Consider the following 57,246-nt stretch of genomic DNA (forward strand, 5'->3'; position numbering starts at 1 on the left):
TCGGCGCGGCGCGGCTTCGGCGCGGCGCGGCTTCGGCGCGGCGCGGCTTCGGCGCGGCGCGGCTTCGGCGCGGCGCGGCTTCGGCGCGGCGCGGCGCGGCTTCGGCGCGGCGCGGCGCGGCTTCGGCGCGGCTTCGGCGCGGCGCGGCGCGGCTTCGGCGCGGCGAGCGCGGCCGCGCAAGCGGGCACGGCAAGCGGGCACGGCAAGCGGGCACGGCAAGCGGGCAGCAAACGATGATCGACGAAGGTTAGTTTTGCTGATTGATCAAGACGAATCGAAAGTGTCGTACGCCAGTTCTATTCTGCTTTCATGTTGGAGGTGTTGACGCAGGTGGACGGGGCAGTTGACGACTGCGTCGAGACCGCGCTCTGGGCGCTCTCCGATGACGACTTGCTTGCTTCTCTCGACGCGACTCAGGTCTTGGCGCAGCGGTTGGCCGCCGTTCAGCTCGGTCTGGTCCGCGAGTTGGACGGTCGCGGGGTGGCGGTCACCCAGGGCGCCTCGTCCACCGCCGTCTGGCTTCGGGAGCGGCTGCGGCTCTCGGGTCGCAGCGCCCGCCAGCTGGTCCAGCTCGCCGCCACCATCGACGCCGCCCCGCCAGCGGTGCGCGACGCGCTGCTCAGCGGTGCCATCACCGTCGAGCAGGGTCGGGTGGTGGCCGAGACGATCGCCGCCCTCCCGGTCGAAGCCGGTCCCGAGGTGGCGGACAAGGCCACCCAACTACTGGTCGCCTGGGCCGACCGTTTCGACCCGACAAGCCTGAGCCGGCTCGGGGAGCGCGTCCTCGCGCACGTCGCCCCGGAGTTGGCCGACCAGGCCGAGTTGAAGGCTCTGGAGCGGGCCACCGAGCGGGCCGAGACCCGCCGGCACGTCACGCTCTCCGAGCAACAGCACGGCCAGGTACGCCTCAGCGGCAACCTCGACACCGAAACCGCGAGCCTGCTGCGCGAGGCGATCGATCCGCTCTGCGCCCCGGCCGGTGAACACGATGACCGCAGTCCTGGTCAGCGCCGCGCCGACGCGTTGGGCGAGATCTGCCGACTGGCGCTACGCACCGGTCAGCTGCCCGACAACGGCGGCGACCGTCCTCAGCTGGTGGTGACCGTTTCGCTGGAGGAACTGGTCAACGGCGTACGCGCCGGAACACTGGAAACCGGCACGCCCCTCACCCCCGGTGCGGTCCGCCGCCTGGCCTGCGATGCGGGCGTGCTGCCGGTCGTGCTGGACGGCAACAGTCAGGTCCTGGACGTCGGCCGGCAGCGTCGACTCTTCACCGGCCCGTTGCGGCGCGCGCTGGTCCTGCGGGACGGCGGTTGTGCCTTCCCTGGTTGCGATCGACCGCCGAGATGGTGCGACGGTCACCACATCCGACACTGGGCCGACGGTGGGATGACGGCGCTGGGCAATGCGGTGCTGCTCTGCGGCTACCACCACCGTTTCATCCACCGCGGCGACTGGACGGTCCGTCTCGCGGCGGACGGTCGACCTGAATTCCTCCCGCCCAGCTGGCTCGACCCGCTGCGCACCCCGCGTCGCAACCTCTACCACCTGCGCTGCTGATGCCGCCCACCACGCCCACGCCGCCCGCCACCGCGCCTTGCGACCGCCACCGCCACCGCCGACGGCACCGCCACCACCACCGCCACAGCCGCGCCACCACCACCGCCACCACTGCGACCGCCACTGCGGCCGCGGCCGCGACTGCGACTGCGACAACCCTGCTGTCCCTGCCGCACCAAGCCGCGTCTCCCGGTGATTGATCGACTCGGCTTCCTGGGAACCGGGGCGTCGCATCGGCCCAAACACCCCGACTTCCTGAAAGCCGAGTCGATCACTGGCGTCGCGTCGGTCGCGGCGATCACGGCATCGCGGCGATCACGGCATCGCGGCGATCACGGCGTCGCGGCGATCACGGGCGTCGCGGCGATCACGGGCATCGCGGCGATCACGGGCATCGCGGCGATCACGGGCGTCGCGGCGATCACGGGCGTCGCGGCGATCACGGGCGTCGCGGCGATCACGGGCGTCGCGGCGATCACGGGCGTCGCGGCGGTCGCGGCATGAGAAAGCACGGCGCGAGGCGAGTCGTGATCGCTTAGCGACACCCGGGCGGGCAACCCGCCGTCTCGGATGGGTGGTCGCGTCGGTAATTCGCTGGATGCGTCGGGTCGGGGAGCGTAGGGTGGCAGGCCGCTTGACGGCCAAGGTGAGCTGCACCGGAACGGACGTCTTCGCGCCGGGCGGCCGGCCATCCGCCCCCGGACACGCGAGCGCGCAGCAGATGTGAACGATGGGACGTCAGCATGCCCGCACTTGACCTCGGCACCCAGCTCGACACCAACACCGACACCGACCTTGACCTCGACGCGGACTTGGCCGCCGAACGCGCACACCTCACCACCTCGCGGGCGGCGCTGGGTCGGATGCGGGAGCGGGCCGAGTCTCTCTTCGCCACCGGTGACCAGGTGGCCGGCGACGCGTACGCGGCCGAGACGCTCGGCCGTACCCTGGCCCGCCGGGTCGCCGAGCTGGCCGACGACCCGACCACTCCGCTCTTCTTCGGCCGCCTCGACTTCGCCGGCGCCCCGAACAACAGCACCACCGACAGCAGCGCCACGGACACCGGGACCACGGACAACAGGACCACGGACAACAGGACCACGAACACCGGGACCACGAACACCGGGACCACGGACAACAGCGCCACGGACAGCGGGACCAGGAACACCGGGACCACGAACAGCGGGACCGTCGAGGGCAGGACCACCGACAACGGGACCACGGACGGCGGCACCACAAGCAGCGGCACCGCGAGCGACAGGCTTACAGCCAGCAGGCTCACCAACGACCCGAACGCATCCGACACCACCGGCGATCATCACGGTCGGCGGTATCACGTGGGGCGGCGGCATGTCACCGATGAGCGTGGCGAGCCGTTGGTGCTGGACTGGCGGGCGCCGGTCTCCCGCTCGTTCTACCGGGCCAGCGTGCGGGATCCGCAGGGGGTGGCGGTTCGGCGGCGGTTCGGGTTCAGCAATGGTGTGCTGACCAGCTTCGAGGATGAGCGGCTGGATCGGGGCGAAGAGCTCGGTACGACCAGTCGGATCCTCACCGCCGAGATCGAGCGTCCGCGCGTCGGGCCAATGCGGGACATCGTCGCCACGATCCAGCCGGAGCAGGACGAGCTGGTCCGGGCTGACCTCGCAGACTCGATCTGTGTGCAGGGCGCGCCGGGTACGGGGAAGACGGCGGTGGGTCTGCACCGGGCCGCGTACCTGCTCTATCTGCACCGGGAGCGGTTGCGGCGGGCGGGTGTGCTGATCGTCGGGCCGAACCGGGCGTTCCTGTCGTACATCGCGGCGGTGCTGCCGGCGCTCGGTGAGGTCGAGGTCGAGCAGGCCACGGTGGAGGAGTTGATCTCTCGGGTGGCGGTTCGGGCGGTCGAGGCGCCGGAGGTGGCCGCGCTCAAACACGACGTACGGATGGCGAACGTGCTGCGGCGCGCGGTGCAGGGGCAGATCGGCACCCCGACCGAGTCGATCACCGTGTCGGACGGCTCGTTCCGCTGGCGGATCGGGGTGGAGCCGTTGCACCGGATCGTCGAGGAGACCCGCCGGGAGGGGCTGCCGTACGGCACGGGTCGGGAACGTGTCCAGGCACGGGTGGTGAGTCTGCTGCAACGGCAGGCCGAGGCGCGGCGTGCGGAGTCGCCCAGCGATGCCTGGCTGCGCCGGATGAGCCGCTGCCGGCCGGTGCTCGACTTCCTGGACGCGGTCTGGCCGGCGCTCACCCCGGAAGGGCTGGTGCACGGCCTGTTCTCCGACCCGACCCGGCTGGCCGCCGCGGCGGACGGGCTGCTCAGCGACGCCGAGCAGGCACAGTTGATCTGGGCGAAGCCGGCCCGCACGCCGAAGGCGACCCGTTGGACCGCTGCCGACGCGATGCTGATCGACGAGGCGACCGGGCTGCTGGAACGGCTCTCCGGGTTCGGGCACGTGGTGGTGGACGAGGCGCAGGACCTGTCCCCGATGCAGTGTCGGGCCATCGCCCGGCGCAGCGAGCACGGCTCGGTCACGCTCCTCGGTGACCTCGCCCAGGGCACCGCGCCGTGGGCGGCGACGGACTGGAGGGAATCCCTCGCCCATCTGGGCAAGCCGGACGCGGTGGTGGTGCCGTTGACCATCGGTTTCCGGGTGCCCGCCGCAGTCGTCGCATTCGCGAACCTGCTGCTCCCTGCGCTCGCGGTGGACGTACCGCCGGCCGAGTCGCTGCGCCACGACGGCGGCCTGGACGTGCGTACGGTGACCGACCTGACCTCGGCGACGGTGGCCGAGGTGCGCGCGGCGCTCGCGCACGACGGCTCGGTCGGTGTGATCGCCGCGGACGACGCGGTCGACGGCCTGCGCGCGGCGCTGGCCGAGGCCGGTGTCGAGACCGCGACCGCCGACGACGTGGCGGCCGCGGAGCGGGTCACAGTGGTGCCGGCGACGCTGGTCAAGGGCCTTGAGTACGACCATGTGGTGGTGGTCGAGCCGGCCGCGATCGTCGCGGCCGAGCCGCGCGGGCTGCACCGGCTGTACGTGGTGCTCACCCGGGCGGTGTCCCGGCTGGCGGTGCTGCACGTCGCGCCGCTGCCCGCACCGCTCGTCGACGAGTCAGCCGGCTGACAGGGCCGCCGCGACCTCCCGCAGCGGGCGGCCGGACTCGGCCAGCGGCACGTGGAACGACAGCCACGACCCGTCGCCGAAGTCGATCCGCAGCCGCTTCCAGTTCAACCGGTACCTGCCGAACCGGGCGGTCACGGCCGTGCGCGGGACGGAACCGAGCAGTTCGATGTCGGCCTGCGCCCGTTCGTCCGCCGCCGAACTGGAGAGCAGCCCGACGGGTGCTGTCGCGCCGAGCAGCAGCCGCTGGTCGGTGACCGCCAGCACGAGGGTTCGGAGGCCCGTGCCCTTCGTCGCCACGGTCAGGGCATGGTGCAGCACGGACGCTTGGGAACCTGGCTCGCCTCGACCTCCGACGCCGAAGAAGAGCCAGTCGACGGCGTTGTCCGCCCGACCGAAGGTGATGTTCGGTGAGAGCACGTTGAGCAGGACGCCCAGGAAGCCCGGCCCACCGGTGGCGGGTGGGGCCGACGGCTGCGGGGGCGGCGCCGGGGTCAGCCCGCCGCCCGCTCGCACCTGGGCCACCGCGCGAACCTGCTCCCCGGCCGGCAACAGCCGGGTGATCCCGTCGACGTACCGTGCCTGGCTCTCGTCGACGGTCATCAGCGCCCCTCGTGGTCGTCGGGCTGGCGCGGACCGGCGCCCGGCGCGCCGATGACCTCACCGACCAGCTCGCGGACCTGGGCTGCGGCGGCCTCCTGCGCCCGGTTCGCGGCTGCGGTGAACTCCTCGGCCAGGCTGTAGGAGTCCAGTCGCATCGCCCGGGGGTTCAGCTCCGTAGAAACGATTTTGCCGTCGGCCGCGGCGGTCACCCGCACCAGGCCGGAGTCGCTCACGCCCTCGGCGCTGGTCTGTTCCAGCTCCGCCATCCGGTCGGCGAGTTGCCGCTGCCATCCGTCCAGGTTGCGAGCCAGCGCCTCGATTCGGTCCAGGGCGGGGAAGGTCATGGCTGCCTCTCAGTTCACGATGGAGTCGAAGACATTCTGCACACCCACTGTGTACGGGCCCAGGTCTTCGCTGTACGTGCCGTCCACCAGGTAGTTGCGGTCCTTGTGCCCGTCGGAGATGTCGTGCAGGCCCACGCCGGTGTCCAGCAGGGCACCGCCGAAGCCGGGGATGTTGACCGGCGAGACCTGGTTGATGACGAACTTGCCCGGAAAGAGGGTCTTGAACTTCTCGACCTGGAAGGCACGTCCTTCGGGCGTCCAGCCGCCCTTGCTGAGCAGCTTGTACTGCTTCTTCCGCTGCTTGAGCTCCATGACGGTGTCCGCGTACTTGCGGAGCTGCCCGGCGACCTTGCCCAACCGGGCGGCGAGGCGGGTGAGCACCTCGGCGAACCGGGCGACGATCTTCACCATCCGACCCACTGTGGTGGCCAACCGGGCCAGCACCCGGACCACAGTGGCGGCCAACGAGACGCCGGCGCTCAGCGCCGCGGCCACCGCCGCGATGATCACCTCGGTGAGGAACCAGAGCAGGAACTCGAGGATCAGCTCGACCAGCAGGTTGAACGCGTCCACCGCCGCGTTCGCCGCCTCGACCAGCACGTCCTTGGTGCCGTCGAGCCCCTGGGCCAGCTCCTCGATCGCCGCCTCGACCGACTCCATCGAGGCATGGAAGCTCTCGGCGGCGTCGCCCGTCCAGGCGCCGCGCAACCGGGCCCGGTCGGCGATCTGGTCACCGGCGATGTCCCGTACCGCCGCGCCGGTATCCAGGCAGAGCTGCGCGGCCCGCATCAGGTCGTCCGGTTCGCCGGCGACCAGCTCCAGCAGCTGCTCGAACGGCCAGAGCACCGCGTTGGAGAGCGGCTTGAAGGGTTCGGGCGTGCCCGAGACGATCTGCTCGAAGTAGGTCTTGTTGCGCTGCAACGCCTCGGTGCTCACGCCGGCACCGAACCGTTCGGAGCGCCGGTGCCACCCGACCAGGGGCCGGGCGCGATGACGTCGGGAGCCGGCGGCCGGCCGGGCACGAACAGATCGGTGTTGGCCACGTCGGTGCCCGTGTAGGCGGCGGCGGTGTCGGTGAGCCCTTCGGCGATGTCCGCCATCATCTCGGCGCCGTCGGCCAGCCCTTGCAGGCACGCCTCGAACTGCTCGGCGTACGTCGCCGCGAGGTTGAAGGACGCCGGCATCACCCCGAAGGCGTGCCGTGGGACGTGCCCGTCGCCGAAGGCGCGGTGCAGCTCGCGGAAACGGGCTGCCCGATCCTTGGACCCGGCGGCGAACGCCGTCAGAGCCTCCGGCTGGACCTCCAACTCATTGCTCGGGCTTGACACGGACCCTCCCCTGTGGCCTGTGCGACGGATCAGTCGCCACGACTGACCACCATAGGCACTGCTCGCCGCGATCGGGGGTCCCGTCGGTGATGACGGGGTCACCCGATTCGACTTTGTTCCGTAAAGTAGTTTGCGTGGACCTCGACGATGATTCACCACCCACCGATGCCGCAGCGGCGCTCCGGCTGATCCAGGACCAGCGGTCGGCGACGGCACGCCGGCTCGATCCCGACGCCCGCCTGCTCTACTGGCCGTGGGGTGTCGCCTGGCTGGTCGGTTTCGGGCTGTTCTTCCTGCGGTTCCCCCCGGGTGATCAGGCGCTGGCTCACCTGCCGAGCTGGCTGCCACTGACCGTCCTCTTCGTACTGCTCGCGGCCGCCGGAGCGACCCAGGCGGTGGTCAGCGTGCGGGCCTACGGCCAGGTGACCGGCGACTCCGCCCGGCGTGGGCAGTGGTACGGGTACGCCTGGGCCCTCGGTTCGGTGAGCGTCTACGCGGGGCTCGGCCGGATCTCCGAACACCTGCCGCACGACCTGGCTGCGCTGCTCTGGTCGGCGACCGCCGTCGGGCTGACCGGTGCGCTGCACATGGCCGGCGGGGCGGTCTGGCTGGACCAGGACCTGTTCCGCCTCGGCGTCTGGATCAGCGTGATCAACCTGATCGGCGCAATCGCCGGGCCGGGCTGGCACCCGCTCGTCGTGGCGGTGGCCGGCGGTGGCGGAATGCTGGTGGCCGGCGCGCTCGCCCGGCGCCGACAGCGACAGCGACAGCAGCCGTGACCGAGCTGGATCCGGTCATCCACGCGCAGGCTCGGCTGCGGGTGGTCGCCAGCCTCTCCGCTCTCAACGTCGGCGACAAGATCGCGTTCCCCCGCCTACAGGAGCTGCTCGCGATGACCGCCGGCAACCTCTCGGTGCACCTGCGCAAACTTGAGGACGCCGGCTACGTGGAGATCAGCAAGACCCACCGTGGACGCACCCCGGCGACCCTGGTCGGGCTCAGCCGGCGAGGTCGGTTGGCGTTCGAGGAGTACACCGAAGCGATCCACGCCCTGCTCGACCCCGCCCCGTCGAAGGAGCAGCCATGACCCTCGCCCGCGCCGAACAGGCCAGCCGCCGGTACGGCGACGTCCTCGCCCTCGATCGTGTCGACCTGGAGGTCCGGGCCGGTGAGCTGGTCGGCCTGCTCGGGCCGAACGGTGCCGGCAAGAGCACCCTGATGAACCTGCTGGTGGGCCTGCGCCGCCCCAGCTCCGGGCGGGTGGAGCTGTTCGGTCGCGACCCCCGCGACCCGGCGAGCCGGCGGCAGATCGGGGTCACCCCGCAGGAGACCGGTCTACCCGGCACGCTGCGCGTCGGCGAGGTGGTCGACTTCGTCTCCGCGCACTACCCCGACCCGGTGCCCCGGGCCGAACTGCTCGACCGTTTCGGGCTCGCCGATCTCGCCCGACGGCAGACCGGTGGGCTCTCCGGCGGGCAGCGCCGCCGGTTGGCGGTGGCGTTGGCGTTCGTCGGCCGGCCCCGGCTGGTGCTGCTCGACGAGCCGACCACGGGCCTGGACGTGGCCGCCCGGCACACCCTGTGGGAGGCGATCCGGGCATTTCACGACGACGGCGGCACCGTGCTGTTGAGCAGCCACTACCTGGAGGAGGTGGAGGCGCTCGCCCACCGGGTGGTGGTCATCGGGCAGGGCCGGGTGCTCGCCGACGACACAGTGGACGCGGTGCGCGGCATCGTGGGCGTACGCCGGGTCAGCCTGGTCGCCGACAACCTGCCCGACCTGCCGGGGGTGGTGCGCACCGAACGGGTCGACGGTCGGCTGCACCTGCTCACCACCGACGCCGACGAGCTGGTCCGAGCGCTGGTCACGGCCCAGACCCCATTCACCGACCTGGAGGTACGGCCGACCTCGCTCGAGGAGGCGTTCCTCGCCATCACCAGCGGAGAGGCGACCAGCGCAGACGTGCCCGCCGGCACCGAACGACCCACCACCGCCGCTGCCGGCGGCCGACCCACAACAGTTTGAGGAGGCGACCGTGCAGCTCGCCCTGGTCCACGCCCGCTACCAACTCCTGGAGATCATCCGGATTCCGGTGGCCGTCTTCGGCAGCGCCTTCTTCCCGGCCGCCGCCATGATCTTCTTCGTGGTGCCGTTCGCCGGTGACGACGCGGTCGGTGCCACCTACGCCACCGCGTCGATGGTCACCTTCTCGGTGATGAGCGCCAACATCTTCCAGTACGGCGTCGGCGTCGCCGAGGACCGCGACCAGCCCTGGAACCCGTACACCCGGACCCTGCCGGCCGGGCCGGCCCCACGGTTCGCCGGCCGCGTGCTGGCCGGCCTGGCGCTGACCTACCTCTCGCTGATCCCGGTCGTGGTGATCGGCGCGACGCTGACCGCGGCCCAGGTCACCCCGGCGGCGTTCCTGCTGGCTCTCGGCACCGTGGCCGTCATCTCGGTGCCGTTCACGCTGATGGGGCTCGCCATCGGCTACTCGCTGCCGAGCAAGGCGGCGATCGTGGTGGCGCAGGTGCTCTTCCTGCCGCTCGCGTTCGGCGGCGGCCTGCTCTCCGCGCCGGGCGACGCGCCCGGGTTCATCGAGACGATCGCGCCGTACCTGCCCACCCGGGGCGCGGCCGAACTGATGTGGGCGGCGGTGGCCGACTACGACGTGGAGCCGCTGGCAGTGATCATGCTCGGTGTCTGGGTGGTGCTGCTCGCCGCGCTCGCCGGCTGGGCGTACCGGCGGGACGAGGGTCGCCGGTTCAGCTGACGATTCGTCCGTTTTCGCCCCGGGCTGCGGCGGGACGGTGCCAGGATTCCGGCAGGGGGCCGCCGTGGCCGCCCGGGCCGAGAGGGGTCTTGACGTGAGCACCGTCCCGCCGGGTACGCCCTGCTGGGCCGACCTGGCCACCCCGGACCTGACCGACGCACGGCGCTTCTATCCGGAGCTGTTCGGGTGGACCGGCCAGGTCACCCCGGAGCCCGAGGCGGGCGGCTATACGGTCTTCCTGCTCGACGGTAAGCCGGTGGCCGGCGCCGGCCCGCCCGCGATCCCGGACCAGATTCCGATCTGGTCGACGTACCTCGCCACCGACGACGCCGAACTGGTCGCAGGCCGGGTCGAACGGGCCGGCGGGCAGGTCGTCGTACCCCCGTTCGAGGTCTTCGACAGGGGCTGGATGGCGGTCTTCGCCGACCCGGCCGGCGCCACGTTCAGCGTCTGGCAGCCGCTGGCCATGGCCGGTGCCGAGGTGTTCAACGTGCCGGGCGCGATGAGCTGGAACGAGCTGGTCACCCCCGACCCCGAGGGCGCGAAGGTCTTCTACGAGCTGGTGTTCGGCTGGCAGCCCGACGACCAGGCGGTGGGCGCGATGACGTACACCGGGTGGCGGCTCGGGACGCAGATCGTCGCCGGGATGATGCCGCCGCTGGCCGACGACTTCCCGGCCGACCTGCCCGCGTACTGGACGGTGTACTTCGCGGTGGCCGACGCGGACGCCGCCGCGGCCCGCGCCGCCGAGCTGGGCGGAACGATTCTGGTCCCGCCCCGCGACATCCCGGCGGGCCGCTTCGCCGCCCTGCGCGACCCCCAGGGCGCCCTCTTCTCCGTCATCGACCTGGGCCCCTGACCCAGCGCCTGCGTGCTCAGGGGCGGGTGGGGCGGACGGGGACCACCAACGGGCCGTGGGCGCCGGGGACCACCCGGACGCTCGCCCGGTAGTGGGTGGCGAGCAGTTCCTCGGTCAGCACCTCGGGCGGAGTCCCGGCGGCCACCACCTGACCGGCGGCGAGCATCACCATCCGGTCGGCGTACTCACCGGCCAGGGAGAGGTCGTGCATCGTGGCCAGGACGGTCAGGCCGTGCTCGCGGCGTAGCTGGTCGACGACTTCGAGCACGTCCTGCTGGTGGCCGATGTCGAGCGCGCTGGTCGGCTCGTCGAGCAGCAGCAGCGTCGCGCCCTGGGCGAGCGCGCGGGCGAGGAACACCCGCTGGCGTTCGCCGCCGGAGAGGGTGGCCAGTTCGCGACGGTGGAAGCCGGCGAGGTCCAACTGCCCCAGCACCTCGTGCACAGCGTCGACGTCGGCGGTCGACTCCCGGCCCAGGGTCGGGATGTACGGAGTGCGGCCGAGCAGCACGTAGTCCAGCACCGACATGCCGGGCGGCACCACCGGGGACTGTGCCACAGTGGCCACTATCCGGGCGCGGTCCCGACGGCGCAGCGCGGCACTCGGCGTACCGAAGAGGGTGATCGCCTTCGGCGCGGGCAGCAGGCCACCGACGGCGCGCAACAGGGTGGATTTGCCGGCGCCGTTCGGGCCGATCACGGTGACCCACTCGCCGACGGCGACGGTGAGGTCGACGCCGGTCAGGATCGGCGTGCCACCGAGAGCGACGTGCAGCCCGCGCACCTCGACGGCCGGCGTGCCGGCGGCGGGTTCGCGGCTCATGTGAGCACTCGCCGGGCGGTCCGCAGCACGAGGACGAAGAACGGGCCACCCAGCAGGGCGGTCACCACTCCGATCGGCAGCTCGGACGGAGCGGCGACGGTGCGGGCCACCACGTCGGTCAGCGCCAGGAACGCGCCGCCGAACAGCAGTGACATCGGCAGGATCACCCGGTAGCTGGACCCGGCGAGCAGCCGGACGGTGTGCGGCACGATGATGCCGACGAAGCCGATCAGGCCGGTCGCGGAGACCGCCGCCGCGGTGCCCAGCGAGGCGGCGGCGATCAACAGGTACCGGGTGCGCTGCGGGTGCAGGCCCAGACTTCTCGCCTCGTCGTCGCCGACCGCGAGGACGTCCAGCTCGCGGCGGTGCAGCAGCACCACCACAGTGGTCAGCGCGGCGTACGGCAGCACCAGCAGCACGTCGTGCCAACCGGCGGTGGCCAGCCGGCCGAGCAACCAGGAGTAGACCGGCTGGATGCTGTCGGCGTGCCGTTGCAGGAGGTACGTCTGCCCGGCGGAGAGGAACGCGGAAACCGCCACCCCGGCCAGGATCAGCATGGCCGGTGACCCGCGTCGCCCACCGGCCGCACCGAGCACGTAGGTCATGGTGACGGCGAGCAGCGAACCGGCGAACGCGGCCAGCGGAATGGTCATCGGCAACCCGGAGAGCGTGCCCTGCCGGCCGGCGCCGCCGAGGGCGATCGCCGCGGTGACCGCGAGGCCGGCGCCGGCGGCCACACCGAGCAGGTACGGGTCGGCCAGGGGGTTGCGGAACACGCCCTGGTAGCAACCACCGGCGAGGGCGAGCAGACCGCCGACCAGCAGGCCCAGCACCACCCGGGGCAGGCGCAGCTCGGTGACGATAGCGATCTCACGCTCGGTCAGCCCGCTGTCGAGGTGCACCCCGGGAAACAGGTTGAGCAGCTCGGCGGCGACGCTGCCCGGGGGCAGGCTCACCGGCCCGAGCGACACCCCGACGACGAGCGCGACGAGCACCGCGACCAACCCCGCGACCAACCACCGCATGCGCAGCCCGGCGGGCCGGCCCCCGGACGCCAGCCCGGCGGGCCGGGCCTCGGACGACAACCCGGCAGACCGAGTCACGGCAGGTTGCCCGGCGGGCCGGACTGTGGAGGGCAGCCCGGCGGGCCGGGCCTCGGCAGGAGGCTCGGCCCGCTCAGACGACGGCGGCGGCTCGGCCGGCCGACCGGTTGGTGCCGGATCGGACACCTTTCGCGGCCCGGTCACCGACGGACGACGGTCACGCGGGCACCTTGGCGACCGCGTCGATGATGACCCGGAGCAGGTCCACGACCCGCGGGCCCCAGCGGGAGGCGACGTCGTCGTCCAGGGCGACGACCTGGTTGTTCTTCACAGCGGTGAGGCCGGCCCAGCCACTGCGCGCCTTGACCGTGTCGGCGTTCTGCTGGCAGCACTTGGCATCGGCCAGGAAGACGAAGTCCGGGTCGGCCTTGACGATGAACTCCTGGGACAGCTGCGGGTAGCCGAAGCTCTTACCGTCCGCGTCGGCCGGGTCGGCGATGTTGGTCAGGCCGGCCTGGCTGTAGAGCGAGCCGATGAAGGTCTTGCTGGTGGCGCTGTACAGCTCCGGGCCCAGCTCGTGGAAGTAGGTGAGCTTCTCGGTGCGCTGCGGCAGGTCCTTGACCAGCTTGGCGATGTCGTCCTTCATCCGGGTGGCGACGTCGGTGGCCTGGTCGGCGTGCCCGGTCAGCGTGCCCAGCTCGGTGATCTGCCGGTACGAGTCGTCGAGCGTGGTCGCCGCCGGGGTCTGGTACACCGGGATCTTCAGCTTGCCGAGCTGCTCGACGATCTTGTTGCGGTCGTCGGAGAGCACCACGAGGTCGGGGTTCTTACCGGCGATCGCCTCGGCGTTCGGCTGGAAGGCGGAGAGGTCGGTCTTGGGCACGTCGGCCGGGTAGTTCGACTGGTCGTCGACGGCGGTCACCTGCGGGCCGGCACCGATCGCGAAGAGCATCTCGGTGGCGGTGGGCGACAGCACGACGATCTTCTCGGGGCGCTTGTCGAGGGTGAGCGCGCCGACGGTGACCGGGTAGGCGGCGGCCGCGGTGCCGGTGCTCGGCTGGTCGTCGGCCTTCTCGGCGCAGGCGCCGAGGGCGAGCGCGGTGACCGCGAGGGTCGCCGCGAAGAACCGAGGGGTACGTCTGAACATGGGGGCCTCCTGTCGGTCGAGGAGTGTGGTGCTTCGCCGACAGGGACTTTCGTACGCCCGCCCACGAGGCGCCCTTCCTCGAGAGCGCGTTTCGCGACCGATCCGTAGGCGACCTGGCTCGTCCCCACCTACCGGTGGGGCATCACAGTTGCGGGACAGCGCCGGGTTTCGTACCGGCTTCGCTGCGGACTGGTCGCTAAGACGGTAGCGCACCGCCAGGACGTGCCGGATCGATCAAGGGCCGGTCGACAGCCGTCGATACCTCGGACACCCGCACCACGCGGGGCGGGGAGGCATATGTCCGAGATCCTGGGCTTTCGGAGCGGGTGGTGGGGCCCCGCCGGGGCGGGACGGGGCCCCACCCGATCAGGAGGACGTGATGGTGACGTTGTCCACAGCCGCCTCGACCAGGCTGGCCCCGGACGCGTCCGCAGCCTCAACGAGCACGCGGACCGACTGGCCGGCGTACGGGGTGAGGTTGAGGTTGGCGACCGCCCAGCTCCCGTTGCGGTTGCTGGCCGCTCCGGTCTGGGTGAGCAGCGCTGTGGTGCCGCCGTTGTGCACCACGCTCACCCGCAGGTAGTCCGCCGACGAGGCGTTCGAGCCGTGAGCCAGGTACCAGGCGAGTGAGAGGGTCAGCGTGCCGGACGACGGCAGGGTCACCGCCGGGGACCGGGCACTGGTCACGCCGCCGTCGACGTCGTAGTCACCGGCCGCCGAGCCGGCGAGCCGGCCGGTGACCAGGTCGTTGGACCCGGCGTACGGGGTGAGCTGCTTGGCTCCGGAGGACGTGGTCGCCTGGGCGGCGCCCCGCTCGAACGCGCCGAGGGTGGCGGTGTCGGTGCCGCCCGGGTTGATGGTCCAGCCGGTGGCGGTCTCGAAGGTGTCCGACCAGACAGTGGTGCCGCCACCGCCGCCGCAGTACTGCGACTGCTTGCCGATGGCCCGGTACGGGCAGTCGGCGTACTCGCTGAGGATCAGCACCGCCTCCCGGTTGCGCGAGGTCTGCGCCGGGATCACCTCGTCGGGCGGGTAGAAGCCGCCGCCACCGGACGAGCCCGGGTACATCTCGAACGTGTACGCCCAGATGTTGTGGGTGGCCCACATCCAGTCGAGGCTGTCTCCGTCGGTGATGTAGAGATCGCTGGACTGTTCCGGGGTGTAGCCGTTGGTGGCCGCCATCTGCTGACCGATGGTGGCGAAGGTGTTGTACTGGTCGGCGTTCATCCCGGTCGCGGTGTTCGCTGTGGTGTAGCCGTACGGCCAGAGCACCAGCTGCGAGTACGTGTGGAAGTCGATGTTGGCCTTGATCTGCTGCACCCCGCCGACCACCCGGCCGTTGACGAAGTTGCGCAGCGCCTGCGTCTCGGGCGCGGAGAACGCCGACGGCCCCCGGTAGGTCTCCGACGAGGTGCTGCCGGACGAGCCGCCACAGCATCCCCAGTTGTAGGACCAGTTGCGGTTCAGGTCGGTGCCGACGTTGGACGAGCCGCTGTTGGGCTGCCGGTTCTTGCGCCAGGAACGGTACGACCCGGTGGCGATGTCGTACTCGCTGCCGTCCGGGTTGACCGTCGGCACGATCCAGAGCTCCCGGCCGTTGACGATGTTGGTGATCCGGGAGTCGCTGCCGTAGCTGTCGGTGAAGAGGTTGAGCAGGTAGATCGCCATCTCGACGGTCAGGTGCTCACGGGCGTGCTGCTGCGAGTTGAAGAGGATCTCCGGCTCGTTCTCGTCGGTGCCGACGTTGTCGGAGATCTTCACCGCCATCAGGTCGCGGCCCTCGTACGACGAACCGATGCTGATCTTGCGGGCGATCGCCGGGTGGTCGGCGACGACCTGGTTCACGACGGCGGTCAGTTCCGCGTAGTCGTGGTAGTTCGAGTCGGCCGGCGGGAAGGCCTGCGTCCCGAAGTCGCCGGCACCGCGCTCGGCGTTGGGTGGCGGGGCGAGCGGTTCCAGCCGGAAGCCGAGCTTGCCGATCGCGGCGGCCTCGCTCGCGGTGGCCGAGATGTGCAGCACGCCGTGTTCGGAGTAGTCGATGGCGGCTCCGGTGCGGGCCACCGCGTTGCGGTCGGCGAGGGTCCGGGGCCCGAGCACCCGGTAGCCGGCGGCAGCCTGCTCAGCGGTGCGGTCCGGTGCCGGTCGGGCGGCGACCGGACCGGCGGCGACGGTGACGATGCCCAGCCCGGTGACGACAGCGAGCACCAGGACACGGCGGAGGGGGATGGGCGTGCGGAGGGCCATGGACTACCTCCTCGATGGGCGGGAGATCCCGCTTGGTGAAGGACACTTCACCATCTGTCACATGGTCATATCAATATTGATCGCTGCGTTGGCCATCCCAGGCGGATCATCATGGCGGCAATGATTTTCCACCTATCAACATCTGGCGAAACTTCCCTCCAAGCGGAAAACTGACCAGCGACGATGCCCCCTCGACACCGCGGAGCACCCATGGCCAGATCCCGCCTGCGCGCGGCCGCCCTCGCCGGCGTCACCACGCTCACCCTGCTCACCAGCGCCGCGCCCGCGCTGGCGGCCCACCCGCCCGGCCCCGCTCACGACGAGCAGATCACCTACCAGGACTGGTCCGGGCCCGCCGACTGGCACCGCGGCAGCCGGGCCGGAACCCGCGTCGTGCCCGGCGCCCGAGCGGGCGTCACCCTGGCCCGCCCGGCCGGCACCATCGAGTACGCGGACCCGCACACCGGCGCCACCCGCACCTGGGAGTACGGCACCTGGACCTCACCGGTGACCCCTGTCGGGTTCGACGCCACCGAGCTGATCGCCTCCTGGAACGCGGAGACCCCCGCCGGCACCTGGATCCAGGTCGAGATGCAGGGCAGCTACACCAGCGGCGACCAGACCCCGTGGTACGTCCTGGGCCGCTGGGCGTCCGGCGACACCGACATCTTGCGGACCAGCGTCAACCGGCAGGGCGACCCCTTCTCGACGATCTGGACCGACACCTTCAGCATCGACGACGCCGCCGCCGGGGTGCTGCTGCGGTCGTACCAGCTCAAGCTGACCCTCTACCGCGCACCCGGGCAGAGCGCCGCCCCGGTGGTCCGGATGTTGGGCGCGATGAGCTCCACGGTGCCGGACCGGTTCACAGTGCCGCCGAGCGCCGGGCACATCGCCTGGGGCCGGGAACTGCCGGTGCCGCGCTACTCGCAGAACGTGCACTCCGGGCACTACCCGGAGTACGACGGCGGCGGCGAGGCGTGGTGCTCACCCACCTCGACGGAGATGGTGGTCGAGTACTGGGGGCGCAAGCCGTCGGCGGCCGACACCTCCTGGGTGGACCCGACCTACCCCGACCCGACGGTCAACCACGCCGCGCGGATGACCTACGACTACGCGTACGACGGCGCTGGCAACTGGCCGTTCAACACCGCGTACGCGGCAAGTTTCCCGGGGCTGGAGGGCCGGGTGACCCGGCTGCACTCGCTGGACGAGCTGGAGCGCTTCATCGCCGCCGGCATCCCCGTCGTGACCAGCCAGTCCTTCCTCGCCAGTGAGCTGGACGGGGCGAACTACGGCACCTCCGGGCACCTGTTCGTGGTGGTCGGCTTCACCGCCGACGGCGACGTGATCGTGAACGACCCGGCCTCGTCCAGCAACGACGTGGTGCGCAACGTCTACAAGCGTGCGCAGTTCGAGCAGATCTGGCTGCGTACCAAGCGCACCAACGCCAGCGGCGGCGTCTCCGGTGGCTCCGGCGGCATCGCGTACCTGATCAAGCCCATCTCAAAGCCCTGGCCCAAAATCCCCGGCTCCACCAACTGGTAACCCCGAACCCCACCCAACCCGCCCACCGCCCCGCCCACCGCCGCGCGACCAAGCGGGTTGATCAAGAGGTTTGCGTCACCGGAAGCCGCCCTGGTGACGCAAACTTCTTGATCAACGCTGGGAGTCGGGGGTCTGGGGGTCGGGGTTCGGGTTTGGGGTGGGGGTTTGGTCTTCGCCGGCCAGGGCGGAGCGGAGGCGCTCCTTCTCGGTGCGGCGGCGCTCGGCTGCTTCGGCGATCTCCCCGGCCATCTCGTCCCGCCAACCGCGCAGCAGGAAGAAGGAGAGCGCGGCGGAGAACACCAACGCCAGCATCAGCTTCAGGAACACGTTCATGTCGACCAGCCAGAGGCCAGCCAGCACGGCGACGAACAGCCCGATCCGGCCCAGCGTGTACTTGAGCGCGGCGCTCACCTGCACCACTCCGTTCTCTCCGTCGCCCGCCACTGCCGGCGGAAGGGTCGAGCCGCCCGACGGGCGGTCGTGGTCAGCCGGTCCGGCGGGCCAGCCAGCGGACACCCGGGAACCAGAGGGCCGCGTACGCCACTGTGAACGCCCCCGCCGCCAACGCGCCGGAGAGCAGCGGCGGCAACCCCGCGCCCAGACCGGCGATCAGCAGCCCCGCGAACACCCCGACGGCGGCGGCGACCACCGCCGCCACCACCCGGGCCGCGCCGAACTCCCAGGCCCGGAAGTCGTCCCAGAACAGCCAGGCCGGCAGGATCACCGCCAGCCAACCGTTTGTGTGCCCGAAGTCGCCGGCGCCGATCGAGGCGAACGCCCAGTCGAACAGCACCAACGCGAGCACGCCGATGACCAGGCCGGCCAGGCACACCCCGAGCAGATCGCCCAGGGTACGGATGCGGCCCTCGGCGTCCCGGCGGGGAAACCCGCTCTGCTGCTCAGGTCCTTGTTGCTCGGTCATCGACTGCGAGGGTACGTGCCGGCTCAGGCCCAGACCTGCTGCGGCTCGGCGCGCCGCTCGGCAAGCGACGGGGCCTTGTCGTACTCCCGGACCACGTTGTAGCGGGTGTCCCGCTCGACGGGCTGGAAGCCGGCGTCCCAGATCAGGTGCAGCAGGTCGTCCCGGTGCATGGTGTTCGGGGTGCCGTACGAGTCGGCGTCGTGGGTGATCTTGTATTCGACGACGGAGCCGTCCAGGTCGTCCACGCCGAAGTTCAGCGAGAGCTGAGCCACCGACAGCCCGTGCATCACCCAGAAGTTCTTCAGGTGCGGCACGTTGTCGAAGAGCAGCCGCGAGACGGCGAACGTCTTCAGCGACTCGGCCGGCGAGGCCATCGTGGTGCGCGCCTGGATCCGGTTACGGATCTTGCCGTCCGCCGAGTCGACGAAGTCGTGCTGGTAGCGCAGCGGGATGAAGACCGCGAAGCCACCGGTCTCGTCCTGCAACTCGCGCAGCCGCAGCACGTGGTCGACGCGGTGCCGGGGCTCCTCGATGTGGCCGTACAGCATCGTCGCCGGGGTCTTCATGCCCTTGCTGTGGGCCAGGGCGTGGATGCGCGACCAGTCTTCCCAGTGGCAGGCGTGGTCGACGATGTGCTGCCGGACCTCCCAGTCGAAGATCTCCGCGCCACCACCGGTCAGCGACTCCAGGCCGGCGTCCATCAGCTCGTCGAGGATCTCGTCGGCGCTCAGGCCGCTGATCTTCTCGAACCACTGCACCTCGGTCGCGGTGAAGCACTTGAGCTTGACGTTCGGCAGCGCCGCCTTCAGCTCGCGCAGCACCTTCGGGTAGTAACGCCAGGGCAGCGTGGGGTGCAGGCCGTTGACGATGTGCAGCTCGGTGAGCTGCTCGTCCTCCATCTCCTTGGCCTTGCGGACCGCCTCGTCGATGCGCATCGTGTACGCGTCCTTCTCGCCCGGCTTGCGCTGGAACGAGCAGTACGCACAGGACGCCGAACAGACGTTGGTCAGGTTGAGGTGACGGTTGACGTTGAACATCACCCGCTCGCCGTTCAACTCGGTGCGCTTGTGGTGCGCCAGCCGCCCCAGCCAGGTCAGATCGTCGCTCTCGTAGAGGGCGACCCCGTCCTCCCGGGTCAGCCGCTCACCGGCGTACACCTTCGCTTCGAGCTCACGCTTGAGTCCGGCGTCCATGGCACGTCCCTTCCACCTGCGGTCCGGATCGAGCGTACGTCGCGGTGCCGACGGGCCCGGCGGCACGGTCGCCGGCAGCGACCCACTTCACCAGACTCTCAGCCTCCCGTAACCCGCCAACGCATCGACAAGGGTGGCGAGGTGCGGTAGTAACAAGGTGGGGCGGAACACACACACTGGTACCGTCCCGACGGTCGCGCCCACCGAGCGCGACGAGAGGCAGTCGGACGGGGAGCGGCATGGTCTACAGCGGGCGCGGGCGACGGCAGCGACGACGGAGTCCGGTGATCTCACCGGTCCTGCGTCCGAAGCTCTGGGCCGCCCTGCTCGGCGCGATCGCCGCAGCCGTACTGGCCACCCCCGCGTACGCGGAGCCCGGCGTGCCGACCACAGTGCCGGACACCGGTTCGCGCCCGGCGGTCACCGGCTCGCTTCAGCTGCCCGGCGGCGCGCCGGTCGCTGGCGTGCCCGCCCCGCCGGTGGTCAACATCGGCAACGGCCCACTGGCCACCGCGATCTCCGCCGGTGAGACCCAGGTCGGCGCGCTCGGCGAGGCGTTGCTGGTGAGCCGGCAGAAACGCGTCGACGCGCAGGCGCAGGTCGACGCTGCCGGCAAGGCGCTGGCGACCGCGCAGGACGCGCTGCTCCGGGCCCAGCAGACGGCCGACACCGCCGCCGCCGAGGCCGTCAAGGCCGCCGCGGCGCTGCCGCCGGGCGACTTCGCCCAGGACATCCGTGGGCTCAGCCGCCTCCAGGCCATCACCCGTGGCGAGAAGGTCGACGGCGGCACCACCGGCGTGGCCGGGGAACTGTCCCGGGCCCGCACCGGCGAGCAGGCCGCGTACCAAAAGCACACCCAGGCCAAGGAGCTGCTCGCCGCCGCCGAGGCGGAGTTCACCGCCGGTGAGACGGCGCTCCGCACCGCCGAGGCGAGCCTGCTCAAGCTGCGCCGGGACAACGCCGCCGCGCTGATCGAGATCGAACGTCAGCAGGAAGCCGCCGAGCAGCAGATCGGCGCCGGTTACGTCTCCAACCAGAGCATCAGCGGCATGGCCGCGCACCCCCGGGCGCTGGCCGCGGTCCGGTACGCGCTCGCCCAGCTCGGCGACCCGTACAAGTGGTCCGAGGAGGGGCCGAACGAGTTCGACTGCTCCGGCCTGATGTGGGCTGCGTACCGGTCCCCCGGCGCCGACTACTTCGACCTGCCCCGGGTCTCCCGCGACCAGTACGCCGCCACCCGGGGCCGCACCGTCCCGCAGAGCGCGCTGCTCCCCGGCGACCTGCTCTTCTTCGCCTCGGGCAGCAGCTGGACGACGATCCACCACGTCGGCATGTACATCGGCAGCGGCAAGATGGTGCAGGCGCCCACCACGGGCGACGTCGTCAAGATCTCGGTCGTCCGCTGGTCCCGGCTGTACGCCGCCACCCGGGTGATCGGCGCGGTGCCGGCACCGGTCGTGACCAATCCGACCCCGCCCGTCTCGACCCCGAAGCCGACGCCCACCCCGTCGCCCACGAAGACCACCAAGCCGACGCCGACCCCGTCGCCCACGAAGACCACCAAGCCGACGCCCACGCCGACGCCGACGCTGACGACCACCCCGACGCCCACCCCGACCGGCAGCACCACGCCGAAGCCGTCGAACACCCCGAGCAACACTCCGACGACAGTGCCCTCGGCACCGAGCAACGCGCCGACCAGCGCGTCTCCGACTACCACGCCGAAGGCCAGCACGAGCGCGACGGGCAGTGGCAGCGCGACGAGCAGCCCCACCGCCACGGGCTGATCCGCCACGACCGGCTCCGGCTGTCCGCTCGGGAAGATCTGTGGCACCGTGACAACCAGGCACATCCGACTCGACGTCACGGGTCCGGGTGCGAGCATGGCGCGGAGGGCGGAAATGGCCGAGCAGAGAGATCCGGCGGAGACTGTCGACCCTGTGGTCGACCAGGCCGGCCCGCCAGGGCCGGACACCGCCGACCCGGTGGCCGCCAACGACGCCAGCCCGGCCGCCACCAGCTCGACAGGCAGCGACACCAGCTCGGCGGATGTCGGATCCGATGACAGCGACGCCGCCCCGGCTGTCAGCGGCCCGGTCGGCAGTGCCACGGTCGGCAGTGCCACGGTCGGCAGTGGCACGGCGGCGGTCGTCGCGGACGCCTCGACCGAGGCCGATGACGACGCGTCCGCCGACGGCGACGAGCGCCAGAGCCCGGCGGCCGCACCGGTACGCGCACGTGCCAGCGTCGTGACCGCCGGTGCTCTCCGCAGTGACCTGCCGGCCAGCGCTCCGGTCACCGCGACCACCTACCGTGTGACCGGCTCGGCCAGCCCAGCCGACGTGTCGTTGCCGGGCCAGCGAAGCGACTCCTCCGCGCCAGCCCGGGCCAGCGCCACGGTTCCGAGCAGCAGCCGGGGCACCGCCAGCGCCCTGGGCACCCCGGACCGTCGCGAGAGCGCACCCGCGGTGTATCGAGCCGCGCCGGTGGGTGCCGAGCCGGCCCCGCCCTCGACGCCGTCGACTCCGGAGCCCGACCCCACGCCACCCGGCCCCGGGCCGACCGAGCCGTCGCCACCGGAACCGGAGCCCGCGCCGGCCCCGGGTCCGTACCCGCCCGGTCCGGTGCCGACGCCGGGTCCTCGACCCACGCCGCCGCCCGATCCGGTGCCGCCCGTTCCCGGCCCGCCCACCCCACCGCCCTCGCCGGTGCCGCCCATGCCCGGCCCGCCGACGCCACCCGTCCCGAGCCCGCCGCTGCCGCCACCCGGTCCGCCGGTGCCGGCACCACCGGCCCCGCCCGGCCCGATGCCGGCACCGCCGTTTCCGCCGCCGCCGGCGATGACCGACACGCCCGGCGTACGGGCCAGCGCTCCGGTCTCCGCACCACCGGCCGGGTGGCCGTCCCCCGGTGGGGCGACCCGCCCGACGTCCGGTGCCGGATGGGCCGGGGCAGCCGCCTCCGCGCCGCCGGTGGTGCCCGCACCAGCGCTGCCGAGCTGGCCACCGTCCACCGCCGGGGCCGCTTCGTCGACCGGCAACAGCGGAAACTCCCGGGTGACCGCGTCACCGAGCGGCCCACCGGCTGGTTCCGCCGGACGGGACGCTGCCGGCGCCCGTGGTGGGCGGCACGACAGTCGCACCGACCTGGCCGGCACCGTCTACGGCAACGGCGAGGGCGCCGGCTTCACCACTGTCGCGATACCCGCCAACGCGGTGGAGACCTCCGGCTCGCTGACCGGGCACATCCTGGCCCAGGGCTGGTCCGACACGCCGGCCGAGCAGTCCAGGAACACCCGGGTGATGATCGTGCTGGCCGCCGCTCTGGGGCTGCTGGTGGCGATCAGTGTCATGGTCGTTCTGCTGGCTGGTGACGCCCTGGACGGTTTGGTGGGCAGCGTGCTCAACGGGTGAGCCAGCGAGCGCCAGCGATGGTGAGTCCGCCCACTACGGTCGGTCAACCGGCTGGCGGCTTCGCCAGACCGCCGTACACTGGCTGAGATCACTGACCCGGCGCGCGTGGTGTGCGCCCCTGGGCGATCTTGCGGGCGATCCGGCGGTACAGCCGCGGCAGGCCATCGCGAAGATGCGCCCCGCTCGAAAGGTTTTTGTTGACCACCTCTGCTGACCCCAGCACCGTTACGTCCGTTTTCAACTCAGTCCCGGCGGCCGACGCCGCCCGGGAGCAGCTCGACGTTGCCCCGAGCGAGGCCGGCACCGCGCCGGTGGCGACCGCGCAGGCCGAGCCGACCGAGACCACCGAACCGATGAGCTTCGCCGCCCTGGGCCTGCCCGAGCCGCTGGTCCGCGCGCTGGCGCAGCAGGGCATCACCAGCCCGTTCGAGATCCAGCGGGCCACCGTTCCGGACGCGCTCGCCGGCCGCGACGTGCTGGGCCGCGGGCAGACCGGTTCGGGCAAGACACTCGCCTTCGGGCTGCCGATGATCGCCCGGCTGGCCAACCGCAACCGGGCCCGGCCGATGCGTCCGCGCGCCCTGGTCCTGGTGCCCACCCGCGAGCTGGCCATGCAGGTCAACGACGCCCTGGTGCCGCTGGGCAAGTCCGTCGGCATCTTCCTCAAGACCGCCGTCGGCGGCGTTCCGTACGACCGTCAGATCGACGCGCTGCGCCGCGGCGTGGAGATCATCGTGGCCACCCCGGGCCGGCTCGGCGACCTCATCGAGCGGGGCATCTGCCAGCTCGACGACGTCGAGGTCACGGTGCTCGACGAGGCCGACCAGATGGCCGACATGGGCTTCCTGCCCGAGGTGACCGACCTGCTGGCGAAGACGCCCGCGAACGGTCAGCGGCTGCTCTTCTCGGCCACCCTGGACGGTGACGTCGACGCGTTGGTCAAGCGGTTCATGACCGACCCGGTCACCCACTCCACGGCGCCGTCCACCGCCTCGGTGTCCACCATGGACCACCACATGCTGTTGATCCCGCCGCACGAGAAGTTCCCGGTGGCGGCCTCGATCGCCGCCCGGGATGGCCGGACCATGGTCTTCGCCCGTACCCAGCTCGGGGTGGACCGGCTGGTCGAGCAGCTCGCGGCCGTCGGCGTACGCGCCGGTGGGCTGCACGGCGGCAAGACCCAGCGGATGCGCACCAAGACGCTCGCCGAGTTCCGTGAGGGCCGGATGAACGTGCTGGTCGCCACGGACGTGGCGGCGCGAGGCATCCACGTCGACGGGGTCACCCTGGTGCTGCACGTCGACCCGCCGAAGGACCCCAAGGACTACCTGCACCGCGCGGGGCGTACCGCCCGGGCCGGTGAGTCGGGCGCGGTCGCCACGCTGGTGCTGCCCAAGCAGCGCCGTACCACCCTGGCGATGATGGAGAAGGCCGGCGTCGCGCCGGCCGAGACCCGGGTCCGGGTCGGGGACGCGGCGTTGGCCGAGCTGGTCGGCGCCCGCGAGCCCAGTGGCGTCCCGGTCCGCGTCGAGGCCGAGCCCCGGGGCTACGGCGACCGCTCCGGCGGCCCGCGCCGGTTCGGTGACCGCACGGGAGGCGAGCGCCGCTACGGCGACCGTCCGCAGGGCGACCGGCGCTTCGGCGACCGGCCCACCGGCGACCGCCGCTTCGGCGACCGCCCGCAGGGCGACCGGCGCTACGGCGACCGGCCCACCGGCGAGCGCCGCTTCGGCGACCGGCCGCAGGGCGACCGGAGCTACAGCGACCGCCCGCAGGGCGAGCGCCGCTACGGCGACCGGCCCACCGGCGACCGCCGCTTCGGCGACCGGCCGCAGGGCGACCGGAGCTACAGCGACCGCCCGCAGGGTGAGCGGCGCTTCGGCGACCGGCAGCACAGCGACCGCCCGCAGGGCGACCGGAGCTACGGCGACCGCCCGCAGGGCGACCGGAGCTACGGCGACCGCCCGCAGGGCGACCGGAGCTACGGCGACCGCCCGCAGGGCGAGCGTCGTTACGCCGATCGGGACACCCGGGGGTACGGCGACCGGCCGCAGTTCGGTGACCGGGACGGTCGGGGCGACCGACCGACCGGCGAGCGGCGCTTCGGCGACCGGGAGGCTCGGGGTGGGTTCCGCCCGGAGAGCCGGGTCCGGGACGACCGGCCCCGCGACGACCGGCCCCGCGAGGACCGCCCGCGTGACGATCGGCGCGGTTTCGGCGGGCGACCGGCAGCGCGTACCCACTGATTGATCCACCGAACGCCGTCGTGAAGCCCAGGCTTCGCGGCGGCGTTCGCGCATGCGCTGCCGATACGGAGCAGGTCGCGTAACGTCCGGCTCATGCCGACCATGCCGAAGTCAATCTTCTGGTCCCGGACTGACACCGCCGGCAGCGAGCAGGTCCTGCTCGACGACGGCCACGGGTTGGCGGCCCGGGGCACTCTGCTCGCCGTGGACCCGATCCCGTGGACCGCCCGCTACCAACTGACCACCACGCCGGACTGGGCCACCACCCGGGTCGAGGTCGAGGCCGAGGGTCTCGGCTGGCTGCGCCGGGTGACCCTGGAGCGGGCCGCCGGCCGCTGGCGGGTGACCACCGCCGAGCAGGGCAACCTGGACGCGGCCCTGGTCGCGGCCGGTCATCGCCGGGCCGGTCTGCCGGGTACGGACGACCCGGACCGGCTGGCCGATGCGCTCGACGTCGACCTGAGCGGTTCGCCGCTGTTCAACACCCTGCCGGTGCACCGGCTTCGGATGGCGGCCGAGCCGGCCGATGTGGCACACCGGATCACCGTTGCCTGGGTGCTGCTGCCCGGCTTGGAGGTGGTGCCGGCCGAGCAGATCTACACCGGGCTCGGGCCGGGTCGGGTGCGCTTCGCCAGCGGCACCTTCACGGCCGACATCGATCTGGACGACAGCGGCTACGTGGTGCGTTACCCGGGGCTGGCCGAACGGATCGACCCGCGCTGATCAGCACACCGGCGGGTCAGGGCCGGTCGATCGGCCTCAGACGGACCCGGACCCGCTGACCGGTTCAGGAGGGCCAGGCTCCGCTGGCCAGGAAGCGGTCGATGGTGGCCAGGTGCGGGGTGAGGTCGAGGCCCTGTGCGGCCACCCAGTCGTCGGCGTAGTACGTGTCGGCGTACCGGTCGCCCGGGTCGCAGATCAGGGTGACCACCGAGCCGGTCCGACGCTCGGCGAGCATCTCGGCGATCAGGCCGAACGCGCCCCACAGGTTGGTGCCGGTGGACCCGCCCACCCGGCGGCCGAGCAGCGCCGATCCGGCGCGCATGGCGGCCAGGGACGCCGCGTCCGGCACCTGGACCATCCGGTCCACCACCGAGGGCAGGAACGACGCCTCCACGGTGGGCCGGCCGATCCCCTCGATGCGGGAGCCCTTCCCGGTGCGTACCGACCAGTCGGCGGCCAGCCAGGCAGGGTAGAACGCCGAGTTCTCCGGGTCGACGACGCAGAGTTTGGTGGCGAGCCGGCGGTACCGGGCGTAGCGGCCGATGGTCGCGCTGGTGCCCCCGGTGCCGGCGCCCACCACGACCCAGGCGGGGATCGGGTGCCGCTCCAACTCCAACTGCGCGTAGATCGACTCGGCGATGTTGTTGTTACCCCGCCAGTCGGTCGCCCGCTCGGCGTAGGTGAACTGGTCCATGAAGTGCCCGCCGGAGTCCTCAGCGAGCCAGCGGGCCTCGACCACCACGCTCGCCGGGTCGTCCACCAGGTGGCACCGGCCGCCCTGGAACTCGATCTGCGTGATCTTCTCGGGCGAGGTGGAGGCGGGCATCACGGCGATGAACGGCAGGCCCAGCATCCGGGCGAAGTACGCCTCGGAGACCGCCGTGGAACCCGACGACGCCTCGACGATAGTGGTGCGGGGTCCGATCCAGCCGTTACAGAGCCCGTAGAGGAACAGTGAGCGGGCCAGCCGGTGCTTCAGCGAGCCGGTGGGGTGTGACGACTCGTCCTTCAGGTAGAGGTCGATCCCCCATTCCCGGGGCAGCGGGAACGGCAGCAGGTGGGTGTCGGCGGACCGGTTCGCGTCTGCCTCGACGGCGGCGATCGCCTCGGTCACCCAGGTTCGGCTGGATTCGTCGCACCGGTCGAGATGAGTCACGCTCGGAAACCTAGCAAGCGGGCCAGCTGTGGTCAGCGCCGGTCCGGCGGCGTTGACCTGCGGCGTTGGCGGCGCTGACCGGCGCGGCCGGCGGCTCGGACGAGCGGGGTGAGTGCGACGGCCAACCTGGGCAGGGCGTCCAACAGGCGCACCTGCGCTCCCCGCCAGCGGGGCAGGCTGACCACTGGACGTGGCCGGCGGGCCAGCCGGACCGCCCGGGCCGCCACCTGCTGCGCGGTCAGCATCGATCCGGTGAACGAGGCCACCGCCCCCGGGTCGTCCAGCCGGTCGTGCAGCATCGGGGTCCAGATGCCGTCCGGGCAGAGACAGGAGACGTGCACCCGCCGGTACCCGGCCATCCGCAGGTCGGACAGGGTGCCGAGGCTGAACGCCAGCAGGGCGTGCTTGCTGGCCGCGTACACCGTCTCGCCCGGCGCGGCGACCAGCCCGGCCAACGAGACGACGTTGAGCACGTGGCCGTGGCCCTGCCCGCGCATCACGGTCAGCGCGGCGAGGGTGCCGTTCATGGCACCGTGGGTGTTCACGTCGAGCACCCGACGGCGGGTCGCGGCGTCGTGCTCCCACGACGCCCCGGTGACCAGGATGCCGGCGTTGTTGACCCAGAGGGCGAGGTCGCCCCGGCCTGCGGCGGTCGCCGCGATGGCGGCGCAGGCGTCCTCGTCCCGGACGTCCAGGGCGGCCGACCAGCCGCCGAGCGGCGCCGCTGCGCTCTGCACCGCCACCGGGTCGAGGTCGGTGAGCAGCACCGACCAACCGTCGGTGTGCAGCGCGGTGGCGATGGCGCGGCCCAGGCCGCCGGCAGCGCCGGTCACCACGGCCACGGGACGCGCCGGCTGGATCATCGGCGCACGCTACCGCCGGCCGCCGGTGCGACACCAGGGGTACGCGGCGGTCAGGCCGCGGGCGGGCCGACCGGCTGGGGTCGGTTCTCCCACTTGGTGGAGAGCGCGATGGCGGTACGGGTGGAGGCCACCCCCGGAGTCCGGTTCAACCGCACGATCAGCTGCTCCAGCTCGGCGATCGTGCCGACCCGCGCCTTGAGCAGGAACGACTCCACGCCGGCCATGAAGTAGCACGACTCGATCTCGGGCAGCACCCGCAGCGACTCGAGCATGTCGTCGCTGTCGGCACCGGAGTCCTCGACGATGCCGATCAACGCGGTGACACCCAACCCGATCGACTCCGGGGCCACGTCCGCGCGGTAGCCCCGGACCACGCCGCTGCTCTCCAGCTTGCCGACCCGCTCGTGCACGGCCGGGGCCGAGAGGCCCACCTGTCGGGCCAACTCGGCGTACGAGAGGCGGGCGTTGCCGCGCAGCAGGTCGACGAGGCTCAGGTCGATGGCATCCACAGAGAGTGACCTTAACCGTTCACACGTAACGTGCGGCCTTCGGCACCCGTTGGACTGAGCGGTGAGTCACTGTTCATAAACCGCCGGTCAGGGCAGAGGTAGCACCAGTAACATTACTAACTCCCCACTCAGTGCATTTTTCGCGTTTGGGCGGACAGGCCATGTCCCTGGTGCTGTAATTGCCATACGTCCCTCATGACGGCTCTGGGCTACGCACCAGCCGGGGGCAGTGTGTTCAGCCGGGGGCTTCGTCGACGCGAGGAGGGGGCTGTGGACACTGGAGATCGCCTGCTGACACCGGGTGAGGTCGCCGCGCTGTTTCGGGTAGACCCGAAAACTGTGACGAGATGGGCGGCGGCCGGCCGGATAGGAAGCATCCGGACTCCAGGCGGGCATCGCCGGTTTCGGGAATCCGAGGTGCGAGCCCTGCTTGAGGGGGAGGGCATGCTGGACGAGGTGGATGAGGTCGGTAAACCGCGCAACGTGGGGCCGGCGGCATCCACGGGGCCGGGTCCGGCCAACGCCGGCATGTACTGAACTGGTGCGGACAACGCCACGCGGACCGGACACCAGTCCGGTCCGCGTCCCGCTTCGGCCAACAGCCGGGCGGCAGCACCGCTCGTTCTGAGCAGCACAACGGTGCCCAGCGCGAGCGGACGACTCAGCACGAGCGGGACGGCTCAGCTTCGGGCTGCGCCAAGCTGGCCGGACCATCGCCGGAACAGGGTGTGCGGGACGCCGAGCGCGTCCAGCACCTTGCCGGCCACGAAGTCGACCAGCTGCTGCGCGCTGGCCGCCGCGCCGGCACCGTAGAAGCCGGGGCTGGCCGGCAGCACCACCGCGCCCGCGTCGTGCAGGGCGATGAGGTGCTCCAGGTGGCTGCGGGTCACCGGTGTCTCCCGGGGGACCAGCACCACGGGACGGCGTTCCTTGAGGTTTACCTCGGCGGCACGCTGCAACAGGTCCTTGGAGAGCCCGATCGCGATGCCCGCGCAGGCGGCCGTGCTGGCCGGGACCACCGCCATCCCGCGTACCCGGTAGGAGCCGCTGCTCGGCCCTGCGGCCAGGTCGCCGGCCGGCCAGTGCCGCACATCCGCCGTGGTCAGGTCCCGGTCCAGCCAGGCGGCGAGGTCCTCGGCCCAGTGCCCGTCACGGAAGGGTCGGCCGGTCTCGTCGAGCACTGTGAGTCGTGCCGCCCGGGACACGATCAGGTCCACCGGCTCGCCCGCGTCGAGCAGTCCGCCGATCACAGCCGCCGCGTACGGCGTACCGGAGGCACCGGAGACCCCGACCACCCATGGTTCCCGCATGCCCCCAGCCTGCCTGGTCCGGCTGGTCCGCTGGTGGGCACCCCCGGGGTTGGTCCAGTCCGACATGTCGGACGGGGTACCTGCGCATCCCACCGACCTGACATGCTGCCGCTGGCGATTCGCACCGGAACCATCTCGAGGAGGAGGCATCGGTGACGACCGGCGAGATCCTCCGCGCGCTGCGTGGCGAATGCCCGATCCCGCCCCGGCTTCCACCACCACACGCCGATCGTGTGCAGGACTGGCTGCTCGGTCTGCTGCCCGAGCTGGGCCTTCCACTGGACGACGCCGCGCTGCACCGGCTGTCCCGGGGCGCCTTCGCCCGGTACGCCGCGCGGCTCTACCCGGCGGCGACCGAAGCCGACCTGCGGGCGCTGGCTGCACTGTTCACCTGGTTCTTCCTGGTGGACGACGCCTGCGACGGGCCGAGTCGGTTGACGCCGGAGCAGATCCGGGCGCTGCGCAACGGCACAGTGGCACTGCTGCACGACGGCACCCGGCTGCGGCAGACCGGGCTGACCGGCCCGCTGCGGCGACTGCTGGTGCTGGCCTGGCGGGAGCCGCGCCGCCGGATGCCGGCCCGGTGGCGGCACCGTTTCGCCGACGCGGTGGCCCGACACCTCGACGGCACCTGGCAGGAGGCCGTCAACAAGGAGGCCGGCCGCCGTCCCGGCGTGGACGAGTACGTCGAGCTGCGTCGGTCGACCTCGGCGGCGGAGGTGTCGTACCCGCTTGTGGAGTTCGTCAGCGGCCGGCCACTGCCCGACCCGGTCTACCACCACCCGCTGCTGCGTCAGATCGCCCGCACCGGCAACGACCTGCTCTCCTGGTACAACGACCTGGCCTCCCTGGAACGGGACCGGGTGACCGCCGGCGGGCACAACCTGGTCCTCGCCATCGAGGCCGAACTGGGCGTGCCGGAGGCGGAGGCGGTCGAACGGGCGGCCGAGCACTGGCGGGAGGCGATGCGGCGCTTCGTCGCGTTGCGCGCCGCGGTGCCGTCGTTCGGCCCGGCGTTGGACGAGGCGGTCGCCGACCATCTCGACGGGATCGCGAACGCCGTGCGCGGGACCATCGACTGGACCTTCGAGAGTGCCCGCTACCCGGTCAGCACCACCCCGCCAGCCTCAGGGCCGTAGGCCGAGCCGGACCACCCAGCCTCAGGGCCGTAGGCCGAGCCGGACCACCAGGTCGAGCAGTGCGAAGAGGAACAGCGCGATGCCGACGAACCCGTTTGCGGTGAAGAACGCCCGGTTGACTTTGCTGAGGTCGGTCGGGGTGACCACCAGGTGCTGGTAGGCGAACGCCACAGCGGTCAGCGCCAGCCCGATCCACCAGAGCCAACCGAGACCGATCAGCGCACCGAACCAGATGAACAGGGCGAAGGTCACCACGTGCGCGACGGTGGAGGCGTGCAGCGCGAAGCGCCGACCGTACCGGGCGGGCACGCTGTGCACGCCGATCTCCCTGTCGATCTCGGAGTCCTGGCAGGCGTAGATCAGGTCGAAGCCGCCGATCCACAGCCCCACGGCCGCGCCGAGCAGCCAGGCCGGTCCGGAGCCGTCCAGGGTGCCGGTGACCGCCAGCCAGGCGCCGACCGGGCCGACCGCCTGGGCGATCCCGAGGATGGCGTGCGGCCAGTTGGTGAACCGCTTGGCGTAGGGGTAGACGACCAACGGCACCACGGCGAGCGGCGCGAGCACCAGGCAGAGCGGGTTGAGCAGGGCGGCAGCGACGAGGAAGACCACAAGCGCGACGGCCGCGCCGGTCCAGGCCGTCCGCACGCTCACCGCTCCGGTGACCAGTTCCCGACCGGCGGTACGCGGGTTCCGCGCGTCGATCTTGCGGTCGAGGATCCGATTGGCGGCCATCGCGAACGTCCGCGCCCCGACCATCGCAACAGTGATCAGCAGCAGGTCGAGCCACCGTACCCGCCCGCCGGAGCCCTGCATCGCGGCCAGCGCGGAGAGGAACGCGAACGGCAGCGCGAACACGGAGTGCTCGACGGCGACGAGCTTCAGGAAGGACTTGGTCCGGCCCGGCTTCGCCGTCGGTGCGTCGATGACGGCCATCAGATCCCGTACTCCTTCCAGCGCTTGTCGACCAGGGCCGTGACTTCCGGGCTCATGCTCATTTCCTCCGGCCAACCGCGGGTGTAACCCTCGGTGGGCAGCTTGCGGGTCGCGTCGACTCCAGCCTTACCGCCCCAGAACTGCTGGTACGACGAGTGGTCGAGGTGGTCCACCGGACCCTCGGTGAGGAGCAGGTCGCGGGCGTAGTCGACGTTGCCGAAGGCCCGGAAGGCGACCTCGTTGTAGTCGTGCACGTCGCAGTCCCCGTCGACGATCACGATCAGCTTGGTCAGTGACATCAGGTGCGCGCCCCAGATCGCGTTCATCACCTTCTGCGCGTGCTTCGGGTAGCGCTTGCGGATCGAGACGATCGCGCAGTTGTGGAAGACGCCGGCGGCCGGCAGGTCGTAGTCGACGATGTCCGGGATCATCAGCTTGAGCAGCGGCTGGAAGATCCGCTCGGTGGCCTTGCCGAGGCCGTGGTCCTCCTGCGGCGGCTTCGAGGTGACGATCGAGTGGTAGACCGGCTTGCGCTGCATGGTCATCGCCTCGATGTGCAGCACGGGGAACGGCTCGACCGGCGTGTAGAAGCCGGTGTGGTCGCCGAACGGCCCCTCGGGCAGCCGCTCACCCGGCTCCAGGTAGCCCTCCAGCACGATCTGCGCGTTCGCCGGCACCTGCAACGGCACTGTGAGGCAGTCGACCATCTCCACCCGCTCGCCGCGCAGGAACCCGGCGAACAGGTACTCGTCGATGTCGCTGGGCAGCGGCGCGCTGGCCGCGTACGAGACGACCGGGTCGCAGCCGATCGCGACCGCTACCGGCAGGCGCTGCCCGAGCCGCTCGGCGACCGCGTGGTGCGCCGTCGAGTCCTTGTGGATCTGCCAGTGCATGCCCAGGGTGTTGCGGCCGTGCTGCTGGAGTCGGTACAGGCCGAGGTTGCGCTTGCCGGTCTCCGGGTGCTTGGTGTGGGTCAGCCCGTAGTTGTGGAAGATCCCGCCGTCGTCGGGCCAGACCTGCAACCCCGGCAGCCGGTTGAGGTCGACGTCCTCACCCCGGTAGACGACCTCCTGGCAGGGGGCGGTCTTCACCTTGCGCGGCGGCAGCGACTTGAGCTGCATGACCTTGCCGAGGCCCTCCCGGATGCCCGACCAGCCGACCGGCAGCTCCGGCTTGATCATCGCGCCGATCCGGGCACCGACCTCGTCCAGCGAGTCGACGCCGAGGGCCATCGCCATCCGCTTCTCGGTGCCGAACAGGTTGATCGCCACCGGCATCTCGCCCCGGGTCGGACGCTCGAAGAGCAGCGCCGGGCCGCCGGCCCGCACCGTGCGGGTGACCACCTCGCTGATCTCCAGGGTCGGATCGACCGGGACGTCGATCCGGCGCAACTCCCCCGCGCGCTCCAGCGCCGCGATGAAGTCCTTGAGATCGGTGTACGGGAAGCCACGAGCCGCCATGTCGCCCAGTCTCCCGCACCGGCTCCCGCACGGCCCAAGCCGGGTGCTGTGACGCTCGCGATCGCCCCCTGTCCGCGACGGCCGCCCGGGGCGGCGGACGGCGGACGGCGGGCGGCGGGCAGCGGACGGCGGGCAGCGGGCAGCGGACGGCGGACGGCGCGTCTAGATCGACTCGGCTTTCAGGAAACCGCGGTGTCCCAGGCCGCCGAACACCGCGACTTCAAGGAAGGCGAGTGGATCACCGCTCATGGGCCGCACCTCGGGGCATGGCGGGCGCTTGAGCGGGTAGCCGGGCGGGCGGCAGAGGGCGGGGCGGCGGGCGGAGGCGGCGATGGGCGCGGAACGGGTTCCAGCGGGGTTCACCGAGCAACGGGCTCGGGTCGGCCAGATCAGCATGAACTACGTCCGTGGGGGTGCCGGCCCGCCACTGGTGCTGCTGCACGGGTATCCGCAGTGTTGGTACATGTGGCGGCACCTGCTGCCCGAGTTGGGGCGCTCCTTCGACGTGGTCGCACCCGACCTGCGCGGCTTCGGGGGCAGTGACGCCCCGGACGGCGGGTACGACAAGAAGACGGTCGCCGCCGACCTGCACGGACTACTCGATCAGCTTGGCCTGGTCGGTGACCTCCGGCTGGTCGGGCACGACCTGGGGACCATGGTGGCGTACGCGTACGCCGCCGCCCATCCGCAGCGGGTGAGTCGGCTGGTGCTCAGCGAGGCGCCGATCCCCGACGAGAGCATCTACACGTTCCCCGCGCTCACCTCGGCCGGGCCCGGGGTGTGGAACTTCGGCTACTTCTCCCTCGGCAACGGGCTGCCGGAGGCGCTGGTCAACGGACGGGAGTCGCTCTGGGTGGACAAGTTCACCGACGCGCTGATGGTGCGCAAGGGCAGCATCGCCGCGCCCGACGTCGAGGAGTTCGCCAGCCATCTGCGCGACCCAGCGCATCTGCGGGCCAGCTTCGCCTACTTCCGGGCGTTCGAGCAGGACATCGCGGACAACGCGGCGTACCGGGGCACGAAATTGACGATGCCGGTGCTGGCTGTCGGGGCGGCGGCCAGCCTCGGCGGGCAGGTCGCCGAGCAGGTTCGCCGGTACGCCGACACGGTCCGCGGCGAGGTGATCGAGGACTGCGGGCACTGGCTGTACGAGGAGCGCCCCGACGAGATGCTCGCCCTGCTGCGGGACTTCCTCGGGGCGTCCTGAACAGCGGCTGTCCGGCGCCCCCGGTCAGGCGGCGGCGGGCGTCCAGGCGTGGGCGGCCAGCGGCGGGTCGAGCGGTGCCCGGGTGAGCCGGTTGGCGAAGGTGGACATGGTGTACGCGCCGACCCCGAGCACCACGTCCAGCGCGTGCCGGGGCTGGTAGCCGGCGGCCAGGAAGTCGTCCAGCTCGTCGTCCGGCACTGCGCCCCGGTGGTCGAGCACGGCCAGCGTGAACCGGCGCAGCGCCTCCAGACGCGGGTCGGGCAGCACCGAGCCGGCACGCAGGGCGGTGATCAGCTCGGGGGTCGCGCCGAGTCGGGTGAGCGTGCCGGTGTGCAGGGCAACGCAGACGTGGCACTCGTTGGTCGTGGCGACGGCGAGGACGACCACCTCCCGCTCCAACGGCGTGAGATCGGTCTGCTCGAAGCCCGCGTTGGCGGTGAGAAAGCCGGTGAGCAACTGCGGTGAGTCGGCCATCAGGGCCACCGGGGTGGGCAGCCAGCCGAACCGGCCGCTTACGCCGTCGATTGCTCGTCGGGCGGCGGCGGGCGCGGTCTCGGCGGTGTGGGTGGTGAAGACGGGCATGGCTGCCTACTTTCCAGAGCTTGGATCGGGGGACGTAAGATGGTCAACGTGGTTGACGAAATAGTAAACGTGGTTGTCGAACATGGCAACCGCTGATCCCGCGCGCCCAGGCTTCGCGCTACCGCTGCTGCTCCTGGCCGGCTTCCGGACGCTGATCGACGACCTGCACGCCGAGCTGGCCCGGGAGGGGCATCCGGAGCTGCGACCGCTGCACGGGTTCGTGCTCCAGGCCGTTGGGGCGGACGGCACCACCGCCACGGAGCTGGGCCAACGGCTGGGCATCTCCAAACAGGCCGCCGGCAAGACCGTCGACCGGTTGGTGGCCGTCGGCTACCTGGAGCGGGTCGACGACCCCTCCGACGCCCGACGCCGGCTGGTCCGGGTGACCCCGCGCGGCGCCGGCGGGCTACGCCGCTCAGCTGAGATCTTCGACCGGCTGCGTGCACAGTGGGCGGACACGCTCGGCCCGGAACGGGTCACCGCCATGGAAGACGACCTCGGCACAATGGCCTCGGCCAACTGGTTCCGACTCGACGTGCCCGGCTGGTTCGGCGGCTGACCCCAGTTGCTGCGCAGGCATGAGCCGGTGGCGAGTCGTGGACCGGATCGACGTCATTTCGCCGAGGTGGCGGTTGCCGGGCGACCCGTGCCGGATGCGGTGCAGCCTGCGGTTGCCCGGTTCAGCGCGCGGTCAGCGGGTGCGGGCCAGCTCGACGAAGGCCCGCCACGCGGCCGGGCTGAAGGTCAGCAGGCCGCCGTCGCGGTCCTTGGAATCGCGGACGTGCACCCGGTCGGGCAGGTTGTCGGCGACCTCGACGCACGCGCCGGCATCGTTGCCGCTCCGGGTGGACTTGTGCCAGCGGGCTCCGGTCAGATCCATGGCTTCACGATCTCCTCGAGCAGGTCGATCGACTGCTGCCGGGGCAGCGCGTCACTGCGCAGACTCTCCCACCTTCCGAGCAGGGTCGCCACCTCGAAGATGTCGTCCACTGCGGTGCCACCGGTCTGGTTGTCGAGGAAGCCGAGCCAACTGCCGTCGGCGGTGCGGCCGAGGATGAACGGCCCGAAGAGGCCGGCGTGCAGGCCCACGCCCTGCGGCAGCACGTGCACCCTGATGTGCGGGCGACGGGCGCACGCCACCAGGTGCCGGAGCTGCTCGGCCAGCACCCCGGCGCAGCCCTCCGCGAAGCGCTGCAGCGCTGCCTCGTCGATCACGGCGGTGAGCTGCGGCGGGTGCTCCCGGTCGAGGATCGTCTGCCGCTCCAGCCGGGCCGCCACCAACTCCTCCACCCGGTCGGCGGTCAGCCCGAGGTCGAGCCGGAACACCGCACGGGCGTAGTCGGCGGTCTGCAGCAGCCCGGGAACCATCGTCGCGCCGAAGCAGCGCAGCTGGGTGGCGACCCGTTCGACCTCCAGCCAGGGGCGGAACCAGACCGGCTCGCCGTCGCGCCGACCCAGGTCGCGAAGCGAGGTCAGCAGGCCGCCAGTGTCGAGCACCTCGTCGGCCCGGGTCAGGTACGCCTCGTTGGGCGCCGTGTGCCCCAGCTCGACGGCCGACACCATGGACGGCGAGTAGTGCGCGCGTTTGCCGTACTCCTCCTGGGTCAGCCCGGCCGCGAGCCGGGACCGCCGGAGCTGCTCCCGGATCAGCGCCGCCGTGGACACCACTGTGGTCACTGCGCCCCACCTTCCGTTGCGATTGCTGGGTCATCCGACCCATCTGCCGCACGGTAGCGAGCGCCTGACACTGTGTCATGCCGTGACGCGCATATCGCGGTAACGCGAGCCGCAAGCCGGCCTGACCGTCCGGCTCAGCAGCCGCCACCACAAGATCCACTCCGGTTTCAGGAAGACGCGGCGTCCCAGGGCGCAGGACACCCCCAGTTCCTGAAAGCCGAGTGGATCAACGGCCGACACCGTCCAGGTCGAGCGGCCGTTGCGGGCCTGGCGACCGGCACGGCGGACACCGACCGGGTCCGGTTTGGACGAAGATCGCGGCCTGGTCGACCGATCGAAAACTGTCACAGGTGATCTCTAAGATCATGGATGCCGGTCGGGTCGGGGTGCTGCGAACCCGGCTTCTTCCGATCGGCTCATCCCTCTTCAAGGAGATCCATGAGATCTGTGCACGTTGCGCGTGGCAGGCTCTTGCGCGGCCTGACCGCGCTGGTCGTGGGCGCCGCAGGGGTCGCCGTGGCGGCTGGCCCGGCCGCGGCTCAGGACGACCCCGGCTGGGTCGACGGCTGGCTGGGTGACGTCACGGTCGGCGGCCCCGGTGCTCCCGGCCGCACTGTGCCGCTGACCCTGAACAGCACCGGCGCCAGCCAGCCCCGGGTGACCATCGACCTGACCGGCCTGGCCGGGGTAGCCACCGCCGGCTTCCCCGACTACTGCGTCACCCAGGGCACCTCGGTGACCTGCCCGATGCCGCCGACAGCCATCGAGGAGTTCGGCACGCTCACCGGCACCATCCCGGTGGTGTTCCGACCCGCGCCCGGCGCGGTCGACGGCGCGACCGGCACCCTCGACTACACGGCGCTCGGCGAGCAGACCGAGGCGTACGCCCAGCAGGCGACGGTCACCGTGCGCTCCGGGCCCGACCTGCTCGACACTGTCGACGAGCACCTGACCGGCGTCGAGGTGGGCGACAACCTCGCCGTACCGGTGTCAGTGGTCAACGCCGGCGACCAGCCGGCGGTGGACCTGCGACTCACGTTCCGCTTCCCGGTGGGCCTGGTCCCGCCCAGCTACCGCAACTGCCGGTACGGCACCAACCAGTCGCTCGCCACGGTGGTGGTCTGCACAGTTCGGGGCACGTTCGCGCCCGGCCAACGCCACGAGCTGCGGGGTGGGCTCGCCACCACTGTCAGCCCGGCGACGCTCGGCAGCAAGCGGATCACCCAGGTCGTAGAGCCGCTGGCCAGTGCCGGGCCGCTCCCGAGCGGGGTAAAGCTCAGGAGCCGCGACGCCGACCGGGCGCTGCGGCTACGGCCGGTGGGCACTGCGCTCGACGTGCTCCCGGTCGAGGCGAGCCGGGCCGACGGCCAGACCTACCTGCGCGGGGTGCACGGCGCCTTCGACATCGTCGCGACGGGCGCGGCCGTCACCGGTGCCGTCGGTGACACCGTGCGGGTCACCGTCGGCCTGCGCAACACAGGTCCGGGCGTGCCAGACGGCAGCATCTCCGGCGAGAGCGTCGGGGCCTTCCTCTTCACCCCACCCGCCGGGGTCACCGTGCTGGCCACCCCGCCGGGTTGCTGGTTGAGCGGTGACGAGGAGGAGCCCGAGACCGTCCCGGCAACCTGGTACTGCAACGGACCGGGGTCGGTCTTCCCCGCCGGCACCACTCACGCGGTCGGGTTCGACCTGCGGATCGACAGCCTGTCGGGGGCTCCCGGCGAGGTCCAGCCGTTTCAGCGCTACCCCCGGGTGGACGACGACCCGAGCAACGACATCGCCCCGGTCACTGTGAGCTGACCGAGGCACGGAGAACAATGCGGGCCGGTCACGGACGATTCCGTGGCCGGCCCGCGCGTCATCGAACAGGTCAGTCCAGCCCGCCGTACGAGTGCAGGCCGGTGAAGAAGATGTTCACGCCGAACAGGTTCATGAGCATGGTGAGGAAGCCGAGCACCGCGATCCAGGTGGCCACGTTGCGCTTCACGCTGGGCGTCGCGCGGGCGTGCAGGTAGCCGGCGTACACCACCCAGGAGATGAACGCCCAGGTCTCCTTCGGGTCCCAGCCCCACGGCCGACCCCAGGCCGCCTCGGCCCAGATGGCACCGGCGATCACCGCGAAGGTGAAGATCGGGAACGCGAAGGCGTGCAGCGCGAAGGTCAGCCGCTCCAGGCCTGCTGCGCCGGGCAGCCGCTTGGCCAGGGTGTACGGGAAGCTCCGCTTGCCCTGCTCGTACCCGTTGCGCATCAGGAAGCCGACCGCCGGCACCACGCCGAGCAGGAAGATGCCGGAAGCGAAGACGATCGTCGAGACGTGGATGATGAACCAGTACGAGTTCAGCGCCGGCACCAGCGGCACGATCGGCACGTACAGCACCAGCTCGGCGGTGGCGACCAGCAGCACCATCACCAGGGTGAGGAACAGCCCGAGCTTGCGCAGCGACTGTCGCTTCCAGAGCACCACCAACCAGGCGGCCACCCCGATGAACGTCACCGTGAGCACGAACTCGTACATGTTGCCCCAGGGCATCCGGTCCGCGGCGAGCCCACGGGTGACCAGCGCCGCCAGGTGCAGCACGGCGGCGACCGCGGTGGACCCCACCCCGAAGAGGCCCGCCAGCCGGGCCCGCCCTGCGGAACGGTCGACAGTGGGCGGCGACGGGACCGGCGCGGGCGGCGTCGGGACGACACCGCCGCCGGCACCGACCAACTCGCGCACCGGAGCCGCCGTGGCGACACGGGTACGCACGTTGCCCAGCGCGTACTCGACGGCGTGGCCGATCATCGCGACCAGGTACGCCAGGATCGCGAAGGTCACCAGATTGTCGGAGAGTGCGGACATCACTCGGCTCCTTCTCGCACGCCGGCCCGCTCAGCGGAGTCAGCGCCATCACCAGCCCGTTCGGCACCGCTGACGGCGGCAACCAGCTGGGTGAACTCGTCGGCGAACCCTGGATAGTCGGTACGCGGCAACCCACCGACCTCCATCAAGCTACTACCGCTCGTCGGAGATCCTTCCCCGGGGTCGGCCGGCACCACCCGGAAGAACACCCGGCGGCGCTTCCCGAACAGCGAACCCATCAGCCCGACCAGCAGGACGCCGCAGCTGACCAGCAGCATCGTCGAGCCGGGATCGTGCCGGATGGAGAGGGTGACGTACCGCTCGGTGCCCAGGAACTCGACTGTCGTGCCGTCGTCCAGCTTCCAGGTCTCGCCCTTGCGGAGCAGTTTGGTGCCGACCTCCTTGACCTTGCCTGCTCGCACCTGCCGCTGGTCAAGTTGGTAGACCGAGCCGGGGATGCCGGCGTCCAGGCCGAGGTTGCCCCGGTAGGCGACCAGGTTCAGCGCGGGGTTGCGCTCGGTCGGGTACTCCGAGCGGACGAACGGCGCCTGCTCGGGCGCGGTGGGCAGGTAGATGCCGGTGAAAGCCATCTGCTGATCCGGTGCGCGCTGGCCGGTCGCCGGGTCGACGTTCGCGTCCGGGAAGGCCGCCAGCCCCTCGCTGGTCAGGCCCATGTCGCCGGTGGTCAGGAACGGCTCGTCACTGATCTGGCTGTTGCCGAACCGGTCGGTGTAGCGGATCACCGGGGCGTACCCGTGGCCGAGCAGGTAGACGCTCGCGTCGTTCAGGCGCAGCGGCGCGTTCACCGAGAAGTCGGCGCTACGGGTCGGCTCGTCCGGGCCGTCGACGGTGACCGTGGCGTTGAAGAACTCCGGCTGGCCGGAGGCCAGGAACCGGGCCTCGAAGTCGTCCAGCCGCAGGCAGAAGCGGGGCAGGTCGGCGCTGCTCACCTGGGGGCCGAGCTTCGCCTCGGCGTACTGCTGGCGGGTGTTGCAGAACGCGTTGTCAGCGCCGGCCACCAGCAGCCGGTTGCCGCTCCAGCCGTACCAGGAGCCGAGCGCCACCCCGATCAGCACCGCGATCAGCGAGGTGTGGAACAGCAGGTTGCCGGTCTCCTTGAGGTAGCCCTTCTCGGCGGAGACCTCGTCGCCGCGGACCTCGACGCGCCAGCGGCGCTTGCGCAGCGCCTCCGCGATCGCCGCCGCCCCACCGGGCGGGGCGGGCAGCACTGTGTGCTGCGGCAGCCGGGCCATCCGCTTCGGCGCGGCCGGCGGCCGGGACCGCAGCGTGCGGACGTGGTCGCGCAGCCGGGGCGTGATGCAGCCGATCAGGGAGGTGAACAGCAGCAGGTAGATCGCGGAGAACCAGACCGACCCGAAGACCTCGAACGCGCCGATCCGGTCCAGTCGGGGGGCCCAGTCCGGGTGGTCGACGAAGTACTCGTTGACCTTTTCCGGGCTGATCCCGCGCTGTGGCAGCACCGAGCCGGGGATGGCGGCGATCGCGAGCAGGAAGAGCAGGATCAGCGCCGTACGCATGCTGGTGAGCTGCCGCCACGAGTTGCGCAGCAGGGCCAGCAGCCGGTTCGGCCGGCGGCGTGGCGCGGGCGCCGCGGTCTCCGGTCGGTCGTCGACGACCGTCATCAGATGCTCACCTCGCCCACCCCGACGGTGGTCTGCAGCCAGATCACGAAGCTCTGCCATCCGCCGGTGACCAGGGCCAGACCGATCAGGATGAGCAGGGCGCCGCCGACCCGGGTGACCCAGCGGCTGTTGCGCCGGACGGCGCGGAAGACCCCGAGCAGGCGTTCGAAGCCCAGCCCGAAGACGATGAACGGTATCCCCAACCCGAGGCAGTACGCCACGGCGAGCACCACGGCTCGGTCGCTCTGGCCGCTGGCGGTGGCCATGCCCATCACCGCGCCGAGCGTGGGGCCGGTGCAGGGCACCCAACTGAGCGCGAAGACCGCCCCGAAGACCGGTGCGCCGAGCAGCCCGGCCGACGGCAACCGGGAGATCCGGAACTCCCGTTGCAGGGCCGGGATCATCCCGAGGTAGCTCAACCCCGCCACGATGATCAGCACGCCGACGCCGATCTGCAACTCGCGCTCGTAGTCGAAGAACACCCGGCCGATGCTGGCGAAGAGGATCGCTGTGGCCACGAAGACGACTGTGAACCCGCCGATGAAGAGCAGCGTCCCGGCGAGCACCCGACCCTTGACCGCGCCGACCCGCGCGACCCGCTCCTTGACCGCGACACCCCCGCTGGCCGGCGCGGGATCGGCCTCCGGCCGCCGGCCCTCCAGGTCGGCGCCGGCCAGACCGGTCACGTACGACAGGTAACCGGGGACGAGCGGAAGCACGCACGGGGAGAGGAAGCTGACCAGGCCGGCGAGCGCCGCCGCGCCGATGGCGAGCAGCAGCGGCCCGCTGAGGGCCAACTCCCGGAAGGTCTCGCCCATCAGTTCGGGGCCGGTTTCTCGGCGGCGACCCGTTCGACGATCGGTTGCAGGCCCTCCTGCTTGACGGCGGCCCGGATCACCGCCGCGATCCGGCCGTCCCGGTCGAGCACCACCGTCGCCGGCACGCTGTTCGGCGGGATGTCCAGCGCGAGTGCCGTCTTGCTGGACGGGTCGAACAGGCTCGGATAGGTGACCCGGCCCTTCTCGAACGCCTTGGCCTTGTCCCGCGAATCCTGGACGTTGATGCCGAGGAAGTTCACCCCGGAACCCTTGGTGGCCTGGTAGACGGCTTCCAGGTCGTCCGCCTCGGCGCGGCAGGGCGCGCACCAGGAACCCCAGAAGTTGACCACCACGACCTGACCGCGCGCCTCGCTGACGTCGTAGCTGCCGCCGAGCAGCAGCTCACCGGCGACCTTCGGGGGCGCGGAGCGCTGGTCCGGTGCGCACTCGAAGATCCCGTCGGTGGTGGTCGTGCAGGTCTTCTCCTGCGCCTTCGACGACGTGCAGCCGACCAGCGCCATAGCGGCGACGGTGGCGAGCAGACCGGCGGTCCACCTCCGGGCGTTCATCAGGCCCCCTTGGCCGTCCGGGCGGTCGCGGAGAGAGCGATCAGGTGCGCGGCCGGCTCGCTGTAGCCGATGCCCGCCACCTTCGCGCCGTCGAAGTGGAACGAGGTGAGGCTGGCCAACCCGCACTGCCGCTTGCGCGGGTCGTGCCAGAGCCGCTTGCGCTCGACGTAACGGCGCAACGTCCAGATCGGGAGCTGGTGCGACACCAGCACCGCCTCGCGTCCCTCGGCGGCGACCCGGGCGGCGTGCACAGCGGCGAACATCCGCTCGGCGATCACCCGGTACGCCTCACCCCAGGACGGGGTCACCGGGTCGCGCAGCACCCACCAGTTGCGCGGGTCGCGGAACGACCCGTCACCCGGGGAGACCTTCTTGCCCTCGAACCAGTTGGCGCTCTCAATCAGCCGCTCGTCCACCCCGACCGGCAGCCCGAACTGGGCGGCGATCGGCTCGGCTGTCTGCTGGGCGCGCTCCAGCGGGCTGGCCACCACGTGCACGATCTCCCGCTCGGCCAGGCCCTGCGCGGCGGCCTTGGCCATCTGCACACCCAGCTCGGATAGCCGGAAACCGGGCAGCCGGCCGTAGAGGATCTGGTCGGGGTTGTACACCTCGCCGTGCCGAAGCACGTGGACCACCGTCTTGCTCAAGGTCTTCTACCCCCCGTGACCGGCCGCTGCCGCCGCGTTCGCCGCCGTGGGCAGCGCGTCGGCGATGTGTTCCAGAGCGGCGTCGTCCAACGCCGCCGACACGAACCACGACTCGAACGCGCTCGGCGGCAGGTAGACGCCGGCGGCGAGCATCGCGTGGAAGAACGCCTTGAACGCCGGCACCTGCTGCGTGCGCGCGCTGTCGTAGTCGACCACGTCGGCGTCGGTGAAGAAGACCGAGAACATGCTGCCCGCGTACGAAAGTCGGTGTGGGACCCCGGCGGCGGCCAACGCGTCGGACGCCAGCTTGCCCACGACGGCGGCCGTCTCGTCGAGGCGCTGGTACAGCGCGTCGTCGGCGAGCCGCAGGGTCGCCAGGCCGGCGGCGCAGGCGAGCGGGTTACCGGAGAGGGTGCCGGCCTGGTAGACCGGGCCGGCCGGCGCGAGCCGCGCCATGATGTCCGCGCGCCCGCCGAACGCCGCGGCGGGCAGGCCGCCACCCATGACCTTGCCGTACGTCCACAGGTCGGCGTCGGAGGCGTCGAGGCCGTGCCACCCGGCACGGGAGACCCGGAACCCGGTCATCACCTCGTCCACCACGAGCAGGGCGCCGTGTGCGTGCGCGATCCGGGCGAGCTGCTGGTTGAAGCCGTCGCGGGGGGCCACCACGCCCATGTTGCCGGCGGCGGCCTCGGTGATCACCGCGGCGATGTGCTGGCCCTCGGCGGCGAACGCCTCCTCGACGGCCCGGATGTCGTTGTACGGAAGCACTATCGTCTCGCTGGCCGCCGCGCCGGTCACACCGGGCGAGTCGGGCAGGCCCAGGGTGGCCACGCCGGAGCCGGCGGAGGCGAGCAGCGCGTCCACGTGGCCGTGGTAGCAGCCGGCGAACTTGACGATCTTCGAGCGGCCGGTGAAGCCGCGGGCCAGCCGGATCGCCGACATGGTCGCCTCGGTGCCGGAGTTGACCAGGCGGACCTGCTCCATCGGGGTCCGGTCGACCAGCTCGGCGGCCAGCTCCACCTCACCCGGCGTGGGGGTGCCGAAGCTGGTGCCCTTGGCGGCGGCGGCCTGCACGGCGGCCACCACCTCGGGATGCGCGTGCCCGAGGATCAGCGGACCCCAGGAGCAGACCAGGTCGACGTAGCGGCGACCGTCGGCGTCGTACAGCCACGGGCCCTCCCCACGGACCATGAAACGCGGGGTGCCGCCGACCGCCTGGAAGGCGCGCACAGGGGAGTTCACCCCACCCGGCACGATGGCGCGGGCGCGGTCGAACAGGGCCTCGGAGGCCGGCGCGTCGGCTGGGTAGCGGCCGGATCCGGCGGGAAAGATGTCGGTCACGATGCCGCCATTGTGACAGCGCCGGACGGTCAACCAGCAGCCACCCCGTGGTGGGGTTACCCGGCTCACCTGTGACCCGCGCCGGTCAGCAGCGCCGACACGGTGGGCCTCGTGGCCTGGACGGCGACGGCTCGCGGCCTCGACAGGCCAGGTCGGTCGGATCGCGCTAGGCTGACCGGGTGGATCGTGCCGAACTGTCCATCACGCTACACCGGACGGGCGACGAAGCAGTCTTGCGCCTGGCCGGTGAGATCGACATGCTCACGGCGGCCCAGCTCTCCACCGTCGTCAACGAGGTGCTGGCCGACCCCCCGCCGAAGATCGTGCTCGACCTCGGCGGCGTCACCTTCTGCGACTCGCAGGGCCTGGGCACCCTGGTCGTGCTCAGCCGCAAGGCCAGCCACGCGCAGAGCCTGCTGATGCTGACGCACGTGGGCGACTTCCTGATCCGCGTACTGGACATCACCGGCCTGCGCAGCGCCCTGATGATCCGCAACGACCAGCCCACCGGCTGAGCCGCCCCGCCGCGTCAGGCGGTGTTGCCCCAGCGGGCCTGTTCGAGCAGCCGTACCGCCCGGTCGCGGACCTCCGGGTCGTCCGAGCGGAGCTGGGCGGTCGCCTCGTCGACCGCGTCGGTGAGCCGCCGCCACTGCGTGTCGCGCTCCCGGACCAGATCCGACTGGGTGGCGAGCTGCCGGGTCTTCACCCACAGCTCGACGAAGACCGACACCTTCGCCCGGAGCACCCACGGGTCGAACGGCTTGGTGAGGTAGTCCACAGCGCCCACCTGGTAACCCCGAAGGGCGAGTTGGGCGTCCCGGTCGGCGGCGGTGAGGAAGATGATCGGCACGTGCCGCGTCCGCTCGCGGCGCTTGATGTGGCTCGCCGTCTCGAAGCCGTCCATGTCCGGCATCTGCGCGTCCAACAGGATCACCGCGAAGTCGTCCACCAGCAACTGCTTGAGCGCCGCCTCACCGCTCTCCACCGCCACGGACTGGACCGGCAGGCCCTGAAGGATCGCCTCCAGGGCCGTCAGGTTCTGCCGGCGGTCGTCCACGAGCAGCGCTTTGGCCATCTGGGTCACGAAGTCTCCTCGGTCCGGCTGCCGTTGATCCAGGACGACATCAGTTCGATCAGGTCGTCCAGGTCGACCGGCTTGGTGATGTAGTCGCTGCCCCCGGCAGCGAGCGCCGACTCACGGTCACCCGGCATCGCCTTCGCGGTCAGGAAGACCACCGGAAGGTCGGCGAACCGGTGGTTGCGGCGAATCTGGCGGGTGGTCTCGTAACCGTCCTGGTCAGGCATCATGGCGTCCATCAGCACGATGTCCACCTCCGGATGCTCGGCCAGCAGACGGACACCGTCCGCCCCGTTGTCCGAGTACAGCACGGTCATCCCGTGCAGCTCCAACGCACTGGTCAAGGCGAAGACGTTGCGGACGTCGTCGTCCACGATCAGCACCGTGGCGCCGTCCAGTTGACGGGTGGCCGGTGCCTCCGGCCGTTCCGGCAGCAGTTCCAGCGGCGGCATCAGCAGCGACGACGGCAGCCCGGCGCGCTGCGGCGACGGAGCCTGCGGTGCGACCACTGCGTCCGGGGCCAGCACCTGCGGCACGAACAGGGTGAAGGTCGAGCCCTGACCTGGCGCGGACGAGACGGTGATGGTGCCGCCGATCAGTCGGGCCAGATCGCGGCTGATCGACAGGCCCAGGCCGGTGCCGCCGTACCGGCGACTGGTAGTGCCGTCGGCCTGCTGGAACGCCTCGAAGATGATCGACAGCTTGTCGTCGGAGATGCCGATCCCGGTGTCGATCACGGTGAACGCGATCACCTGCTGGGCGTTCGTCAGCGCCGGCACGTCGAAGACCGCGTTCTCCGCGGCCGGGGCGATCCGCAGCGTCACGGCACCGTTGTCGGTGAACTTCACCGCGTTGGAGAGCAGGTTGCGCAGGATCTGCTGCAACCGCTGCGCGTCGGTCACCAACGCCGGCGGCAGATCCTTGCTCACCCGTACCTGGAAGTCCAGGTTCTTCTCCTCGGCCTGCGGCGCGAACGCCTGCTCGACGTAGCCGCGTAGCTCGGTGAAGCGGATCTCGGTCGGCTCGACGTCCATCCGACCCGCCTCGATCTTGGACAGGTCGAGGATGTCGTCGATCAGACGCAGCAGGTCGGAGCCGGAGCCGTGGATGGTCCGGGCGAACTCGATCTGCTTCGGGCTGAGGTTCTGCTCCGAGTTCTCGGCCAGCAGACGGGCCAGCAGCAGCAACGAGTTCAGCGGGGTCCGCAGCTCGTGGCTCATGTTGGCCAGGAACTCCGACTTGTACGCCGACGCCCGGGTCAGCTGCTGCGCCTTCTCCTCCAGGCCCAGCCGGGCCAGCTCGATCTCCCGGTTCTTCGTCTCGATGTTGCCCTTCTGCTCGGACAGCAGAGTGGCCTTCTCCTCCAGCTCGGCGTTGGTGCGCTGCAACTCCGCCGACTGCTCCTGCATCTCGTGCGCCAGCCGCTGCGACTGGGCCAGCAGCTCCTCCGTACGCCGGTTGGCCTGGATGGTGTTGACAGCGATGCCGATGGTCAGCACCAACCGCTCCAGGAACGCCAGGTGCAGCTCGGAGAAGGCCGACACGCTGGCGAACTCGATCACCCCGAGCAGCTCGCCCTCGAACAGGACCGGGAGCACCACCAGGTCGGACGGGGGTGTCTCGGCCAGGCCGGAGCGCAGGGTGAGCCGGCTGTTCGGTGAGGCGCTGACCCGGATCGTGCGACGGGAGAGCGCGGTCTGCCCGACCAGCCCCTCACCCGGCCCGAAGGTGACGTCGTGCCCCCGCGCCACGTACCCGTACGAGGAGGTCAGCCGGAGCCGCATGCTGCCGTCGGCGTCGTCGGCCAGGAAGAAGGCGCCGAGCTGGGCGTCGACCAGCGGAGTCACCTCGGTCATGATCATGCGGCAGACCTCGCCGAGGTCGCGCTGGCCCTGCAACAGGCCGCCGATCCGGGCGAGGTTGGAGTCCAGCCAGCCCTGCTCGGCGTTCTTCTTGGTCGTCTCCCGGAGGGTGACGATCATCTGGTTGATGTTGTCCTTCAGCTCGGCGACCTCGCCCTGCGCCTTGACCGCGATCCGCTGGGTCAGGTCGCCGCGGGTCACCGACGTGGACACCTGGGCGATGGCCCGCAACTGCGTGGTCAGCGTCGAGGCGAGCTGGTTGACGTTCTCGGTGAGGTCGCGCCAGGTGCCGGAAACACCCTTCACCTGCGCCTGACCGCCGAGCTTGCCCTCGATACCGACCTCGCGGGCCACCCGGGTCACCTCGTCGGCGAACGACGACAGCTGGTCGACCATGGTGTTGACAGTCGACTTCAGCTCCAGGATCTCGCCCTGGGCGTCCACGGTGATCTTCTGCGACAGGTCACCCTTGGCCACCGCTGTGGTCACCGAGGCGATGTTGCGGACCTGGCTGGTCAGGTTCGACGCCATCGAGTTCACGTTGTCGGTCAGGTCCCGCCAGGTGCCGGAAACACCCTTCACCTGCGCCTGACCGCCGAGCTTGCCCTCGGTGCCCACCTCACGGGCCACCCGGGTCACCTCGTCGGCGAACGACGACAGCTGGTCGACCATCGTGTTGACAGTCGACTTCAGCTCCAGGATCTCGCCCCGCGCATCCACCGTGATCTTCTGCGACAGGTCACCCTTGGCCACCGCCGTGGAGACCTGGGCGATGTTGCGGACCTGGGCGGTCAGGTTCGACGCCATCGAGTTCACGTTGTCGGTCAGGTCCCGCCAGGTGCCGGCGACCCCACGCACCTGCGCCTGGCCGCCCAACTTGCCCTCGGTGCCCACCTCACGGGCCACCCGGGTCACCTCGTCGGCGAACGACGACAGCTGGTCCACCATCGTGTTGACAGTCGACTTCAGCTCCAGGATCTCACCCCGCGCATCCACCGTGATCTTCTGCGACAGATCACCCTTGGCCACGGCCGTGGTCACCGAGGCGATGTTGCGGACCTGGCTGGTCAGGTTCGACGCCATCGAGTTCACGTTGTCGGTCAGGTCCCGCCAGGTGCCGGAAACACCCTTCACCTGCGCCTGACCGCCCAGGTTGCCCTCGGTGCCCACCTCACGGGCCACCCGGGTCACCTCGTCGGCGAACGACGACAGCTGGTCGACCATCGTGTTGACGGTGTTCTTCAACTCCAGGATCTCGCCCTGGGCGTCCACCGTGATCTTCTGCGACAGGTCGCCCTTCGCCACTGCGGTGGAGACCTGGGAGATGTTGCGGACCTGGCTGGTCAGGTTGCCGGCCAACTGGTTGACGTTCTCGGTGAGGTCCCGCCAGGTGCCGGAGACGCCGCGCACCTGGGCCTGACCGCCCAACTTGCCCTCGATGCCCACCTCACGCGCGACCCGGGTCACCTCGTCGGCGAACGACGACAGCTGGTCCACCATCGTGTTGACGGTGTCCTTCAGCTCCAGGATCTCGCCCTGCGCCGCCACCGTGATCTTCTGTGACAGGTCGCCGCGCGCGACCGCCGTGGAGACCTGCGCGATGTTACGGACCTGGGCGGTCAGGTTCGACGCCATCGAGTTGACGCTGTCGGTCAGGTCCTTCCAGGTGCCGGCCACGTTCGGCACCTCGGCCTGGCCGCCCAACTTGCCCTCGGTGCCCACCTCACGGGCCACCCGGGTCACCTGCTCGGCGAAAAGCCGCAGCGTGTCGGTGAGGTAGTTCATCGTCGCGGCCAGCTCGGCCACCTCGCCACGCGCTCCGACAGTGATCTTCTGCGACAGGTCGCCCTTGGCCACCGCCGTCGCCACCTGCGAGATCGACCGCACCTGGCCGGTCAGGTTCGACGCCATGGTGTTCACCGAGTCGGTGAGGTCCTTCCAGGTGCCGGCGACGCCCCGCACGTCGGCCTGGCCACCCAGCTTGCCCTCGGTGCCCACCTCACGGGCCACCCGGGTCACCTCGTCGGCGAACGACGACAGCTGGTCCACCATCGTGTTCACGGTGCGCCCGATGCGCAGGTACTCACCGCGCAGCGGCCGACCGTCGATCTCCAACGCCATGTGCTGGGACAGGTCACCGTCGGCGACGGCCACGATCACCCGGGCGATCTCGGTGGTCGGTCGACCCAGGTCGTCGATCAGCGAGTTGATCGCCCGCTGCCCCTCGGCCCAGGAGCCGTCCAGCCCCTCGTCGTCGAGCCGCTCGGTGAGCCGGCCGTCGCGACCGACGATCCGGCTGATCCGCCGCAGGTCCAGGTACTGCCGCTCCTGGAGCGAGACCACCTCGTTGAAGGCGTCCGCCACCTCACCGGCCGCGCCGGCTCGGCGGGGAAGCCGAACCTTCAGGTCGCCGCGCCCGATCCGTCGCAGTGCCTCGGCCAACTCACCGAGGAGCGCCTCGTGGTCGGACGCGGACGGATCCGCCACCGACTGCTTCGACGTGGTCATCATTCCTCGCTCAACTCGGGGGCGCCGGTCCGTGCGGACACACCGGCACCCCATATTGTGCCCGCGCGCGCCGTGGTGCCAGGGTGCGCGACCCGCCAGGTGGCATCGATCGCCCCGTAGACCCGCCCGATCGGCGTCGAGCCGGCACGGCGCGTCGCAAACCTCGCCGGGCTCCCGGACCGGTCGTTTCGACGCGTCAACCCGCTCCCTGCCGCCGGTGCCGCTGACCGACGCGACAGCCCGCGATCGGTGATCGGCTTGGCACCCGGCAGGGGGACGGTGGAGGATACGGGGGTGTCAGCCGAGGCGGGGCCCGCGACGGCCGGGGCCCGGGACGGGGCCGTCCGGCGTGTGCGGCTGCCCGCCGACCGCCGTACGCCGGCCGCCGCCCGCGCCGTGGTCCGCTCGGTGTTGACCGAGTCACACCTGGACGAGCTGGCCAACGAGGCGCTGCTGCTCACCACCGAGCTGACCACCAATGCCGTCGAGCACGCCCGCACCGAACTGGACATCGAGGTCGTCGCGGACGAGATCGGGCTGACCGTCACCGTCTCCGACTTCGCCCCCGGTTCCGGCGACGAGCTGACCGTCGGCGACCGCAACGACTCCACCGAGATCAACGAGGTCTCCGTGCGGGGCCGGGGCCTGTTGTTGGTCGACCACTTCGCCAGCCGCTGGGGCACCACGTACCTGCCCACCGGGAAGGGCGTCTGGTTCCGGCTGGACCGCCCCGGCGCCGACCAGCCCTCCAGCGGGACCATCGGCGAATCGACACCGGCCAACGCCGGCCCTCGGACGAGCGCCGACGGGTCCGCGCCGAGCGCCAGCGCGATGAGCGAACTCATGCAGACCGCCCCCGACCTGTACGGGGACGACCCGTTGCCCGACTTCGCCACCAGCCTGCTCAGCCGGGTCGCCGAGATGGTGGGCGCAGCCGGCGGCACGATCCGTCTGGACCGTGGCGACGGGCAGGGCAGTCAGGTGCTGGCCCGCTTCGGTCGGCCGCCCCGCCCCGGCATCGACCTGCTCCGGGTGCCACTGACGGTGCACCGCCCGTACGCCGGGGAGTTGGAGTTGGACGCCGCGCCCTCGGCGTACGCCCAACCGTTGGCGGTGCTCACCGCCGAGCGGCTGTCGCTGCACCTGGAGAACGACCGGCTGCGCCGGGCCGACGTCCGCCGGCAGGTGTGGCTGACGTTCCTGGCCGAGGCGAGCGAACTGCTGGCCCAGTCGTTGGACGTCGACCTGACCATGGCGCTGGTGCCGCAGTTGGTGGTGCCGCGACTCGGCCAGTGGTGCGCTGTGCACACCACCGACGAGTGGGGTCGGCTCCGGCTGGCGGCGGCCAGCCACGCCGACGAGTCGATGCTTCCGCAGTTGCACAAGGTGCTGGCGGAGACCGGGCCGGACTCGATCCAGGCCCGCCTCCGCGAGGCGTCCCGCAGCGCGGCGCAGATCCCCCTGGGCGGGCCGATGGAGGGTTTCGCCGTCCCGCTGATCGCCCGCGGGCAGCGGCTCGGGACCCTGGCGGTGGGGCGGCACCAGCGGCACCGACACGACCCGGACGAGGTGGCCGTGTTGGAGGACGTGGCCCGACGGGCCGCGCTGGCCATCGAGAACGCCCGCATCCACGCCGAACGCCGTCGGGTGGCGCAGACGCTCCAGCAGTCTCTGCTGCCGCCGGTGCTCCCGCTGGTGGACGGGATCGGTTTCGCCGCCGAGTACGTCCCGACCGGCGACGACGCCGAGGTGGGCGGCGACTTCTACGACGTGGTGCCGCTTCCCGACGGGCGCTGGCTGGTGGTGATCGGTGACGTTTCGGGCAAGGGTGTCCAGGCCGCCGCGGTGACCGGGCTGGTCCGGGACGTCATCCGGGTGCTGGTCGGCGACGGCAAACCGTTACCGGAGGCGCTGGCGCGACTCAACGAGACACTTGTCGAGCGCGGTAGCGGTCGCTACTGCACGCTGGCGCTGGCAGCGGTCGGGCAGGGCGAGGGTGACAAGTTGGACGTCTCGCTGCACCTCGCCGGGCACGACCGGCCAGTGCTGCTGGCCGCGGCGGGCGGCGCCGGGTTCGTCGGCACCGGCGGCACCGCGCTCGGCCTGCTCGACACGATCACCTCGCCGACGGCGAAGATCACGCTCGCGCCGGGCGATTCGCTGATCTTCTACACCGATGGCGTCACCGAGCGGCGGCGTGGCCGGGAGCTGTTCGGCACCGACCGACTGCGGGACGCCGCCGCGCCCCTGGCCGGATATTCGGCCGACGTGGTGGCCGCCCGGCTGCGCGCCGCGGCGATCAACTTCTCGGTCGAGCCACCCCGGGACGACATCGCCGTCCTGGTGCTCCGCAACGACGCGACCTGACCGCGGCGCGGCCCCCGAATCTCGGGCCGGTCGGTAGATTGACGGCCATGACGAGCGCCGCGCAGGTCACGTCGTACTCCCGGCCGGCGGTCCGGGCCCTGATCGTCGCGCAGTTCGCGACCATCGGCGCCTTCCTCGCCGTGCTGCTGCTCTACGTCGGTCGGATGACGAGCGCCGGCGTCGACCCGGCCGAGATGTTGACCGGCGCGTACGACCCGAAGGACATGCTCCCGTTCGGGATGAGTGGGCTGAACCCGTTCCTCTGGCTCTATGCCGTGGTCGGGGTGCTCTACCTGACGGGTGCGGTGCTCGCGCTGCCGTTGGCGATCGTCGCAGTGGTGCTGGTCGCCAGGGAGCGCGAGGCCCTGCCCCGGGCGACCCGGTCACTGCTGCTGGCCGGTGCGGTCGGAGGCCTGCTGGTGCTGGTGGCCCGCTTCACCCCGCCGCTGCTGGACATGCACCGGTGGTGGCTGGACTGACCTCGGCCGGGCCGCACCGGCCGACAGGCTCACCCGGCCGCGCCGAGGGCTCATATGGCCGGTCAGGCCTCACAGGCCGCCGGGGAGCCGCCCGGGCGCGAGCCGGTGCTCCGGATCCAGGTGCCGCTTCGCGGCCCGCAACTGGGCCAGGCCGGCCAGTTCGCCCCAGAGGTCGACCGCCTGGCGGACCGCCGCCGGAGCGGAGACCACCACGCAGCGGCCCTGCCGGGCCAACAGCACCCCTCGGACGGCGGCCAGAATGGACGCCACCCGATCGGCTGCCAGTGCCCCCGGCAACGCCGCGTGCACCACGCCCAGCCCGGCGGACCCACGCACCGGCACCGGCGCGCCGGCCGCGTCACGTAGCGCGTAGACGGCGGCGTGCAGGTCGCCGATCGGCACCTCCAGGCGCAGCGCCGTGTCACCGGGCGCGAACGGGTAGCGGCGCCACCATGTCGGCGCGGAGTGGGCGATCGTCGCCTCCCCGTGCAGCAGGCCGACCAGCCGCTCGGCACGCTCGGTGACGTCGGCGGGGCCGCCTTCCAGCAGCACCACCAGGCTGCCGGCCCGGGACGGAGCGCCGGCCCGGCCGGACATCGACGGATGACGCTCCCGGGCGGTGGCCGCCGGATGACCGGGCGGGTACGGCGTACGCGGGCGGGGGGTGCCTCCGGGCAGGTCCAGCTCGATGGCCGACGGCTCCAGCCGAGCGGCGAGGATCGTCCGGACCAGGTCGTGCACCTCCAACGGCGTCCACACCGGGCGGGACACCCAGAGCCTGCTCGCCGGCACCGGCTGCACCCGCAGGCTCGCCGACACCAGCACGCCGAGCGCGCCCTGGGAGCCGCAGAGCAGGCGGGCCAGGTCGAGCCCGGGCGCGCCACCACCGACGCTGATCAGCTCGCCGTCGGCGGCGAGGTAACGCACACCGAGCAGTTGGTCGCAAGGGCTGCCGTGGCGGTGGCGCAGCGGGCCGGCCTCGCCGGCTGCCAGCACACCGCCCAGTGTCGCGCCGGGCGAGGGGGCGTCCATCGCCAACCGCTGCCCGGTGCGCTCCAGGGTGGCCTGAACCGCCCGCAGTGGAGTGCCGGCCCCAACGTCGGTCACCAGCGCGTCGACCGGCTCGTGACCGATGCCGGCCAGCCGGCCGGTGTCGAGCAGGATGTCGACCTGGACCGGAGTGGCACCCCAGTCGATCTTCGTGCCCGCACCCCGGGGCACCACCGTCAGATCGTGCACGGCGGCCAGCCGCAGCACCTCGGCGGCGGCGTGCGGGCCGCCCGGAACAGCCACCCAACGCGCCGGTCGCCCCGCCACCTCGTCGGCCGGCCCGGCCAGCCGGGAGAACGGTGGACCGCAGATCGCCGCCAACCGCCGGGTGATCTCGAGGGCTCCGGACCGGCCGAGGGAACTCGCTGCTGCCGCCATGCCGGCCATCGTACATGTGTTCGAAAGCCGTGGTGGCGAGTATCGGGATGCCGCTGGTCCGGCGCGCTGCGCCTGCCGGCCGGTAACGTGGCCGCCGTGACCACCGAGACTGCCCCGCCCGCGGCGAAGCGGGTGCCCAGCGAGCGCACCCACCACGGCGACACAGTCGTCGACGAGTACGCCTGGCTCGCCGCCAAGGACGACCCGGAGACGATCGCCTACCTGACCGCCGAGAACGAGTACACCGACGCGCGTACGGCACACCTGGCCGACCTGCGCACCGACCTGTTCGAGGAGACTCGCCGGCGCACCCAGGAAACCGACCTGTCCGTGCCGACCCGCAAGGGCGGGCACTGGTACTACACCCGGACGGTCGAGGGACAGCAGTACGGAGTGCAGTGCCGCCGGGCGGTCCGCGACGGTGAGACCGACCCGCCGGTCAGCGCGGACGGCGCCCCGCTCGACGGCGAGGAGGTGCTGCTCGACGGCAACCTGCTGGCCGAGGGGCACGACTTCTTCTCGCTCGGTGCGTTCGACGTCAGCCCGGACGGTCGCTGGCTGGCCTACTCCACCGACTTCTCCGGTGACGAGCGCTTCACCCTGCGGGTGAAGGACCTGACCACCGGCGAGCTGCTCCCGGACGAGGTGCCGGACACGTTCTACGGCACCGCCTGGTCGACCGACGCCTCGGTGCTGTTCTACGTGACTGTGGACGACGCCTGGCGGCCGAACCGGGTCTGGCGGCACACCATCGGCTCCGCCGCCGCCGACGACGTGGTGGTCCACCAGGAGGACGACGAGCGGTTCTGGGTGGGGGTGGAGCTGACCCGGTCGGAGAAGTTCATCCTCATCGACGTGCACAGCAAGGTGACCAGCGAGGTGCTGGTGATCCCCGCCGGCAACCCGACCGGCGCACCGGCCGTGATCGCCCCCCGCCGACAGGGCGTCGAATACACCGTGGAGCACCACGGCCACCGTTTCCTGATCCTGCACAACGACGGCGCGGAGGACTTCGCGCTGGCGTTCACCTCGGCGGACGTACCGGGCGACTGGGTGCCGCTGATCGAGCACACTCCCGGCACCCGGCTGGAGGCCGTCGACGCCTTCGCCAACCACCTGGTGGTGTCGCTGCGCACCGACGGGCTCACCGGGCTGCGGGTGCTGCCGGTGGGCAGTGACGATGGGCACGACATCGACTTCCCCGAGCCGCTGTACAGCGTCGGGTTGGACGCCAACCCGGAGTACCGCACCGGCCAGGTCCGGCTGCGTTACTCGTCGCTGATCACCCCCGACTCGGTGTACGACTACGACCTGGTCACCCGGCAGATGGTGCTGCTCAAGCAGAAGCCGGTGCTGCCCGGGCCGGACGGGCGACCGTACGACCCGGCCGAGTACGAGCAGCACCGCGACTGGGCGCTCGCCGACGACGGCACCCGGGTGCCGATCTCACTGGTCTGCCGCGTCGGCACCCCCCGCGACGGCTCGGCGCCCTGCGAGCTGTACGGCTACGGCTCGTACGAGGCCAGCATGGACCCGTGGTTCTCGGTGGCCCGCCTTTCCCTGCTGGACCGGGGCGTGGTCTTCGCGGTGGCGCACATCCGGGGCGGCGGTGAGCTGGGCCGACGGTGGTACGACCAGGGCAAACTGCTGGCCAAGAAGAACACCTTCACCGACTTCGTGGCGTGCGCCCGGCACCTCGTCAAGGCCGGCTGGACGGCAAGCGACCGGTTGGTCGCCCGGGGCGCCTCGGCCGGTGGCCTGCTGATGGGCGCGGTGGCCAACCTCGCGCCGGACGCGTTCACCGGGATCGTGGCGCAGGTGCCGTTCGTGGACGCGCTCACGTCGATCCTCGACCCGTCGCTGCCGCTGACCGTCACCGAGTGGGAGGAGTGGGGCAACCCTCTCGACGACCCCGAGGTGTACGCGTACATGAAGTCCTACACGCCGTACGAGAACGTGGCCGCCGTGGACTATCCCGCGATCCTCGCGGTGACCAGCCTCAACGACACCCGGGTGCTCTACTCGGAGCCGGCGAAGTGGATCGCCCGGCTGCGGGCGGTCGCCCCGGGCGGCGACTACCTGCTGAAGACCGAGATGGGTGCCGGGCACGGCGGCCCGAGCGGTCGCTACGACTCCTGGCGCGAGGAGGCGTTCATCAACGCCTGGATCCTGGACCGCATCGGCCACGCCTGACGGCGATCGGGGGGCGGTCATGACCGACGAGGACGAGGACGGGGCGGAGGCCGGCGCGCCGCCGGGTGCGGCCCGGCGCGCGTCCGCCTGGATGATCCTCGCGATCGTGGCCGCCGCCCTGCTCGTCTGCTGCTGCTCGGCCGCCGTCGGCCTGCTGATCTCCTGGTCGGCCGGCCTCTTCCACACCCCGACCTGACCGGCGGACGGCTGACGCCGCATCGAGGTGGCGTCAGCCGCGGCCGGCCCCGACCAACACTGCCGCCTCGCCGGTCCGCACCATCCGCTGCCAGCGCAGCCGGTTGCCGATCAACGCGGTGACCACCGACTGCACCACCACCAGGTACATGAGCTGCCGGTAGACCAGCTGCTGGAACGGCAGTGTCCACAGTGGGCCGTACCGCTCCCGGTCCAGTCGCAGCGCGTACGCGGCGGTGGCCGCCTGGAGCAGCAGCAGTCCCGCCCAGGCCAGGGCGAGGGTCGACCAGGGCAGGAAGAGCAGGCCGTACACGGCGAACACGTCGACCGCCTGCGCGGTGAGTGGCAACACGATCTGGAACACCGTGAGGTACGGCAGGCCGCGCCGGCCCAGTTTGCCTCCGGCACCCGACTCGCGCAGCGCGTGCCGGTGCTTCCACATCGCCTGCATGGTGCCGTAGCACCAGCGGTAGCGCTGCCGCCAGAGCTGGCGCAACGACGACGGGGCCTCGGTCCAGGCGATGGCCGACTCCTCGTAGACGACCCGCCAGCCGGCCCGGAGCACCT

At 71.5% G+C, this 57,246-nt stretch carries 54 protein-coding genes (1 of these 54 only partly in view); 24 read left to right on the forward strand and 30 right to left on the reverse strand.

Going from position 1 to position 57,246, the window contains the following annotated elements:
* From FB453_RS34540 to FB453_RS32400, 4 genes are all read left to right on the forward strand, one after another.
* Positions 1-237: hypothetical protein (locus tag FB453_RS34540; RefSeq protein WP_186718696.1), on the forward strand; the 237-nt coding region annotated here is incomplete at its 5' end.
* Between the two features lie 72 nt (positions 238-309).
* Positions 310-1,560 (forward strand): HNH endonuclease signature motif containing protein, encoded by a 1,251-nt coding sequence (locus tag FB453_RS32385; RefSeq protein ID WP_145796373.1) that lies wholly within the window; start codon positions 310-312, stop codon positions 1,558-1,560.
* 192 nt (positions 1,561-1,752) lie between these two features.
* A complete protein-coding gene (locus tag FB453_RS34705) occupies positions 1,753-2,064 on the forward strand; it encodes a hypothetical protein (protein WP_222431452.1) in 312 nt (103 codons plus the stop codon).
* Between the two features lie 239 nt (positions 2,065-2,303).
* Complete coding sequence (locus tag FB453_RS32400) at positions 2,304-4,667, forward strand: HelD family protein (protein WP_486480568.1); 2,364 nt, start codon at positions 2,304-2,306, stop codon at positions 4,665-4,667.
* Here FB453_RS32400 and FB453_RS32405 read toward each other — a convergent pair.
* Genes FB453_RS32405 through FB453_RS32420 form a run of 4 tightly spaced genes read right to left on the reverse strand, consistent with a single transcriptional unit; the run spans position 4,656 to position 6,939 of the window.
* Positions 4,656-5,267, reverse strand: a complete 612-nt coding sequence (locus tag FB453_RS32405) for a hypothetical protein (protein ID WP_145796375.1) — start codon at positions 5,265-5,267, stop codon at positions 4,656-4,658. The two genes, FB453_RS32400 and FB453_RS32405, sit on opposite strands and share 12 nt — an antisense overlap.
* The gene (locus FB453_RS32410; RefSeq protein ID WP_112586413.1) at positions 5,267-5,611 is read right to left on the reverse strand and encodes a YbaB/EbfC family nucleoid-associated protein; all 345 of its coding nucleotides are present in this window, start codon (positions 5,609-5,611) and stop codon (positions 5,267-5,269) included. The genes FB453_RS32405 and FB453_RS32410 overlap by 1 nt, the downstream gene beginning before the upstream one ends.
* Before the next feature lie 9 nt (positions 5,612-5,620).
* Positions 5,621-6,547, reverse strand: a complete 927-nt coding sequence (locus tag FB453_RS32415; protein WP_112586411.1) for a WXG100 family type VII secretion target — start codon at positions 6,545-6,547, stop codon at positions 5,621-5,623.
* Complete coding sequence (locus FB453_RS32420; protein ID WP_112606247.1) at positions 6,544-6,939, reverse strand: type VII secretion target; 396 nt, start codon at positions 6,937-6,939, stop codon at positions 6,544-6,546. Before FB453_RS32420 ends, FB453_RS32415 begins: the two co-directional genes overlap by 4 nt.
* A 134-nt stretch (positions 6,940-7,073) precedes the next feature.
* On the opposite strand from FB453_RS32420, the gene FB453_RS32425 reads away from it, so the two are divergent.
* The 5 genes from FB453_RS32425 to FB453_RS32445 all read left to right on the forward strand — a co-directional run bounded on the left by FB453_RS32425 (position 7,074) and on the right by FB453_RS32445 (position 10,571).
* The gene (locus tag FB453_RS32425; RefSeq protein WP_145796377.1) at positions 7,074-7,718 is read left to right on the forward strand and encodes a transporter; all 645 of its coding nucleotides are present in this window, start codon (positions 7,074-7,076) and stop codon (positions 7,716-7,718) included.
* The gene (locus FB453_RS32430; RefSeq protein ID WP_112586405.1) at positions 7,715-8,026 is read left to right on the forward strand and encodes a transcriptional regulator; all 312 of its coding nucleotides are present in this window, start codon (positions 7,715-7,717) and stop codon (positions 8,024-8,026) included. Before FB453_RS32425 ends, FB453_RS32430 begins: the two co-directional genes overlap by 4 nt.
* Complete coding sequence (locus FB453_RS32435) at positions 8,023-8,964, forward strand: ABC transporter ATP-binding protein (RefSeq protein WP_145796379.1); 942 nt, start codon at positions 8,023-8,025, stop codon at positions 8,962-8,964. Before FB453_RS32430 ends, FB453_RS32435 begins: the two co-directional genes overlap by 4 nt.
* A gap of 10 nt (positions 8,965-8,974) precedes the next feature.
* A complete protein-coding gene (locus FB453_RS32440) occupies positions 8,975-9,712 on the forward strand; it encodes an ABC transporter permease (protein ID WP_112586401.1) in 738 nt (245 codons plus the stop codon).
* 94 nt (positions 9,713-9,806) lie between these two features.
* The gene (locus FB453_RS32445) at positions 9,807-10,571 is read left to right on the forward strand and encodes a VOC family protein (RefSeq protein WP_091395664.1); all 765 of its coding nucleotides are present in this window, start codon (positions 9,807-9,809) and stop codon (positions 10,569-10,571) included.
* Between the two features lie 16 nt (positions 10,572-10,587).
* Here the strand turns inward: FB453_RS32445 and FB453_RS32450 are convergent, their stop codons facing one another.
* From FB453_RS32450 to FB453_RS32465, 4 genes are all read right to left on the reverse strand, one after another.
* Positions 10,588-11,391, reverse strand: coding sequence for an ABC transporter ATP-binding protein (locus FB453_RS32450; protein ID WP_145796381.1), 804 nt, complete (start codon positions 11,389-11,391; stop codon positions 10,588-10,590).
* Complete coding sequence (locus tag FB453_RS32455) at positions 11,388-12,416, reverse strand: FecCD family ABC transporter permease (protein WP_238687154.1); 1,029 nt, start codon at positions 12,414-12,416, stop codon at positions 11,388-11,390. Before FB453_RS32455 ends, FB453_RS32450 begins: the two co-directional genes overlap by 4 nt.
* Positions 12,417-12,651: 235 nt before the next feature.
* Entirely contained in the window at positions 12,652-13,581 is a 930-nt protein-coding gene (locus tag FB453_RS32460; RefSeq protein WP_145796383.1) for an ABC transporter substrate-binding protein, read from the reverse strand.
* A gap of 366 nt (positions 13,582-13,947) precedes the next feature.
* Positions 13,948-15,825, reverse strand: a complete 1,878-nt coding sequence (locus FB453_RS32465; protein ID WP_145796386.1) for a M14 family metallopeptidase — start codon at positions 15,823-15,825, stop codon at positions 13,948-13,950.
* 210 nt (positions 15,826-16,035) lie between these two features.
* On the opposite strand from FB453_RS32465, the gene FB453_RS32470 reads away from it, so the two are divergent.
* Entirely contained in the window at positions 16,036-17,373 is a 1,338-nt protein-coding gene (locus FB453_RS32470; RefSeq protein WP_145796388.1) for a C39 family peptidase, read from the forward strand.
* Between the two features lie 111 nt (positions 17,374-17,484).
* Here FB453_RS32470 and FB453_RS32475 read toward each other — a convergent pair whose 3' ends face one another.
* The 3 genes from FB453_RS32475 to mqnE all read right to left on the reverse strand — a co-directional run bounded on the left by FB453_RS32475 (position 17,485) and on the right by mqnE (position 19,488).
* Positions 17,485-17,784: a DUF4229 domain-containing protein gene (locus FB453_RS32475; RefSeq protein ID WP_112586474.1), complete on the reverse strand. Its 300-nt coding sequence runs from the start codon at positions 17,782-17,784 to the stop codon at positions 17,485-17,487.
* Positions 17,785-17,857: 73 nt separating this feature from the next.
* Positions 17,858-18,295 (reverse strand): hypothetical protein, encoded by a 438-nt coding sequence (locus FB453_RS32480; protein ID WP_112606269.1) that lies wholly within the window; start codon positions 18,293-18,295, stop codon positions 17,858-17,860.
* 23 nt (positions 18,296-18,318) lie between these two features.
* A complete protein-coding gene (mqnE, locus tag FB453_RS32485; protein WP_091395685.1) occupies positions 18,319-19,488 on the reverse strand; it encodes an aminofutalosine synthase MqnE in 1,170 nt (389 codons plus the stop codon).
* A 239-nt stretch (positions 19,489-19,727) separates the two neighbouring features.
* Between mqnE and FB453_RS32490 the strand changes: the two genes are divergently transcribed.
* The 4 genes from FB453_RS32490 (at position 19,728) to FB453_RS32505 (ending at position 25,870) form a co-directional block, all read left to right on the forward strand.
* Positions 19,728-21,275 carry a C40 family peptidase gene (locus FB453_RS32490; RefSeq protein WP_145796391.1) on the forward strand — a complete coding sequence of 516 codons (1,548 nt, stop codon included), beginning with the start codon at positions 19,728-19,730 and terminating at the stop codon, positions 21,273-21,275.
* Positions 21,276-21,389: 114 nt separating this feature from the next.
* Entirely contained in the window at positions 21,390-22,901 is a 1,512-nt protein-coding gene (locus tag FB453_RS35245; protein WP_145796393.1) for a hypothetical protein, read from the forward strand.
* 197 nt (positions 22,902-23,098) lie between these two features.
* The gene (locus FB453_RS32500) at positions 23,099-25,147 is read left to right on the forward strand and encodes a DEAD/DEAH box helicase (RefSeq protein ID WP_486480569.1); all 2,049 of its coding nucleotides are present in this window, start codon (positions 23,099-23,101) and stop codon (positions 25,145-25,147) included.
* Positions 25,148-25,240: 93 nt separating this feature from the next.
* Positions 25,241-25,870, forward strand: coding sequence for a putative glycolipid-binding domain-containing protein (locus tag FB453_RS32505; RefSeq protein ID WP_486480570.1), 630 nt, complete (start codon positions 25,241-25,243; stop codon positions 25,868-25,870).
* A 64-nt stretch (positions 25,871-25,934) separates the two neighbouring features.
* On the opposite strand, the gene cds1 is transcribed toward FB453_RS32505, so the two are convergent.
* From cds1 to FB453_RS32520, 3 genes are read right to left on the reverse strand one after another with little or no spacing between them, the layout of a single operon-like run.
* Positions 25,935-27,026: an L-cysteine desulfhydrase Cds1 gene (gene cds1, locus FB453_RS32510; protein ID WP_145796395.1), complete on the reverse strand. Its 1,092-nt coding sequence runs from the start codon at positions 27,024-27,026 to the stop codon at positions 25,935-25,937.
* 32 nt (positions 27,027-27,058) lie between these two features.
* Positions 27,059-27,889 carry an SDR family NAD(P)-dependent oxidoreductase gene (locus tag FB453_RS32515; protein WP_145796397.1) on the reverse strand — a complete coding sequence of 277 codons (831 nt, stop codon included), beginning with the start codon at positions 27,887-27,889 and terminating at the stop codon, positions 27,059-27,061.
* 50 nt (positions 27,890-27,939) lie between these two features.
* Positions 27,940-28,398 carry an Lrp/AsnC family transcriptional regulator gene (locus FB453_RS32520; RefSeq protein ID WP_091395696.1) on the reverse strand — a complete coding sequence of 153 codons (459 nt, stop codon included), beginning with the start codon at positions 28,396-28,398 and terminating at the stop codon, positions 27,940-27,942.
* Positions 28,399-28,668: 270 nt separating this feature from the next.
* Between FB453_RS32520 and FB453_RS32525 the strand changes: the two genes are divergently transcribed.
* Entirely contained in the window at positions 28,669-28,935 is a 267-nt protein-coding gene (locus FB453_RS32525; RefSeq protein WP_007454516.1) for a BldC family transcriptional regulator, read from the forward strand.
* A gap of 143 nt (positions 28,936-29,078) precedes the next feature.
* Here FB453_RS32525 and FB453_RS32530 read toward each other — a convergent pair whose 3' ends face one another.
* Complete coding sequence (locus FB453_RS32530; RefSeq protein ID WP_091395700.1) at positions 29,079-29,708, reverse strand: UbiX family flavin prenyltransferase; 630 nt, start codon at positions 29,706-29,708, stop codon at positions 29,079-29,081.
* Positions 29,709-29,860: 152 nt separating this feature from the next.
* On the opposite strand from FB453_RS32530, the gene FB453_RS32535 reads away from it, so the two are divergent.
* A complete protein-coding gene (locus FB453_RS32535) occupies positions 29,861-30,847 on the forward strand; it encodes a terpene synthase family protein (RefSeq protein ID WP_112698813.1) in 987 nt (328 codons plus the stop codon).
* Between the two features lie 21 nt (positions 30,848-30,868).
* Here FB453_RS32535 and mqnP read toward each other — a convergent pair whose 3' ends face one another.
* Both mqnP and FB453_RS32545 read right to left on the reverse strand, forming a co-directional pair.
* Complete coding sequence (mqnP, locus tag FB453_RS32540; RefSeq protein ID WP_112620893.1) at positions 30,869-31,780, reverse strand: menaquinone biosynthesis prenyltransferase MqnP; 912 nt, start codon at positions 31,778-31,780, stop codon at positions 30,869-30,871.
* Entirely contained in the window at positions 31,780-33,240 is a 1,461-nt protein-coding gene (locus FB453_RS32545) for a menaquinone biosynthesis decarboxylase (RefSeq protein WP_145796399.1), read from the reverse strand. The genes mqnP and FB453_RS32545 overlap by 1 nt, the downstream gene beginning before the upstream one ends.
* A 331-nt stretch (positions 33,241-33,571) precedes the next feature.
* Between FB453_RS32545 and FB453_RS32550 the strand changes: the two genes are divergently transcribed.
* Positions 33,572-34,447: an alpha/beta fold hydrolase gene (locus FB453_RS32550; RefSeq protein WP_112586381.1), complete on the forward strand. Its 876-nt coding sequence runs from the start codon at positions 33,572-33,574 to the stop codon at positions 34,445-34,447.
* A 24-nt stretch (positions 34,448-34,471) separates the two neighbouring features.
* Here the strand turns inward: FB453_RS32550 and FB453_RS32555 are convergent, their stop codons facing one another.
* A complete protein-coding gene (locus FB453_RS32555) occupies positions 34,472-35,029 on the reverse strand; it encodes a carboxymuconolactone decarboxylase family protein (RefSeq protein ID WP_145796402.1) in 558 nt (185 codons plus the stop codon).
* Positions 35,030-35,111: 82 nt separating this feature from the next.
* Here FB453_RS32555 and FB453_RS32560 point away from each other — a divergent pair, with 82 nt between their 5' ends.
* Positions 35,112-35,588, forward strand: a complete 477-nt coding sequence (locus FB453_RS32560; protein ID WP_145796404.1) for a MarR family winged helix-turn-helix transcriptional regulator — start codon at positions 35,112-35,114, stop codon at positions 35,586-35,588.
* Positions 35,589-35,720: 132 nt separating this feature from the next.
* Here the strand turns inward: FB453_RS32560 and FB453_RS32565 are convergent, their stop codons facing one another.
* Both FB453_RS32565 and FB453_RS32570 read right to left on the reverse strand, forming a co-directional pair.
* Positions 35,721-35,903: a DUF397 domain-containing protein gene (locus FB453_RS32565; protein ID WP_145796468.1), complete on the reverse strand. Its 183-nt coding sequence runs from the start codon at positions 35,901-35,903 to the stop codon at positions 35,721-35,723.
* A complete protein-coding gene (locus FB453_RS32570) occupies positions 35,900-36,706 on the reverse strand; it encodes a Scr1 family TA system antitoxin-like transcriptional regulator (RefSeq protein ID WP_145796407.1) in 807 nt (268 codons plus the stop codon). Before FB453_RS32570 ends, FB453_RS32565 begins: the two co-directional genes overlap by 4 nt.
* 438 nt (positions 36,707-37,144) lie before the next feature.
* Between FB453_RS32570 and FB453_RS32575 the strand changes: the two genes are divergently transcribed.
* Positions 37,145-38,506 carry a hypothetical protein gene (locus FB453_RS32575; RefSeq protein ID WP_145796409.1) on the forward strand — a complete coding sequence of 454 codons (1,362 nt, stop codon included), beginning with the start codon at positions 37,145-37,147 and terminating at the stop codon, positions 38,504-38,506.
* A 70-nt stretch (positions 38,507-38,576) separates the two neighbouring features.
* Here FB453_RS32575 and ccsB read toward each other — a convergent pair whose 3' ends face one another.
* From ccsB to hemL, 6 genes are read right to left on the reverse strand one after another with little or no spacing between them, the layout of a single operon-like run.
* On the reverse strand, positions 38,577-39,548 hold the full coding sequence (ccsB, locus tag FB453_RS32580) for a c-type cytochrome biogenesis protein CcsB (protein ID WP_145796411.1): 972 nt from the start codon (positions 39,546-39,548) through the stop codon (positions 38,577-38,579).
* On the reverse strand, positions 39,548-41,191 hold the full coding sequence (resB, locus tag FB453_RS32585) for a cytochrome c biogenesis protein ResB (protein WP_112603227.1): 1,644 nt from the start codon (positions 41,189-41,191) through the stop codon (positions 39,548-39,550). Before resB ends, ccsB begins: the two co-directional genes overlap by 1 nt.
* Entirely contained in the window at positions 41,191-42,009 is an 819-nt protein-coding gene (locus FB453_RS32590) for a cytochrome c biogenesis CcdA family protein (protein WP_112603229.1), read from the reverse strand. The genes resB and FB453_RS32590 overlap by 1 nt, the downstream gene beginning before the upstream one ends.
* Entirely contained in the window at positions 42,009-42,578 is a 570-nt protein-coding gene (locus tag FB453_RS32595; protein WP_112586364.1) for a TlpA family protein disulfide reductase, read from the reverse strand. The genes FB453_RS32590 and FB453_RS32595 overlap by 1 nt, the downstream gene beginning before the upstream one ends.
* Positions 42,578-43,225: a histidine phosphatase family protein gene (locus FB453_RS32600; protein WP_091395739.1), complete on the reverse strand. Its 648-nt coding sequence runs from the start codon at positions 43,223-43,225 to the stop codon at positions 42,578-42,580. Before FB453_RS32600 ends, FB453_RS32595 begins: the two co-directional genes overlap by 1 nt.
* A 6-nt stretch (positions 43,226-43,231) precedes the next feature.
* Positions 43,232-44,569, reverse strand: a complete 1,338-nt coding sequence (hemL, locus tag FB453_RS32605; RefSeq protein WP_145796413.1) for a glutamate-1-semialdehyde 2,1-aminomutase — start codon at positions 44,567-44,569, stop codon at positions 43,232-43,234.
* 179 nt (positions 44,570-44,748) lie between these two features.
* On the opposite strand from hemL, the gene FB453_RS32610 reads away from it, so the two are divergent.
* Positions 44,749-45,084 carry an STAS domain-containing protein gene (locus FB453_RS32610; RefSeq protein WP_088951070.1) on the forward strand — a complete coding sequence of 112 codons (336 nt, stop codon included), beginning with the start codon at positions 44,749-44,751 and terminating at the stop codon, positions 45,082-45,084.
* Positions 45,085-45,098: 14 nt separating this feature from the next.
* Here FB453_RS32610 and FB453_RS32615 read toward each other — a convergent pair whose 3' ends face one another.
* Positions 45,099-45,653, reverse strand: coding sequence for a response regulator (locus FB453_RS32615; protein ID WP_091395745.1), 555 nt, complete (start codon positions 45,651-45,653; stop codon positions 45,099-45,101).
* On the reverse strand, positions 45,650-50,020 hold the full coding sequence (locus tag FB453_RS32620) for a HAMP domain-containing protein (RefSeq protein ID WP_486480571.1): 4,371 nt from the start codon (positions 50,018-50,020) through the stop codon (positions 45,650-45,652). The genes FB453_RS32615 and FB453_RS32620 overlap by 4 nt, the downstream gene beginning before the upstream one ends.
* Positions 50,021-50,311: 291 nt before the next feature.
* Between FB453_RS32620 and FB453_RS32625 the strand changes: the two genes are divergently transcribed.
* Both FB453_RS32625 and FB453_RS32630 read left to right on the forward strand, forming a co-directional pair.
* Positions 50,312-52,384 carry a SpoIIE family protein phosphatase gene (locus FB453_RS32625; RefSeq protein WP_112586466.1) on the forward strand — a complete coding sequence of 691 codons (2,073 nt, stop codon included), beginning with the start codon at positions 50,312-50,314 and terminating at the stop codon, positions 52,382-52,384.
* A 47-nt stretch (positions 52,385-52,431) separates the two neighbouring features.
* Entirely contained in the window at positions 52,432-52,863 is a 432-nt protein-coding gene (locus tag FB453_RS32630) for a hypothetical protein (RefSeq protein WP_145796417.1), read from the forward strand.
* A gap of 69 nt (positions 52,864-52,932) precedes the next feature.
* Here the strand turns inward: FB453_RS32630 and FB453_RS32635 are convergent, their stop codons facing one another.
* A complete protein-coding gene (locus FB453_RS32635; protein ID WP_145796420.1) occupies positions 52,933-54,291 on the reverse strand; it encodes an FAD-binding oxidoreductase in 1,359 nt (452 codons plus the stop codon).
* A gap of 96 nt (positions 54,292-54,387) precedes the next feature.
* On the opposite strand from FB453_RS32635, the gene FB453_RS32640 reads away from it, so the two are divergent.
* Positions 54,388-56,484 (forward strand): S9 family peptidase, encoded by a 2,097-nt coding sequence (locus tag FB453_RS32640; RefSeq protein ID WP_145796422.1) that lies wholly within the window; start codon positions 54,388-54,390, stop codon positions 56,482-56,484.
* Between the two features lie 19 nt (positions 56,485-56,503).
* The gene (locus FB453_RS34545) at positions 56,504-56,680 is read left to right on the forward strand and encodes a hypothetical protein (RefSeq protein ID WP_157743131.1); all 177 of its coding nucleotides are present in this window, start codon (positions 56,504-56,506) and stop codon (positions 56,678-56,680) included.
* 33 nt (positions 56,681-56,713) lie between these two features.
* Here FB453_RS34545 and FB453_RS32645 read toward each other — a convergent pair whose 3' ends face one another.
* Positions 56,714-57,246 carry the end of a bifunctional polysaccharide deacetylase/glycosyltransferase family 2 protein gene (locus tag FB453_RS32645; protein ID WP_145796424.1) on the reverse strand. It continues 1,585 nt past the right edge of the window, so the window shows 533 of its 2,118 coding nt (coding positions 1,586-2,118); its start codon lies off the right edge, out of view; it ends in the stop codon at positions 56,714-56,716.

This window comes from Micromonospora sp. CNZ322 (genome assembly GCF_007827755.1).

Bases quoted from the DNA above. Each gene is read 5' to 3' on its own strand.
- FB453_RS32385 (WP_145796373.1), top strand. From the start codon at position 310: ATGTTGGAGGTGTTGACGCAGGTGGACGGGGCAGTTGACGACTGCGTC.
- FB453_RS32400 (WP_486480568.1), top strand. From the start codon at position 2,304: ATGCCCGCACTTGACCTCGGCACCCAGCTCGACACCAACACCGACACC.
- FB453_RS32405 (WP_145796375.1), bottom strand. From the start codon at position 5,267: ATGACCGTCGACGAGAGCCAGGCACGGTACGTCGACGGGATCACCCGG.
- FB453_RS32410 (WP_112586413.1), bottom strand. From the start codon at position 5,611: ATGACCTTCCCCGCCCTGGACCGAATCGAGGCGCTGGCTCGCAACCTG.
- FB453_RS32435 (WP_145796379.1), top strand. From the start codon at position 8,023: ATGACCCTCGCCCGCGCCGAACAGGCCAGCCGCCGGTACGGCGACGTC.
- FB453_RS32450 (WP_145796381.1), bottom strand. From the start codon at position 11,391: ATGAGCCGCGAACCCGCCGCCGGCACGCCGGCCGTCGAGGTGCGCGGG.
- FB453_RS32455 (WP_238687154.1), bottom strand. From the start codon at position 12,416: ATGCGGTGGTTGGTCGCGGGGTTGGTCGCGGTGCTCGTCGCGCTCGTC.
- FB453_RS32460 (WP_145796383.1), bottom strand. From the start codon at position 13,581: ATGTTCAGACGTACCCCTCGGTTCTTCGCGGCGACCCTCGCGGTCACC.
- FB453_RS32465 (WP_145796386.1), bottom strand. From the start codon at position 15,825: ATGGCCCTCCGCACGCCCATCCCCCTCCGCCGTGTCCTGGTGCTCGCT.
- FB453_RS32470 (WP_145796388.1), top strand. From the start codon at position 16,036: ATGGCCAGATCCCGCCTGCGCGCGGCCGCCCTCGCCGGCGTCACCACG.
- FB453_RS32480 (WP_112606269.1), bottom strand. From the start codon at position 18,295: ATGACCGAGCAACAAGGACCTGAGCAGCAGAGCGGGTTTCCCCGCCGG.
- mqnE (WP_091395685.1), bottom strand. From the start codon at position 19,488: ATGGACGCCGGACTCAAGCGTGAGCTCGAAGCGAAGGTGTACGCCGGT.
- FB453_RS32490 (WP_145796391.1), top strand. From the start codon at position 19,728: ATGGTCTACAGCGGGCGCGGGCGACGGCAGCGACGACGGAGTCCGGTG.
- FB453_RS35245 (WP_145796393.1), top strand. From the start codon at position 21,390: ATGGCCGAGCAGAGAGATCCGGCGGAGACTGTCGACCCTGTGGTCGAC.
- FB453_RS32505 (WP_486480570.1), top strand. From the start codon at position 25,241: ATGCCGACCATGCCGAAGTCAATCTTCTGGTCCCGGACTGACACCGCC.
- FB453_RS32515 (WP_145796397.1), bottom strand. From the start codon at position 27,889: ATGATCCAGCCGGCGCGTCCCGTGGCCGTGGTGACCGGCGCTGCCGGC.
- FB453_RS32530 (WP_091395700.1), bottom strand. From the start codon at position 29,708: ATGCGGGAACCATGGGTGGTCGGGGTCTCCGGTGCCTCCGGTACGCCG.
- mqnP (WP_112620893.1), bottom strand. From the start codon at position 31,780: ATGGCCGTCATCGACGCACCGACGGCGAAGCCGGGCCGGACCAAGTCC.
- FB453_RS32545 (WP_145796399.1), bottom strand. From the start codon at position 33,240: ATGGCGGCTCGTGGCTTCCCGTACACCGATCTCAAGGACTTCATCGCG.
- FB453_RS32550 (WP_112586381.1), top strand. From the start codon at position 33,572: ATGGGCGCGGAACGGGTTCCAGCGGGGTTCACCGAGCAACGGGCTCGG.
- FB453_RS32555 (WP_145796402.1), bottom strand. From the start codon at position 35,029: ATGCCCGTCTTCACCACCCACACCGCCGAGACCGCGCCCGCCGCCGCC.
- FB453_RS32560 (WP_145796404.1), top strand. From the start codon at position 35,112: ATGGCAACCGCTGATCCCGCGCGCCCAGGCTTCGCGCTACCGCTGCTG.
- FB453_RS32575 (WP_145796409.1), top strand. From the start codon at position 37,145: ATGAGATCTGTGCACGTTGCGCGTGGCAGGCTCTTGCGCGGCCTGACC.
- ccsB (WP_145796411.1), bottom strand. From the start codon at position 39,548: ATGTCCGCACTCTCCGACAATCTGGTGACCTTCGCGATCCTGGCGTAC.
- resB (WP_112603227.1), bottom strand. From the start codon at position 41,191: ATGACGGTCGTCGACGACCGACCGGAGACCGCGGCGCCCGCGCCACGC.
- FB453_RS32590 (WP_112603229.1), bottom strand. From the start codon at position 42,009: ATGGGCGAGACCTTCCGGGAGTTGGCCCTCAGCGGGCCGCTGCTGCTC.
- FB453_RS32595 (WP_112586364.1), bottom strand. From the start codon at position 42,578: ATGAACGCCCGGAGGTGGACCGCCGGTCTGCTCGCCACCGTCGCCGCT.
- FB453_RS32620 (WP_486480571.1), bottom strand. From the start codon at position 50,020: ATGATGACCACGTCGAAGCAGTCGGTGGCGGATCCGTCCGCGTCCGAC.
- FB453_RS32630 (WP_145796417.1), top strand. From the start codon at position 52,432: ATGACGAGCGCCGCGCAGGTCACGTCGTACTCCCGGCCGGCGGTCCGG.
- FB453_RS32635 (WP_145796420.1), bottom strand. From the start codon at position 54,291: ATGGCGGCAGCAGCGAGTTCCCTCGGCCGGTCCGGAGCCCTCGAGATC.
- FB453_RS34545 (WP_157743131.1), top strand. From the start codon at position 56,504: ATGACCGACGAGGACGAGGACGGGGCGGAGGCCGGCGCGCCGCCGGGT.